The 57,671-nt window shown below is 27.7% G+C and carries 51 protein-coding genes and 1 pseudogene (2 of these 52 only partly in view); 28 read left to right on the forward strand and 24 right to left on the reverse strand.

The window, feature by feature from the left end; all coding sequences use genetic code 11:
- Positions 1 to 339, forward strand: the final stretch of a protein-coding gene (locus tag ABM4_RS02220; RefSeq protein ID WP_016358054.1) for a transcription initiation factor IIB. The gene continues 594 nt to the left of window position 1, outside the view; the window shows 339 of its 933 coding nt (coding positions 595–933); the start codon falls outside the window, past its left edge; the stop codon is at positions 337 to 339.
- A 393-nt stretch (positions 340 to 732) separates the two neighbouring features.
- On the opposite strand, the gene ABM4_RS02225 is transcribed toward ABM4_RS02220, so the two are convergent.
- Positions 733 to 1,551 carry a sulfite exporter TauE/SafE family protein gene (locus ABM4_RS02225; protein WP_048200796.1) on the reverse strand — a complete coding sequence of 273 codons (819 nt, stop codon included), beginning with the start codon at positions 1,549 to 1,551 and terminating at the stop codon, positions 733 to 735.
- Positions 1,552 to 1,668: 117 nt separating this feature from the next.
- Here ABM4_RS02225 and ABM4_RS02230 point away from each other — a divergent pair, with 117 nt between their 5' ends.
- The 9 genes from ABM4_RS02230 (at position 1,669) to prf1 (ending at position 10,210) form a co-directional block, all read left to right on the forward strand.
- Positions 1,669 to 2,814 carry a hypothetical protein gene (locus ABM4_RS02230; RefSeq protein ID WP_016358056.1) on the forward strand — a complete coding sequence of 382 codons (1,146 nt, stop codon included), beginning with the start codon at positions 1,669 to 1,671 and terminating at the stop codon, positions 2,812 to 2,814.
- Between the two features lie 140 nt (positions 2,815 to 2,954).
- Positions 2,955 to 4,955 (forward strand): MJ1255/VC2487 family glycosyltransferase, encoded by a 2,001-nt coding sequence (locus ABM4_RS02235; RefSeq protein WP_016358057.1) that lies wholly within the window; start codon positions 2,955 to 2,957, stop codon positions 4,953 to 4,955.
- Between the two features lie 195 nt (positions 4,956 to 5,150).
- Positions 5,151 to 5,396, forward strand: coding sequence for a hypothetical protein (locus ABM4_RS02240; protein ID WP_016358058.1), 246 nt, complete (start codon positions 5,151 to 5,153; stop codon positions 5,394 to 5,396).
- Between the two features lie 274 nt (positions 5,397 to 5,670).
- On the forward strand, positions 5,671 to 6,294 hold the full coding sequence (locus ABM4_RS02245) for a hypothetical protein (RefSeq protein WP_016358059.1): 624 nt from the start codon (positions 5,671 to 5,673) through the stop codon (positions 6,292 to 6,294).
- Positions 6,295 to 6,603: 309 nt separating this feature from the next.
- Positions 6,604 to 7,281 (forward strand): UMP kinase, encoded by a 678-nt coding sequence (gene pyrH / locus ABM4_RS02250; RefSeq protein ID WP_016358060.1) that lies wholly within the window; start codon positions 6,604 to 6,606, stop codon positions 7,279 to 7,281.
- A 10-nt stretch (positions 7,282 to 7,291) separates the two neighbouring features.
- Positions 7,292 to 7,483 (forward strand): DUF2116 family Zn-ribbon domain-containing protein, encoded by a 192-nt coding sequence (locus ABM4_RS02255; RefSeq protein WP_016358061.1) that lies wholly within the window; start codon positions 7,292 to 7,294, stop codon positions 7,481 to 7,483.
- A 44-nt stretch (positions 7,484 to 7,527) separates the two neighbouring features.
- Positions 7,528 to 7,851: a heavy metal-binding domain-containing protein gene (locus tag ABM4_RS02260; RefSeq protein ID WP_016358062.1), complete on the forward strand. Its 324-nt coding sequence runs from the start codon at positions 7,528 to 7,530 to the stop codon at positions 7,849 to 7,851.
- A 17-nt stretch (positions 7,852 to 7,868) separates the two neighbouring features.
- Positions 7,869 to 8,741 (forward strand): heavy metal-binding domain-containing protein, encoded by an 873-nt coding sequence (locus tag ABM4_RS02265; RefSeq protein WP_016358063.1) that lies wholly within the window; start codon positions 7,869 to 7,871, stop codon positions 8,739 to 8,741.
- Positions 8,742 to 8,974: 233 nt separating this feature from the next.
- A complete protein-coding gene (prf1, locus tag ABM4_RS02270) occupies positions 8,975 to 10,210 on the forward strand; it encodes a peptide chain release factor aRF-1 (RefSeq protein WP_016358064.1) in 1,236 nt (411 codons plus the stop codon).
- Positions 10,211 to 10,580: 370 nt separating this feature from the next.
- Here prf1 and ABM4_RS02275 read toward each other — a convergent pair whose 3' ends face one another.
- Entirely contained in the window at positions 10,581 to 10,820 is a 240-nt protein-coding gene (locus ABM4_RS02275; RefSeq protein ID WP_016358065.1) for a hypothetical protein, read from the reverse strand.
- A 698-nt stretch (positions 10,821 to 11,518) separates the two neighbouring features.
- Between ABM4_RS02275 and ABM4_RS02280 the strand changes: the two genes are divergently transcribed.
- Complete coding sequence (locus tag ABM4_RS02280; RefSeq protein WP_016358066.1) at positions 11,519 to 12,481, forward strand: Gfo/Idh/MocA family protein; 963 nt, start codon at positions 11,519 to 11,521, stop codon at positions 12,479 to 12,481.
- Positions 12,482 to 12,495: 14 nt separating this feature from the next.
- A complete protein-coding gene (locus ABM4_RS02285) occupies positions 12,496 to 13,110 on the forward strand; it encodes an orotate phosphoribosyltransferase-like protein (RefSeq protein WP_016358067.1) in 615 nt (204 codons plus the stop codon).
- A gap of 514 nt (positions 13,111 to 13,624) precedes the next feature.
- Here the strand turns inward: ABM4_RS02285 and hemC are convergent.
- Genes hemC through ABM4_RS02305 form a run of 4 tightly spaced genes read right to left on the reverse strand, consistent with a single transcriptional unit; the run spans position 13,625 to position 18,399 of the window.
- Positions 13,625 to 14,500, reverse strand: a complete 876-nt coding sequence (gene hemC, locus ABM4_RS02290) for a hydroxymethylbilane synthase (protein WP_016358068.1) — start codon at positions 14,498 to 14,500, stop codon at positions 13,625 to 13,627.
- A gap of 52 nt (positions 14,501 to 14,552) precedes the next feature.
- Positions 14,553 to 15,995: a coenzyme F430 synthase gene (gene cfbE / locus ABM4_RS02295; RefSeq protein WP_016358069.1), complete on the reverse strand. Its 1,443-nt coding sequence runs from the start codon at positions 15,993 to 15,995 to the stop codon at positions 14,553 to 14,555.
- Between the two features lie 47 nt (positions 15,996 to 16,042).
- Positions 16,043 to 17,884 carry a bifunctional NADP phosphatase/NAD kinase gene (locus ABM4_RS02300; RefSeq protein WP_016358070.1) on the reverse strand — a complete coding sequence of 614 codons (1,842 nt, stop codon included), beginning with the start codon at positions 17,882 to 17,884 and terminating at the stop codon, positions 16,043 to 16,045.
- Between the two features lie 41 nt (positions 17,885 to 17,925).
- A complete protein-coding gene (locus ABM4_RS02305) occupies positions 17,926 to 18,399 on the reverse strand; it encodes a pyruvoyl-dependent arginine decarboxylase (protein WP_016358071.1) in 474 nt (157 codons plus the stop codon).
- A 458-nt stretch (positions 18,400 to 18,857) separates the two neighbouring features.
- Here ABM4_RS02305 and ABM4_RS02310 point away from each other — a divergent pair, with 458 nt between their 5' ends.
- From ABM4_RS02310 to ABM4_RS02320, 3 genes are all read left to right on the forward strand, one after another.
- Positions 18,858 to 19,265, forward strand: coding sequence for a translation initiation factor IF-5A (locus tag ABM4_RS02310; protein ID WP_016358072.1), 408 nt, complete (start codon positions 18,858 to 18,860; stop codon positions 19,263 to 19,265).
- Positions 19,266 to 19,578: 313 nt separating this feature from the next.
- A complete protein-coding gene (speB, locus tag ABM4_RS02315; RefSeq protein WP_016358073.1) occupies positions 19,579 to 20,484 on the forward strand; it encodes an agmatinase in 906 nt (301 codons plus the stop codon).
- Between the two features lie 48 nt (positions 20,485 to 20,532).
- Positions 20,533 to 20,889, forward strand: coding sequence for a DUF1304 domain-containing protein (locus tag ABM4_RS02320; protein WP_016358074.1), 357 nt, complete (start codon positions 20,533 to 20,535; stop codon positions 20,887 to 20,889).
- Positions 20,890 to 21,250: 361 nt separating this feature from the next.
- On the opposite strand, the gene ABM4_RS02325 is transcribed toward ABM4_RS02320, so the two are convergent.
- A complete protein-coding gene (locus tag ABM4_RS02325) occupies positions 21,251 to 22,099 on the reverse strand; it encodes a pyridoxamine kinase (protein WP_016358075.1) in 849 nt (282 codons plus the stop codon).
- 241 nt (positions 22,100 to 22,340) lie between these two features.
- Here ABM4_RS02325 and ABM4_RS02330 point away from each other — a divergent pair, with 241 nt between their 5' ends.
- Entirely contained in the window at positions 22,341 to 23,237 is an 897-nt protein-coding gene (locus ABM4_RS02330; protein WP_016358076.1) for a hypothetical protein, read from the forward strand.
- Positions 23,238 to 23,461: 224 nt separating this feature from the next.
- Here the strand turns inward: ABM4_RS02330 and ABM4_RS02335 are convergent, their stop codons facing one another.
- On the reverse strand, positions 23,462 to 24,247 hold the full coding sequence (locus tag ABM4_RS02335) for a TrmB family transcriptional regulator (protein ID WP_016358077.1): 786 nt from the start codon (positions 24,245 to 24,247) through the stop codon (positions 23,462 to 23,464).
- 872 nt (positions 24,248 to 25,119) lie between these two features.
- Between ABM4_RS02335 and ABM4_RS02340 the strand changes: the two genes are divergently transcribed.
- The 6 genes from ABM4_RS02340 (at position 25,120) to ade (ending at position 32,309) form a co-directional block, all read left to right on the forward strand.
- Positions 25,120 to 25,404, forward strand: coding sequence for a hypothetical protein (locus tag ABM4_RS02340; protein ID WP_048200798.1), 285 nt, complete (start codon positions 25,120 to 25,122; stop codon positions 25,402 to 25,404).
- A 209-nt stretch (positions 25,405 to 25,613) separates the two neighbouring features.
- Complete coding sequence (locus ABM4_RS02345; RefSeq protein ID WP_048200800.1) at positions 25,614 to 26,303, forward strand: right-handed parallel beta-helix repeat-containing protein; 690 nt, start codon at positions 25,614 to 25,616, stop codon at positions 26,301 to 26,303.
- Positions 26,269 to 27,477, forward strand: a complete 1,209-nt coding sequence (locus tag ABM4_RS08695) for a DUF11 domain-containing protein (protein WP_052312809.1) — start codon at positions 26,269 to 26,271, stop codon at positions 27,475 to 27,477. The genes ABM4_RS02345 and ABM4_RS08695 overlap by 35 nt, the downstream gene beginning before the upstream one ends.
- Positions 27,478 to 28,003: 526 nt before the next feature.
- Positions 28,004 to 28,534, forward strand: a complete 531-nt coding sequence (locus tag ABM4_RS02355; protein WP_016358078.1) for a carbonic anhydrase — start codon at positions 28,004 to 28,006, stop codon at positions 28,532 to 28,534.
- Positions 28,535 to 28,844: 310 nt separating this feature from the next.
- Positions 28,845 to 30,074, forward strand: coding sequence for a TIGR00300 family protein (locus tag ABM4_RS02360; protein WP_016358079.1), 1,230 nt, complete (start codon positions 28,845 to 28,847; stop codon positions 30,072 to 30,074).
- Between the two features lie 486 nt (positions 30,075 to 30,560).
- Positions 30,561 to 32,309 (forward strand): adenine deaminase, encoded by a 1,749-nt coding sequence (gene ade / locus ABM4_RS02365; protein ID WP_016358080.1) that lies wholly within the window; start codon positions 30,561 to 30,563, stop codon positions 32,307 to 32,309.
- A 332-nt stretch (positions 32,310 to 32,641) separates the two neighbouring features.
- Here ade and ABM4_RS02370 read toward each other — a convergent pair whose 3' ends face one another.
- The 5 genes from ABM4_RS02370 to ABM4_RS02390 form a co-directional block, all read right to left on the reverse strand.
- Complete coding sequence (locus ABM4_RS02370; RefSeq protein WP_016358081.1) at positions 32,642 to 33,253, reverse strand: ABC transporter ATP-binding protein; 612 nt, start codon at positions 33,251 to 33,253, stop codon at positions 32,642 to 32,644.
- A 1-nt stretch (position 33,254) separates the two neighbouring features.
- Positions 33,255 to 34,205 carry an ABC transporter ATP-binding protein gene (locus ABM4_RS02375; protein WP_016358082.1) on the reverse strand — a complete coding sequence of 317 codons (951 nt, stop codon included), beginning with the start codon at positions 34,203 to 34,205 and terminating at the stop codon, positions 33,255 to 33,257.
- A gap of 11 nt (positions 34,206 to 34,216) precedes the next feature.
- Positions 34,217 to 35,074, reverse strand: coding sequence for an ABC transporter permease (locus tag ABM4_RS02380; RefSeq protein ID WP_016358083.1), 858 nt, complete (start codon positions 35,072 to 35,074; stop codon positions 34,217 to 34,219).
- The gene (locus ABM4_RS02385) at positions 35,061 to 35,996 is read right to left on the reverse strand and encodes an ABC transporter permease (RefSeq protein WP_369751283.1); all 936 of its coding nucleotides are present in this window, start codon (positions 35,994 to 35,996) and stop codon (positions 35,061 to 35,063) included. The genes ABM4_RS02380 and ABM4_RS02385 overlap by 14 nt, the downstream gene beginning before the upstream one ends.
- A gap of 165 nt (positions 35,997 to 36,161) precedes the next feature.
- On the reverse strand, positions 36,162 to 37,775 hold the full coding sequence (locus ABM4_RS02390) for an ABC transporter substrate-binding protein (protein ID WP_016358085.1): 1,614 nt from the start codon (positions 37,773 to 37,775) through the stop codon (positions 36,162 to 36,164).
- A 613-nt stretch (positions 37,776 to 38,388) separates the two neighbouring features.
- On the opposite strand from ABM4_RS02390, the gene ABM4_RS02395 reads away from it, so the two are divergent.
- A complete protein-coding gene (locus ABM4_RS02395) occupies positions 38,389 to 38,814 on the forward strand; it encodes a GNAT family N-acetyltransferase (protein ID WP_232216525.1) in 426 nt (141 codons plus the stop codon).
- A gap of 319 nt (positions 38,815 to 39,133) precedes the next feature.
- Here ABM4_RS02395 and ABM4_RS02400 read toward each other — a convergent pair whose 3' ends face one another.
- A complete protein-coding gene (locus ABM4_RS02400) occupies positions 39,134 to 39,769 on the reverse strand; it encodes a DUF447 domain-containing protein (protein ID WP_016358087.1) in 636 nt (211 codons plus the stop codon).
- 361 nt (positions 39,770 to 40,130) lie between these two features.
- On the opposite strand from ABM4_RS02400, the gene ABM4_RS02405 reads away from it, so the two are divergent.
- Together ABM4_RS02405 and ABM4_RS02410 are read left to right on the forward strand one after the other, a co-directional pair.
- Complete coding sequence (locus ABM4_RS02405; protein ID WP_016358088.1) at positions 40,131 to 41,033, forward strand: AEC family transporter; 903 nt, start codon at positions 40,131 to 40,133, stop codon at positions 41,031 to 41,033.
- Positions 41,034 to 41,308: 275 nt separating this feature from the next.
- A complete protein-coding gene (locus ABM4_RS02410; protein ID WP_016358089.1) occupies positions 41,309 to 42,325 on the forward strand; it encodes an SIS domain-containing protein in 1,017 nt (338 codons plus the stop codon).
- Positions 42,326 to 42,499: 174 nt separating this feature from the next.
- Here ABM4_RS02410 and ABM4_RS08880 read toward each other — a convergent pair.
- From ABM4_RS08880 to ABM4_RS02435, 5 genes and pseudogenes are all read right to left on the reverse strand, one after another.
- Positions 42,500 to 43,559 (reverse strand): annotated as a pseudogene (locus ABM4_RS08880) (transposase).
- Positions 43,560 to 44,051: 492 nt separating this feature from the next.
- On the reverse strand, positions 44,052 to 44,576 hold the full coding sequence (locus ABM4_RS02420; RefSeq protein WP_016358091.1) for an Hsp20/alpha crystallin family protein: 525 nt from the start codon (positions 44,574 to 44,576) through the stop codon (positions 44,052 to 44,054).
- A 384-nt stretch (positions 44,577 to 44,960) separates the two neighbouring features.
- Positions 44,961 to 45,998, reverse strand: coding sequence for an NOG1 family protein (locus ABM4_RS02425; RefSeq protein WP_016358092.1), 1,038 nt, complete (start codon positions 45,996 to 45,998; stop codon positions 44,961 to 44,963).
- Positions 45,999 to 46,061: 63 nt separating this feature from the next.
- Positions 46,062 to 46,625 (reverse strand): TIGR00296 family protein, encoded by a 564-nt coding sequence (locus tag ABM4_RS02430; protein WP_016358093.1) that lies wholly within the window; start codon positions 46,623 to 46,625, stop codon positions 46,062 to 46,064.
- Positions 46,626 to 47,056: 431 nt separating this feature from the next.
- Entirely contained in the window at positions 47,057 to 48,424 is a 1,368-nt protein-coding gene (locus ABM4_RS02435; protein WP_016358094.1) for a TldD/PmbA family protein, read from the reverse strand.
- A 1,316-nt stretch (positions 48,425 to 49,740) separates the two neighbouring features.
- Between ABM4_RS02435 and ABM4_RS02440 the strand changes: the two genes are divergently transcribed.
- The 3 genes from ABM4_RS02440 to ABM4_RS02450 all read left to right on the forward strand — a co-directional run bounded on the left by ABM4_RS02440 (position 49,741) and on the right by ABM4_RS02450 (position 53,048).
- Positions 49,741 to 50,346: a hypothetical protein gene (locus ABM4_RS02440; protein WP_016358095.1), complete on the forward strand. Its 606-nt coding sequence runs from the start codon at positions 49,741 to 49,743 to the stop codon at positions 50,344 to 50,346.
- Between the two features lie 195 nt (positions 50,347 to 50,541).
- The gene (locus tag ABM4_RS02445; protein ID WP_016358096.1) at positions 50,542 to 51,753 is read left to right on the forward strand and encodes an FAD-dependent oxidoreductase; all 1,212 of its coding nucleotides are present in this window, start codon (positions 50,542 to 50,544) and stop codon (positions 51,751 to 51,753) included.
- 632 nt (positions 51,754 to 52,385) lie between these two features.
- Positions 52,386 to 53,048 (forward strand): hypothetical protein, encoded by a 663-nt coding sequence (locus tag ABM4_RS02450; protein WP_016358097.1) that lies wholly within the window; start codon positions 52,386 to 52,388, stop codon positions 53,046 to 53,048.
- On the opposite strand, the gene ABM4_RS02455 is transcribed toward ABM4_RS02450, so the two are convergent.
- From ABM4_RS02455 to ABM4_RS02475, 5 genes are all read right to left on the reverse strand, one after another.
- The gene (locus ABM4_RS02455) at positions 53,045 to 53,752 is read right to left on the reverse strand and encodes a M48 family metallopeptidase (RefSeq protein WP_016358098.1); all 708 of its coding nucleotides are present in this window, start codon (positions 53,750 to 53,752) and stop codon (positions 53,045 to 53,047) included. The two genes, ABM4_RS02450 and ABM4_RS02455, sit on opposite strands and share 4 nt — an antisense overlap.
- Positions 53,753 to 53,876: 124 nt before the next feature.
- Entirely contained in the window at positions 53,877 to 54,350 is a 474-nt protein-coding gene (gene pyrI / locus ABM4_RS02460; RefSeq protein ID WP_016358099.1) for an aspartate carbamoyltransferase regulatory subunit, read from the reverse strand.
- Between the two features lie 288 nt (positions 54,351 to 54,638).
- On the reverse strand, positions 54,639 to 55,871 hold the full coding sequence (locus ABM4_RS02465) for a preprotein translocase subunit SecD (RefSeq protein ID WP_016358100.1): 1,233 nt from the start codon (positions 55,869 to 55,871) through the stop codon (positions 54,639 to 54,641).
- Positions 55,868 to 56,740 (reverse strand): protein translocase subunit SecF, encoded by an 873-nt coding sequence (locus tag ABM4_RS02470; protein WP_016358101.1) that lies wholly within the window; start codon positions 56,738 to 56,740, stop codon positions 55,868 to 55,870. Before ABM4_RS02470 ends, ABM4_RS02465 begins: the two co-directional genes overlap by 4 nt.
- Positions 56,741 to 57,509: 769 nt before the next feature.
- On the reverse strand, positions 57,510 to 57,671 hold the final stretch of the coding sequence (locus ABM4_RS02475) for a flavodoxin (protein WP_016358102.1). Its footprint extends 330 nt past the window's final position; 162 of the gene's 492 nt are visible here — the last part of the coding sequence; its start codon lies off the right edge, out of view — the gene reads right to left on this strand; it ends in the stop codon at positions 57,510 to 57,512.

The raw sequence follows: 57,671 nt of genomic DNA on the forward strand, positions 1-57,671 counted from the left end.
GTTGGAAGGACTTACAGATTCTTAACTCGTGAATTGAATATTAAATTACCACCTACTTCACCAGTAGACTATGTTCCAAGGTTTGCTAGTGAATTAGGTTTATCTGGAGAGGTTCAATCTAAAGCTATTGATATTATTAATAAGGCAATGGAAAAAGGATTAACTTCTGGAAGAGGTCCTACTGGTGTAGCTGCTGCTGCATTATATATTGCATCAGTTCTCTTAGGTGAAAGGAAAACTCAAAGAGATGTTGCGGAAATTGCAGGTGTTACAGAAGTTACAATAAGAAACAGATATAAAGAACTTACTGAACAATTAGAAATGGGCGTAACCTTATAAGCCCATTTTCCATTTTTTAAATATTTTTACTATAATTAGCTATTTTTAGATTTCTATAAATTACTTATTAATTTGAGATCTTCTATAATTTATTTGTAGAGTTAACCTATTTTTTTTGATTGAATTAATCTTATTTAATTTATTTTTAGTAGAATTGATTCTCATTTTCTTAAAATTAGTTTTTAGTTTATTTTTTTTAGTAAAATTAGTCTTTATTATAATATAAATTTAATTTTTAGTAAATTAGTTTTTATTTTTATATAAAATTAGTTTTTAGCTTATTTTAAGTAAGTTTGGATTATTTCAAATAATATTAATCATGTTTTAGTTGTTATATAAATTAGTTTAAAATAATTAAAAAATAGTTTTTATAAAGTTGATAAGCTTAAAATATTAAAATGGTAATATCTTAAGCATCTTTAAACTTATAATGACTAATACTATTGCAAACAATATTCTTAAATGTTTTTCATTAATTTTATAAGCTATTTTAGCCCCATAATGGGCCATTGGTATGGAAAATATTATTATTAATATGAAATTAACTAGATTAACATATCCGATTGAGTATGGAAGTATATTTGCACCCCATCCAGATAACATATATGATATTGAACCTCCAATGGAGGAGAATGGTATAAATATGGTAGATGTTCCAATTGCCTCAACCATTGTAAATCCAAATAACAGGGTTAATATCGGTATAATAAAGACTCCACCACCGATTCCTAAAAGTCCTGCAAAGAATCCTACAACTATACCAATAATTCCCGCAGTCAGGTAATTTAACTTTAATTTGGGTTCGTTTTCTGTATCGTCTTTTTTAAGAAACATGTTAATTGCGATACCGATAAGAAGTAATCCAAATAAAATCTCTAATGCCCTTGTAGGTATGATTGTGGAGATGTTTCCTCCTATAAATCCACCAATAATACCGAAAACACCAAACATTATTCCCGGCTTTAAGATATCAATTTTGGATTCTTTAACATGGGTATAAGCTCCTGATAGAGATGTTGGTATGATACAGGTCAAACTAGTACCTAAAGCTATTCTAAATGCAAGATCTGATGGTATGCCAATAGTTTGAAGTGCAAAATACTGTAGAGGAACCATTAAAAATCCTCCACCAACACCTAATAGTCCTGATGCTAAACCTACAATTATTCCAATTCCTATTAAAAATAGGATATATGTTGTTGTGAATATAATTTAAAACACCCTTTAATTTAAAACAATTTGTATAAAAAATTTATATAATCTATTTATACTATTTATTATAAGAAATATAAAATATATTTCATTTAAAATATTAGATTTGTTGATAAAATGGAGAGGAATATTGATAATTATTATCTTGCAGGATTCGTTTTGATTATCTTTGCCTGCTTGATATATTTTACAAGTTTTTTAGATATAATCATAAGGCCTATTTTACAACCTTTTTTAATGGGTTCTTCAAAGGGTAAGGATGTATTATATTTCGGAATCTTCGGATTATTCTTAATCTTTTCAAGATTTGGTGAAAAACATAATATTAATTGGTTTAACAAGTCTAATGATTTCTATCTTAAATTATCATTTGTCATAATGATTTTTTTAGGTAGTGTCGGAATTTTAACCGAGATTTATATAAGACTTTCAATGAATCTGCCATTGGATACAACCTTGGTGATTGTTGAACCTAAAATGACATCAACAAGTATTCTACATTCACATGTTCTTAAATCCATATTCGGTGCCATTGTTGTAATGTTTATTCCAAATATTCCTTCAGGCATTCATGTTGGAAACAGTTTAGCTCCTTATATTCCGGATATCGTAAAGGCTATATTTATCTTAGTGCCTGTGTTGTTTATTACAATGATTAAATCAATGGAAAACAGAACTATATTTCCAAAACTATTAATGATTGCTTTATTTAGTTTAGGCATTATTGGTATAATGGATGGCGGCCTATTCTCCACACCTGCTGTTGCAGGCTGGTATTGTATGTTAATTATAATGTATAATGAGTATTTAATTGATCATATATCTCCACTTTTAAGTAGAAATACAGATAAAGAAAGTTTAAAAAGGGAAAATAATGGGATTGATAGTGGAAAGTCTCTATTTGAAACTATTAAACATGATTTGTCCCTATTTAAAGCGGAATTTTTCAGTGGAAGGAAGGTTAAACATTATTTTAAAATAATGTTGCCTCATTTGATATTATTTATCTTCCTGGTTCTAAGATTCTCATTTATATTTGCAATAGCAAACACGGCATATTATGAAGTAAATATCTTAGAGCCTGAGGATTCAATTGATTTAAACAATTATGGTGTAATCAGTGTTGTACATAGTACTGACCGTGACATTTATAGGTTAAATCCTGATTATAATGAGATGGTCTTATTAAATAGTCTTGATAGATCATTAAATCAAAAATGTAGGGCCTATACTATATCATGGAATGCATATTCCTATCTGTAGAAATCAAATTTAGGAATATTTATTTTTCCTTTTTTTATTAAGATTAATATAGTTTAAATTATAATATTATATTAGTTGTTTTAGAAATCCTTAGGGGATTTCATTTTAATTTTATTTCTGTGTATATTTTTTGTGATAATATGAAACTTAGTATAATTATTCCGTCTTATAATGAAGAAGAAAACTTACCAGGTTTGCTTGAAAGTATTCACTCCCAGGATTTTAAAGACTATGAGGTTATAGTTGCAGATGCTAATTCAACAGATAAAACCTATCAGATAGCAAAGTATTATGGTTGTATTGTTGTTGAAGGGGGTTTACCTGCAGTTGGAAGGAATAATGGTGCTAAAGTTGCTAAAGGGGACTTATTGTTATTTTTAGATGCTGATTTAAAGCTTTCTAAAGATTATCTTAAAGATGCAGTCGAGGAATTTAATAGGGAAGGTCTTGGAATAGCAATATCTCAGATGATTCCCGATTCAGATAAAATTTCATATAAGGCATTACACGATTTTGCAAATACCTTTATGAAGTCTGTTGAAAACATCAAACCTCATGGTGCAGGCTGTTATGGTATTCTAACAAGAAAGGTATTACATGATAGGGTTAATGGTTTTGATGAATCCTTAGATTATGGGGAAGATACTGATTATATTGAAAGAATTGGAGCAATCTCAGAGTTTAAGGTTCTTAGAAAACCGAAAGTTATAGTATCCACACGTAGACTTGAGGAAGACGGTCTATTAAAACTTATTAAAACCTATGGTAAAAGTACTGTAAATGATTTTAGAGGAAAAAGAACATCTGCAGATGAGTTAGGTTATAGTTTTGAACATGGTGATGATAAAAAATCCAAGTCCAAGAAAACCAAACCGATTCATATAAAATCATCAAATAAGAGCAATGTCTCTAAAAATGATGGTATGAGTAAATTGAGGGGTTCTAAAAATAAATTTAACAAATATGAAACAAAAGGAAATATAAGTCTTCCAAAAAAAGAATCCTCAAATAAAAAAACAGGTGATGCCTCAATAGAAAATTCTCAGGCGCTTGTAAAATCAGGTAATGGTCTTGTAGAGTCTCAAAAGAAAATTATTTTTTATTGTGTATGTGGGGAAGGTATGGGCCATGCGATTAGAAGTGGAGTCATATTGGAACGTCTTACAAAGATATATGATGTTTATATCTTCTCAGGTAACAGGGCATATACCTATTTGAACTCTAAATTTGATAATGTATATGAAATCGGAGTATATAATACTGTTTATGAGGATAATGTCGTAAATGATATTGCAACTTTCACTAAATGTATGAAGGAAAGTCCTTCTAACATTAAAAAGGCCTATGATACGATTTTCAAGCTTGCACGTAAACTTAAGCCGGGAATTATTGTGACTGACTTTGAAAATTATTGTAATATTGTGGCAAATACATTAAATATTCCGTTGATAAGTCTTGACAATATTCATATGATCACTGAAACTGAGATTGACTATCCTCCTCATCATAAAATAGACATGCTTAAAGCCAAAGCCGTTATAAAGGTTTATGTTCATGACGCTAAGATACATATTCTAACAAGTTTCTTTAATCCTCCAATAAAGGAGGGCAGGAATTCCGTTATATACCCTCCAATCTTAAGGGAAGATATAATGAAACTTAAACCCGAGATTAAAGATCATGTAATTGTCTATCAAACTAGTAATTCTAATTATAAGCTTATGGAAAGACTTAAGAAGATTAATGAGAATTTTATAGTCTATGGATTTAATAAGGATGAGGTAGATGAAAATTTAACCTATCGTTCATTTAATGAGGATATTTTTTATGATGATTTAAGGACTGCTAAGGCGGTTATCACCAATGGTGGCTTTACTTTAATCAGTGAAGCCATTTACCTTAAAAAACCAATCTATAGTATGCCTGCATTGGGTAATTTTGAGCAGATTTTAAATGGTTTTTATGTGGATAAACTAGGTTATGGTGAATATCATGAGGATATGGAGTCTAAAAACATTAAAAGCTTCCTATCAAACCTTGATAAATATCAAAAAAATCTAAATAAAGTTGTAAATACAGATAACTCCGCAATCTTCAATGAGTTGTATCGGGATATTGAGAAATATTATAAATATTCTTAAATTTAAGATTTAATCCATTAATTAACAAAATATGTTAAACGAATGGATATGGTTGAGAAAGAATGTAATAGGTTATATCTTGAAGGTTTTCTAGACTCTAAAATATTATATTTCTGGGTCTGATAGAGGGGGATTCAAAAGGAATTATCCTAATAGGTCAAAGGTTATTGAAAGATTATTATATGGTTGATAAAAATGATTTTTTATCTTAAAGAATATCCAAAAATAGAAAAAGTTAAATTAGAAAATGGTTACAAAATTATAAAATATGTGGGTTATGTAGATGATGAACGATTTGAAGGTTTTTATCGGGGAAATAAAAAATCTTCAGAGTTTTGCTTTGTATTTACTTACAATGAAGGAGGTAAATTAATAAGCAAGGAATTAAAGAAAAATCCCCATCGTAATCTTAATCTTCCTTACTCGGAAGGTGCTGTTTAATATTATTTTTTTTATAGGGGATATTGCTGTTTTTTTACTAAATGTCTTTCAGTATAAAAAAATAACTTTTTTTTAATTAAAAATATTTTACATGTCTTTTTATTTTACCTTCTTTTATAAAAAAGGATTTAAAAGTTTATTCACATTATTTTTATTCTTCTTTTTTAAAATTAACTTGTATATTTCTACTTTTTAAATTCTTATTTTAAAGTTTTACTTTAGATAAATTGATTAATAGAAAAATATAATAATTTTTAAACTTATATAAAAAGGTATGAATAGTAAGTTTTCGATATTAATATTATCATTAATTATTCTTTTGCTATTTGCAGGTACTGCTATGATTAGTGCAGATAGTAACAGTTCCAATTCAAAAACAGTTAAGGTGGATAACGTTAGTTTTACATTACCTCAACAATACCAATCTGGAAATTTAACTAATAACAGTTATGTTATTAAAAACGTATTCGAATTTGGTATTTTGTCATTAGGCGATAACAGGAATCTTGGAAGTAATCTTATTGATGAGTTATATTATAGTAATTTAAACTCTTATGAGTATACTGATATTGACGGACATTATGCATTTGTCACTAATTCCTATAAAAGCTCTGTTAAACATAATGTAACTTCTATATTCTTTAATACAGGAGATAAGATGTATTTATTATCTTATAATGGAAATAATTTAACTCCGGTTATAGAAGATGTAATTGGCAGTACTCCTAAATCAGAAATGTCTAGAGACGAATTTGTTAATCTTATAAATTCAACATATGAAGAATATGCTGCCGATGAGGATGCTGCAAATGAAGCTTATGATTATGAGAAATATTATGAGGATTATAGTAATTCCCAAACACATCATCATAGAATTAATTTCATCTGGATAATTTAATATTATTTAATTCTCTTTTTTATTTTCTTGATTTAAGGCTTAATTTATAATTATTATAAAAGATTCGCCTTTATCTTTAATTTAAATTCTCTTTTTTTCTTTAATTTAATGTTAATAAATAATAATTTATAATTATTATAAAAGATTCACCTAAAAAAACATTAATCTAAATTAAATCTCTATTTGAATCCTCTTTTTATAATGTATAATTATTTTTACAACTGATATAAAATTTAAATATTATTAAAAAAATAAATATTTAAGATAGAACTTATTTATTTTTTTATAAAATTCTTTTTTGGTGAATACATGAAAATAGTCGTTGCAATTGGAGGATCTATTTTAATACATGATTATAATGCTAAGATGTTTAAGATTTATAGTGATATATTAAAGGATTTATCTAAGGAACATGAATTGTTTGTTGTTGTAGGTGGAGGAAAACCTGCAAGAGAATATATTAGCGTTGTAAGGGAACTAGGCTGTGGAGAAGCTCAAAGTGATGCAATAGGAATTGAGGTAACCAGGATTAATGCCCAATTATTACTTTCTGCATTAGGTGATAGTGCATATCAAAAAGTTCCTGAAAACTTTAAAGAAGCTTTAGAATATTCTGCATTTGGTAAAATTATTGTAATGGGGGGTACTGAACCTGCACACAGTACTGATGCAGTATCAGCTATTTTAGCAGAATATATTAATGCAGATTTACTTATTAATTTAACATCTGTAGACGGTATGTATGACAAGGATCCTAATAAATTTGAGGATGCGAAGTTAATCAATGAGATTCATGCATCTGATCTAGTAAAATTCCTTGAAGGTAAAGATGTAAAAGCAGGTACTTATGAATTCTTTGATATGACTGCAGCTCAAATGATTAAACGTTCTAAACTTGAAACTGTTATTGCTAATGGTGAAGATCCCGAGAATTTAGTTAAGATTGTAAATGGGGAAACTATTGGTACTAAGGTAATATCTGATTAGAGGTGATAAAATGTCAGTAGAACCACATAAACATTGTCCCGTCTGTGGAACACCAATTCCTTTAAATGAAAAAGCTTGTTCACCAGATTGTGAGGCAGTATTAAACAAAAGACAAAATCAAATGAAAAGAAATCAAAAATTAATCTACGTTCTTTTAGTTGTATTTATTATTGTTTGGTTATATTTTGTTGTAATTAAATAAATTTAATTTTTTTAATTTTTTATAAAACTTCAAATTGTGATTTTATGATTCTTTCATCAACTAATACTTTAGAAGGTAAACAAATCAAGCAATATTATGGTATTGTTACTGGAGAGGCTTTAATTGGAGCTAATGTGTATAAGGATTTATTCTCTGGTGTACGTGATGTTGTAGGTGGTAGAACCTCTAAGTATGAAGAGGAAATCCAGAAGGCAAGAATGATTGCATTAAAAAGTATGGAAGATAAAGCTCTAGACTTTGGGGCTAATGCAATAATAGGTCTTAAAATCAATTATGCAAATCTTGGTGGAACTATGGGTAACACAATTCTTGTAACCGCTTATGGGACTGCCATATCTTATATCTAATTTTTATGTGAATTTTAATGAGCTTAATAGATAAATTAAATAAAAATAATAAGGATCCTGAAGAGATTGGAAAGGCAGTTCTTTCAATTGTATTTGGAACCTTTATTGGCTGTTTAACTTATGCACTTAGTTTTAGATTCCATATTGATATCTTTGGTTGGAATCTGGCATTTGTTTTTGCTCCATTATTTGCGGGATATGCTGAGACTTATCTTTCTATTAAGTTAATGGATGAGACCACTGGTGCTATTAGTGCATATCTTCTATTTTTTGTAACAGTTATCCATGGATTTATACTTGCAAATCCAACACTTGGGGTTAACGGAATTACCGTTGGCGCAATAATAGTAATTTTACAGGCCGCATTTCCGACATTGATTAATTATTTCTTTTTGGTAGTGGTTATTGGATCTGTTTCATATCTATTTGGATTCTTTAAACAGTGGACAGACAAGCTGTATTATACAATAGTGCCTATATTTTATAAACTGATAGGCAGGGAATTTGTACCTAAAAGGGCTGCACTTACAGTTGACAATTTTGCAACTAATCTGGAAGAGACAGATATAAATGATTTAGGTGTGTTGTTTATGACTACAACCCATCCATGGCAGGTTAATGTTAAAGAATATATCGGTGTTTTTGAAGGGTCTGTAATTATCCCTAATGAAAATAGATTTTTTGAGATTAAGACTAAAAACGAGGAAAATCTTTTACTCATCAGATTTCAAGAGGCTAAAGATCAGGCCCTTAAACAGTTGGCTAAGGAAATTAAAGATCATGGTGGAAATGGTGTACTTGATTTGGAAATCGAGTATAATATTGTTGGAGAGTTAATTGGTGACAGTTTCCACATAGTTGCAAAGGGTACCGGTGTTCTTTTGGAATAATTGAATATTTAATTTTTATATTTCCTTAAAATTTTTAGATATACATATATTTATTAAGTTGATAAAATAGATAGTATATTATTATATTTTTAAGGAAACTAATTTTTTTTAAATAGTTTCTTTTCTATTAAACTTCATTTTTTAAAATAAGTTTATATTTTAGATTGTCCAATTGGATAATTTGATTATTGATTATTATTTATTATTATTTTTACTTTTTACGGAGAATTACTATGGAAGATATATCTTCAAAAGAATTATATGAATTTAAAAAAATGATTAAAAACTTATCTGAAAAGAAAGGTAGGGGAACTGAGTTAGTTTCTGTTTACATACCTCATGATAAACAAATCAGTGATGTTGCTAAACAGATGAGGGATGAACTAGGACAAAGTTCTAACATTAAAAGTAAATCCACCAGAAAAAACGTTCAGTCAGCTATTGAGGTTATTATTCAGAAAATAAAATTATATAAACAGGCTCCAGAAAACGGATTAGTCATTTTCACAGGAATGATTCCTAGAGGTGGACCTGGTACCGAGAAAATGGAAACCTATACCTTTGAACCACCTGAGGAAATTACCACCTACTGGTATATTTGTGATAGCCAATTTTTCCTAGATCCCCTAATAGAAATGGTATCCGATAGGGATGTTTACGGTATTGCTGTAATTGATAGGAAAGAGGCTACTATTGCAACTTTAAAGGGTAAGCGTATTGACATTGTAGCACATTTAACTAGTGGTGTGCCTGGTAAGCATAAAGCAGGTGGTCAATCACAGAGAAGGTTTGACCGTGTTATTGAAGATGCCGCAAGAGAATTCCTTAAAAGGATCGGTCGTCATGTAAACGATGCATTTTTACCAATCAAAGATGATTTGAGAGGGGTCATCTTAGGTGGACCTGGTAATACTAAAATTGATTTCTATGAAGGGGACTTCATGCAATATGAAATCAAGGATAAGGTTATCACCACTGTAGATACTTCCTATACTGGCGAATTCGGTATCCGTGAAGTTATCGATAAATCCTCCGATGTATTGGAAGAATTAGACGTAATTAAAGAGAAGAAACTTGTCCAAAGATTTTTAAAAGAATTAATCAATGATAAATCAGGTCTTGCAAGTTATGGTGAGGAAGAAGTTAGAAGAAATCTTCAAATTGGTGCGGTAGATACACTCCTTTTATCCGAGGGCCTTAAATTACAGCGTGTTAAAATGACCTGTCCTCAATGTGGATGGTCAACTGAGATAACACCTCGTAAGAAAGCGGATCTTGATTTTAAATGTGATAATTGTAATGAACAAATGAAGGAAGAATCAAGAGAGGATCTTGTTGATACTTTTGTTGAAATGGCTGAACAGGTAGGTACTTCTGTCGAATTAATCTCCACAGAAACCGAAGAGGGAATGCAGTTATACCGTGCATTTGGTGGAATTGCAGCTATTTTAAGATATCATATTAATTAATTCTTCTTTTTTTAATTTTTCTATTTTTTAATAGTCTTTATCTACTTGGTAAATTAGTAGATTTTTTTAGTTTCTTAGATTTTTTTTATAGTTTTTATATGGTTAGTAAAATTAGTGGATTTTTTAGATTTTTTTAATTATTTTTCCCTATTTATAAAATCAGTTGTTTTTTAGGCTTCTTTTAATAATATTTACTTTATAAAATTAATGTTTTAATTTTAGGCTATTTCATAAAACAATTATTGTTTGATTAATAAAAGCAGTATATTTTTTTTAATTGTTTTTAAAATGAAATGGTATTTAAATAAAGTTAAAAACTTTATTATTATTTTTAATTAAAAATTATAAGGATTTTAAAGTAGTTTTATATTTACATGCAATTGATGTTGATGTATTTGGTTGGATTCTTATTGTTATGCTGTTTATAGATATCATTTAGGATTGCTGAGAAAAGAAACTTGTCAATATTGTAACTATCATTGTATTTTTTGAATAAGAAGTTCTTCTTCATGTTTTTCTGTGTATAATCCTTTTTAATATTGTTGTACATATTAATATCCACAGCTTTTATTTCGCCATTTTTTAATTTAAATTCTTTATATTCTTTCATCCTATCCCTCTTAAAAATTATTTGTATATAAAAATTTTTAATTCTTTAATAATTGTGTTAGTTTTTTTCTATTTAATAGTGTATATGTCATAGTATATAAAGTTTGTTTATAATTTTGTTCAATTAAAAATCTATTAATTTTCATATGTCTTTTAGTAGTTTTAATAAATAAATTATGAAAGGGGCGGTTTTCTATTAAAAAATATTCAGGTTTTAAAATTGAAATCTTAATTTTTATTTGATATTCTGATTCTTAAAGGGATTTGTCTATTTTTTTTATTACTCTATAATTATTTTATGAAAATTTTTTAAAATTTTAAAACATTTTTTTTTAATTTTCAATCAAGAATTTAAATTGGTTTTTCTTAAAAAAAAGGTTAAATGATAAATTGAGGATATTCTTTTATTATCTCATTAAGATAGGGTATATTTTCAATAAATATGTAGAATGGTTAATTTTCAATCATTTTTCTTGGTGGTGTCTTATTTTTTTTTAATTTTCAATGATTAAATCAAATTAAATATCTTAATTTTAAGTGTTGATTTTTTAATTTAAAGAGTTTTCATGTTCTATCTTTAGAAAATATCCATTTTAATCTAATTAATTAATTTTATTTATATTGTCTTTCTAATATTAAATATATTTAAATATCTTAAAATTAAATAATATTATAAGTTATAAGTTTTGGAGGCATAATGTGAAAGACATTAACGTAGGAGTTATAGGTGTCGGAGCAATGGGATACAACCATGCTCGTGTTTATTATAAATTAGAAAATGCAAATCTTATTGCAGTATCAGATGTAAGTGAAATGACTTTAGATAAAGTAAGTAAAAAATATGATGCTAAGGCTTATACTGATTATAATGATTTATTAGAAGACCCTGAGATTGAAGTGGTAAGTGTTTGTGTTCCTACTACTCATCATCATGATGTTGTAATGTCAGCTATTGAACATGGTAAACATGTTCTTGTAGAGAAACCAATTGCTTTTACTTTAGAAGAAGCAGAAGAAATGATTGAAGCAGCTCATAAAAAAGGTGTTATTTTAGGAACTGGTCATGTAGAAAGATTTAATCCAGCTGTTCAAAAAGCTAAGGAATTAATTGATAATGATGTTATTGGAGACATTGTTTCAGCTTCTGCAAAAAGGGTTGGTCCTTATCCACCTAGGATAAAAGATGTGGGTGTGGCTATAGATTTAGCTATTCATGATTTAGACATAATGTACTATTTATTTAACCAGGATGTAAAGAGAGTATATGCTTCAATGGGCAGTATTTTAAACAACTGTGAATATGAGGATCATGCTGAAATCATGGTTAATTTTGCTGGTGGAATGACCGGTATGTTGGAAGTTAACTGGTTAACTCCATATAAACGTAGAGAGATTTCCATTACAGGTACTGATGGAATTATTAATGTGGATTATATAGATCAAAGTATTGACGTACGTGGTAAATTTGCTCAGGATATACAAATTGAACATAAGGAACCATTGATGGAAGAATTAAGATCATTTTTAAATGCTGTAACTGAGAATAAAAAACCTGTCATTACTGGTGAAGATGGTCTCAATGCTCTTAAGATGGTTATTGCAGCAAACAGATCTTCTAAAACTAAAAAACCAATTACTCTTGAAGAATTAGAAGATGATTAGATATTGGTGATTATATGAATGATGAACTTATTGAGAAGGCTCATGAACTTAGGGCACGTGGTTTAACTACTGGTGAAATTGCTGATGAATTAAATGTATCAATTGATACTGCAAGATGGTTAAATCTTCAAACTCCTGAAAAACATAGTAGTGAAGTGCCAGTTGACTTTGCAGTAAATTGGAACAGTCTCGGAGGTAGTTCCACTAGACTTAAATATGTATCTGCAGCATTAAGCGATATGGCTCTTGAAGAGGGAGAAGCTGATGTGATTTTAGGTGTTGCGGCTAGTGGTATTCCATTTGCAACTTTCATGGCTGATTATTATTCATATGAAATGGGTTTAGAAACTTCATTAGCTGTTTTCCACCCACAGAAAGCTAAGGTTGATGACGATGACATAAGCGCTGGTGGAACTATCAGCACTAATTTTGCATCTGTTGATGGAAAAAGGGTTGTAATAGTTGATGATGTTATAACTAGTGGAAAAACTATGAATGAAGTTGTAAATACTGTTCAGGATCTTGGTGGAGAGCCAGTTGCTATAACAGTTCTAATTGATAAGGCAGGTTTAACTGACATTTTAGGTGTTCCTGTTAAATCAATTATTAGTCTTTCTAGATTAAGATAAATTAATTTTAATCTTTTTTAACTATTTTTTTTATTTATTTTAAATTCTTATCGATTTTTTATTTTCAAACTTAGCTATTTTTTATATTTTACATGTGTTTATCTAATCTAATTTTAAATTGTTTAAAAAGCAATTCTTATACTGAATTGGGTTTTTAAAAGTAATTTTTTATATTGGTATAATTTAAAAAGTATCGTTATAATAAAATAAATTTTAAAAGTAATTTTTATGCTGAATTGGGTTTTTAAAAGTAATTTTTTATATTGGTATAATTTAAAAAGTATCGTTATAATAAAATAAATTTTAAAAGTAATTTTTATGCTGAATTGGGTTTTTAATATTAGTTTTTTATAATAATTGGAGTTAAAAAGTATTATTATAATAAAACAAGTTTTAAAAGTAGTTTTTTATGATGAGTGTGGTTTTTAAAAAAAATTATACAATAAGTAGTGTTTTAAAAAGTAATTTTTATTGTAAGATAAGATTAAAAATAGTTAAAAAAAGAAAAGTTTTATTATAAATATTCTAATAACTCTTTACCTACTTTTACACCTAACTCTTTTGCTGTGCGTAATGAGGAAGTTTGAGTAGTTTGATGTAATATTTCACCGTCTTCATTTAGTAGGATTGAATAGAGTTCTAATTGGCTTTTACTATTGATCTTTGCATATGAGCCAAGTGGCCATTGACAGCCAATACCTAATTCGTAAAGAACGGTTTTCTCAGCAAGAACCCTCTTATTGGAGTTATAGTCATCTATTTTTTTAAGGGTTTCATTTACTTCAGTTGAATCTTTTCTTGAGATGACTGCAACTGCTCCCTGACCTGCTGCAGGAGTAATGTAATCTACGGGAAATTCTGTTTTGATGTATTTGGTAAGTCCAAGTCTTATAAGGCCTGCCTCGGCCATGAGAGTTCCGTCTACTTCACCGTCAAGTACCTTCTTAATTCTTGTTTCAACATTTCCCCTTAATGGTTTGAATTTAAATCCTTTTTCGTGATATTTACAGAATGCTTCTCTTCTAAGGCTACTGGAACCTAAACTAGAACCCTCTTCAAGATCTTCCCAGTTTTTATTAGATATGAATACATCATTGGCCTTTTCACGTAATGGGATTGCAGCTATTGTAAGATCTTCATCAAGTTCTGTTGGAACATCCTTAAGACTATGTACTGCAAAGTCAACCTCTTCTTCAAGAACGGCTTTGTCTAGCTCTTTAGTAAATAATCCTTTTGAATCCATATTATAAAGCTGGGAGTCTTTAATCTTGTCTCCTTTAGTTTTAATAATGTCCACTTCAATTTTTTCACCAGTAATGTTGGCAATGGATTGACAGGTTTGTTTTGTCTGTGTTAATGCTAATTGACTTCCTCTAGTTCCAACTTTCATCTTAAATCTCCTTTAATTATTTATTCATGGTTAAAACAATTAACCAAAATTTTTATCTTTTTAATACTTGTTTATAGTTTGACCTATAAACTAATAATATATTCTTATCTTCATTTATGCTTTCCTTAATAGAATCATCAAGTTTTTCAATATAGTTGATTCCATTAAAATTATTGATTTTACCATAGATAGAATTACCTAACTCATCACAAAGTGTGATTTTAAGTGAGGGGTTTTCATTAATTTTAGAACTTAACAATTTTATAAGTTTGTCTTCATCAATCTCCTCACATGTAATGCCATATTTTCCACCAATTATAATATTATATGACGGATTGTCTTTAACCATATTGATAGATTTTTCAATTGCTTTGGTATTTATTCCGGGATTGATCTCCTCGATAATGGTGGAATTTCCGATTTTTTTAATGGAACTTCTACCAGGTATTCCATTGAACTTTAATAAACCCTCTTGTATTCTTTTAATGTCCATGTCTAATACAAGACATGCCGTAATGCCTCCTAAAATATTTAAAACATGGTATGGTGAAGGTGCGAAACTTTTAACATTGAATTGTCCTTTTATATTTTCATCATTTATCGTGTCTAAATCATATTCTACTGTAAAGCTAGTTTCATCCAATGAATATTTGATATTCTTTGCTTTAACATTTGAATCATTATTTAAACCAAAGCTAATTACTTTATCGGAGTTTTTAAATTCCGGGTAAAACTCCTCTAGGGTATTCTTTTCAATCACAACCTTCCTACAGTTAAATATCTGTTTTTTAGCTATTTGGGCATTAGATTTACCTTTGGCAATAGGGTAGTTTTCAATGATATTTGTAAGTATGCCAATGTCTCCCATTCCACAGGCTCCAAGTGAGGATTCAAATATTGCATTGTCATAATTGATATATTCTTTAGAGCTATTCCCGTCATTTTCAAAACTGCATTTGGGTCGGGCAATCTTTCTTGCCATGTCTATGGTTTCAATGATATTGGCAGGGGTTATACTTATATTTTTCTTAAGTAGAATCTCCTTATCCTCTTTAAATAGATATGCACCAAGACTACTTAGGACTAAAGAATTATCCAATATTTCTTTTAGTATAAAACAGGTGGTTGTTTTTCCTTTGACTCCTGTAATTTCTATTACAGGTTTTTTATCCATTTTCCCCTTCCAATCTTTAAGAATTAAATTAACGGCCTCATGATGAGTGTAAAATTTAATGTTTCTATTAATTGATTTTATATAATCCTGTTTTTGAAGTGGACAATGGATGGGTGAAATCACAACAAGATCATCAATATCCTTTAATATTGTAATTTTTTTAATTAGATGGACATTATTTGCTTTAAGTTCATGTCTTCCATCTTTATCTAAAGTTCTATAAATGTCATATCCATAGACATTATTTTCACTATTTTCACTTGCAAGCTTAGTTGCAATCTTAACTCCTCCATGAGTCATATCAACTACAAGATAATTCATTTTTTCACTTTTTAATGATTAATAAAAATTAGAAGGTGTAAATCTAATTACGTGTTGTCATTAGATTTGATTCCGCCTTCACTTAATTTATCCTTAACCTTACTATAGAAGTATTTGTTATTGGTTCTAATGAAAGTAACATCTTTTGGAGATTTTTTAAATATTATCTCCTCCATATAATTTACCTTCTCAGTAATTTGACCATCCATTACAAAGACAGCACTTTTACCCCTTTTTATTAATTTTACACGTATTTCACTTGTGTCGGAAACCACAAACGGTCTGACTCCTAATTTGTATGGGCAAATAGGAACTATAACAAATCCTTTAACTTTAGGATCCACAATAGGTCCTCCTGCAGACATGGAATATGCTGTGGATCCACTTGGTGTTGAAATTATAAGGCCGTCTGCCCTTAATTCCTCCACAATTTCTCCATCAACGGAAATTTCAAAGTGTAACATCTTGGCAGGTTTATTTGTCATTATTACAACTTCATTTAATGCTGTATATTGATGGTTTTCATGGGATACAATAAGTTGGCTTCTACTTTCTTTATAGTAATCCCCTTTTAATATTTGGTTTAATGCATTAAAGGTATCGGATACTTCAATTTCTGTTAAAAATCCCACGGTTCCTAAATTAATACCGAATATTGGAATTTCGGTTGTAAGATGGGATTGTGTTCTAAGTAATGTTCCGTCTCCACCTAGAATTATTGCAAGATCTGTTCTTAAATCTTCGAGCTTTTCAGCTAATCCCTTAAAGTTTATATTGAAGTTTATGTCCTTCAAATATTCTTTAATTTTAGGTGATTCTCCTTGAATTTCCTTAATAATTTCAATTAGTTCCGGATTGTTTTTGAGTTTCTGTAGTTTCTTGGCTAACGTACTTTCTATAACTATATTGATTCCCCTATCCATCAACTCATTCATGATTTTTACAGAGAACAACATGGATTTATTATCGTCTATACGTGATATGATTGCTACAGAGTTAATATCAAAGGTCTCATCATTATTTATTATTTTAATTATTTTGGAATGGAGCTCCTCATTACCTGCACAGACTATCACTACCTTCTCATAGATACTTAATTTATTGTCTAATTTTTCTCCATACTTATTGGTAACAATAGCACCAGATTCTTTTACAATTAGCTGGCTTGCTGCAATATCAATAATTCTACTGCCCCTTAAGTCGAGGAATGCATCATATTGGCCACTTGCAATATAACCTAACTCGAGTACAACTGAACCTAAAACTCTCATTCTTCTTGCTGTATCCACTAATTTTGATGCTGAGACTGTATTACTTTTTGTAAATCCTCCAAGTGACATCTTCTCAAGGTCGGTTTCACTTGATGGTTTCATTTTCTCTCCATTTAAGAATGCGCCATGACCTTTTACAGCTTGGCAAATATCCCCATTTGCAAAGTTTTTGGTTGTTCCTATGACAACATCCTCAAGTGTTGCAAGTCTACCTTCGGGAACAGTTGCTATTGCAAGGGAGATACCAAATGAAGGTATGTTTTTAATAGCGTTACTGGTTCCATCTAATGGATCACATAAAAAGATATATTCCGCATCAGATTTTTTATCTTTAAGTAATTCATTAGTTAAGTTAACTTCTTTAATCATTCCCTGACCTAATTTTAACTCTCCGATTTCTTCACTAATTAAGTAGCAAATAAAATCCTGATTTTTAAGGTATGAAACTACTTGATCCTCAGCAGCTAAATCAATACGGGAAGTAGGTGTTCCATCGGCCCCCATTTTTACAAATCTTCCAGATTCCTCCTTTCCAAAATGACTTTTTACAGCATTTTCCACATTTTCAATAATTGCAAGTGAGATTTCCTTTAACTTTTCTATTTCTTCTGAATTCATTGTAAACCCTTCATTTGATAAATAATTATATTATAAAACTTTTATTCCTCTGTATCCTTTTCAATAATATCATCATTAAGATATACAACTGAGGCTACTACAGAACCAATGTTCTCAACAGTATGTGTTGAATCCTCAACAATCATCTGATTAATCTTCTCATTTCTTTTACGCATCATATATTTTACCATTTGCACTGCTTCTTTTCTATTTTCCTGATTTGATACATTAACTCCTGTTGTCTCAACTACACAACCTAAATTATCTCCAATGGCAACAGCTACACAGGCGGTAATTGTTTCTCCAGGATTGCTTGAAGTTATATTAGAAAGAACACAATTCACCATTGCACCTGCCTTTAGTTTAGGTAATTTTACAATGGATGTTTTCTTCTCTAACATACTTGACACTTTTATTAAATTGACATCCCCTATTCCAGCATCTGTCAATGCATTATCAAATGCATTTAAACGTGTTGGACCTTCACTTTTTCCTGATACGATAGAAACCTTCATTATCTCATCCTTATTTTTTTCATGATTCAATGGAATACAATATGAAAATCCATTATTTAAATATAATATAATATGATTTTTTATAGTAATAAAATTTTATATTCCTTTTTTTATAGGGATTCTTTATGAAATTTATTATTTTTTATTTTTCTAAATAAATTATAATTTTCTTTTAGTTATTTACATATAATTAAAGACTTTATGTTATGATTTTTAACTGTGAGGTGGCCATCTATTTTTGATTTTTTAGGTTCCATTTAAATACTTTCTTTGTTTTGTACTAACATTTATATAAAAATAAATCTAATATAATAATATAATATTATATTTCATAGTCAAGATTAATTTTTAATAAATTAATTCTTATTTCTGATTTTATTGTAAAGATTATGCTTTTATTTTAAAATCAACTATTAATATTAGGAAAAATTATTTAATTTTATTTGGAGGAAATTTTTATGGCAACTAAAGTTGTAGAAGTAAAAACTTTAAAAGTAGGTAAATATGTAGTATTAGATGATGAACCTTGTAAAATTGTAGGTTTAAGTACCTCTTCACCTGGTAAACATGGAGCTGCAAAAGCTAGAGTAGAAGCTATCGGTGTTTTTGACGGTCAAAAAAGAACTTTAACCAAACCTGTAAACAGTAAAGTTGATATTCCTATAATTGATAAAAGAGTAGGTCAAGTTTTATCTATCCAAGGTACTACTGTACAAATCATGGATATGGAAAACTACGATACTTTAGAATTACCATTACCTGAAGAATTGGCTGATAAAATTGTTGAAGGTATTGAAGTAGAATATATTGAAGCTATGGGTAACATGAAAATTATGAGAACTAAAGGTTCAGCACCTAGTTACTAGATTCCATAATTTTTAATGTATTAATTTCAACTTTTGATATTAGTTTAAATATCTAACAATTTAATCTAATATTTTCAATTTATCTATTGGTTTAAATATCTATTCAATTTAAAATTTTAACATGTTTTAACTAGTAAATATTAATTAATTCAATTTTAAATCCATTAATATTTGGCTATTTAAATGATTCGATTTGAATTGTTCTAGTTAAAACTTAGGGCTTTTTTAATTATTTTTTATTATAAAAAATAATTCATTTTTTTTACTTATTTTTTAATTTTTTAATTGATCTTACTTAATTTAAGGTGTTTTAATGATATTTGGCATGCATGAACCTTGTAAATTTGCATTTTCACAAGAAGAGGTTGATTTTGATAATATTCCTCAGGATGATGATAATTTATGGGGTATTATAGGGGTTCCATTTGACAGCACTGTTTCTTATCATGTTGGTTCAAGATATGGTCCACTTATTGTAAGGGAAGCATCATATTCATTTGAATATTATAATACTATTCTTAACAAGGAGATGGATACTGTGTTCTATGATTTTGGGGACCTTAATGCGATTCCAGGCAATTGTAAAAAGACATGTGATTTACTTGAGGATGTTGTATCCGATTTAATTAATAATAACATCAGGCCGATTCTTATTGGTGGAGAACATAGTGCCACTAAAGGAATCTTATCTGCAATAGCAAACAATCAGGAATCAAATGATCTATCAGATATTATTATAGTACATGTTGATGCACATAGGGACATTATTGATGATTATCAAGGCGAAAAGGATTCGCATGCAACTATTATGCATAGGGTATTTGATTTAAATCCAAAGGAGATTATTCAGATTGGAATAAGATCCTCATCATTGGAGGAAGAGGAATTTGTAGATGAACATTCGGATAAAATCACCTCTTTTAAAGCAGACGATCTAAGAAAATCCTTTACTTATCTACTTAACTATCTGGAGGCTATTGACAATCCAATTTATATCTCAATTGATATGGATGCACTTGATCCTGCATATGCTCCTTCCTTGGGCAATCCTGTACCCTGTGGACTTTCACCTGAAAATATCCAGGATATTCTGGTATGTTTAAAAGATAAAGATATTTTAGGTTTTGATGTTATGGAGGTTGCATCTGATAGGCTAGGTGATATAACTGCCATTAATGCGGCTAAAATAATTTATGACTTTTTATCTTTAAGGAGTTAAGTAAATTATTTATATTTTATAATTTATATTAATTAAAAAGGAGATATCATGTTTCTATTAACTGAAATATTAGCTACACTTGTAGCCATTGAATTCTTATTTATAATGTATTTGGAGACTTTTGCGACTTCCTCAGATAGAACTTCCAAAGTCTTTGGCATGGATAGAACTGAATTAGAAAGAGATTCTGTTAATACACTTTTTAAAAATCAGGGTGTGTATAATGGTTTACTTGCAATTTTGATCTTAATTTCTGTATTTGTGTTTACAAGTAAAGTTGCACTTATCTGTTTAATGGCATATATTATTCTTGTTGCATTGTATGGTGGCTTTACAAGTAATCCAAAAATTATTATAATGCAAGGTGGTCTTGCAATCCTTACCTTAATTACATGTTTATTATAGGTTAATTTCTTAATTAACTACTTTTTTTTATTTATTTAACTTTTTTATAGGTTAATTCCTTGTTTAATTACTTATTGTCTCTAATTAATTATTTTTTTATTTTTCAGTAGTAAATTTTCAATATTGCTATATGTTATATTGATGATGAAATTGTTAAGTTCCCTTATAGTGATAGTAAGGAGAATAAATAATCTGTTAATTAATTTGATTATTAGTTAAGGATTTAAAAAAGTGTTCTATAATGTTTAAAGAAGAAAATGGGTATGTTGTTTAATTTCTGCTGATTAATTAAAAATTAAATAATAATATCTAATAATTAGTAAAATTTAAAAAAATTTAATAGATTTTATCGTCTATTAAATTATAACAAATCATATAAATGTGGAATTACCTTTTCGAATTTTACTCCATATCTATGGTTTGGATCACCAACTGTTTCCTCGATAGCCCTTTTAGTAAATTCACCTGCAATTTCCGTTGATTTGGATGGTGATTTACCGATAAGTGATGATCCTACAAATGCTGAGGCAAAAACGTCACCGGTTCCATGGGAAATGTAATCTATCTTGTCATTGTATACAATTTCTGTAGAAGAAGGGCTATTTTTATCTAAAACAATTGTTCCCAATTTATTTTCTATGTGGTTATCTCCTTTTAAGATAACATATTTCTTTGTAAAGTCGGAAAGTTCATTTGCCATATCTAAGATTTCTTCTTTTGAGAAATCTGGTTTCCAAGGTTTATGTAATAAATAACAAGCCTCAGTGGTGTTAGGAAGGATGTAATCTCCTATCTTACATAGTTCACCCATTTTATCAGCAAATTCCTGGTTAAATGCAGGATAAAATTCTCCATTATCCGCCATGGCAGGATCAACAAATACAAGTCCGTCAGGCTTTAATCTTGAATCTATTATTTCTTTTATATACTCCAATTGTTCCATTGAGCCAATGTAACCAGTATATATGGCATCAAAGTATATTCCTTCTTTTTCCCAATGTTCACGAATAGCAGGAAGATCCTCTGTTAAGTCTCTGCAGGTATATCCTGAAAAACCTGATGTATGTGTAGATAGAACCGCAGATGGAAGGACTGCAGTTTCGATTCCGAATGCAGATATGATTGGTAGTGCAACTGTTATTGAGCATTGTCCGTAACAAGATATGTCCTGTATTGTCAAAATCTTTTTTTCATTTTTCTCATTCAACATAATACTATTTTTAATATATTATACTATTAATATTTGATTATTTTTTTAGATATGGAATCTGCCAAATTATTTTTTACTATTTTTTATCAATTTTTATCAAGTTTCCTATTGAAAATATTTTATAAAACTGAAATTTGTTTAAAATATGTGTTTTGTTATAATTTTTTAACTAATTGAAGATTATTTTGTACAAAATTTGTATATAGTATAAAACTAAATAAAAAAAAGTAGGTGAATTTGAATGAATATAAGAATAACGACAATTTTTTGTATGCTCCTATTAATATTGGGTATTTGTTCTATAAGTGCAGTTAATGTTACAGTCTCAGATATAAATGAAACTAATAATAGTGATACTCAGGTAGCTCATGTTGGTGAGGATGGACGTCTTCCTGCTTATACCAGTGATAATTATACTGCATATTGTATAAACCCCTCTAAAGATAATCCATATGATTATATAAATTATACTGAACATAATACTAGTAAAGTTAAAGTTGTAAATACCATAACAAACCAATCTGTAGATGATTATATAAAGACCTTGCTTGTAAATAAGTTTAGAAAAGAAAATTTATCCGATGGTGATATTCAAGGTATTATTACAGGATTTCTAAGATATAACTATTTAAACTTTAGTGATGGATCTAATCTTTTAGAACCTAATTACAGCTTTTTTGATTATGTACTTAGTAATGGAAAAACAAGGGGAGATTATGTTTTAGAAATTTTAGATATGGTTGAAACTTATCCAGATACTGGTATTGTACGAAGTGTTAATGGAAGTGATGAGCATTATCAGCTTAAATTCTTTAATCCTGTAATGGATAACTTTCAAGAATTAATTGGTATTAAATTATGGTGGGAGACTCCTAAAGCAAATAATACCACTACAAATAATAGTACAATTCATAATAATACTACAAACAACAATACCGTCGATAATAATACTACAAATAATAGTACAGTCCATAATAATACTACATTAAATAATTATTCTAATACAAATAATACAACTAATAATTTAAAAGATCCAATTAATACAGATACCTCACATGCATTATATAATACAGGAAATCCTTTGTATGTTTTGTTATTTGCATTAATTGCTATTGGTCTAATAGTTAGAAGAAGATGAGTTTATTTACTTAACTTTTTGTTTAATGGTTAAAAATAATAATTTTTTTTATTTCAATTAACTTTTAGATTTATAGTTTAAAAATAGAATTTTTCATTTTCAAATAAAAATAATGCGGATTTTTTTATTATAACTGTAACTATGTTATTTTTATTTTATAAAAAAATTAAAATCTTTTCATGACTTCTTAATTAAATGTAATTTTATTTTATTATGAAATCAATTTATTTATTATTTTCTTTTAATTTATAGAAATCATTGATAAACATATTACTGTAGTTTTTAGAAATCTCTTCATATTTATTCCATATGCCTATTTCAGTGTTTGGAATTATTGAATTGTCATCATCAACATTAATGAACGTGTTAAGTATTTCCTTTCCGTCTATAATTAATGATTTAGTTGGTGGAAGATTTTTTTCAAAAATTTCTAAATTACTTAATTCTGAATTTTTAAACTTTTCATAAATATTCTCTTTCCCCCCATTTATATTAATTTCATTATTTAATATTATTTTAATTTGAATTTCATTGGAGATCTTTTTTAATGAATTAATTAAATAATCATCTTCATTTTCAAATAAAAAGCCAATTGTTATATATACTGACTTTTTAGATTCTTTAATTAATTCTAGTTCTTTATTAATAATGTTTTTAGAAGAATTTATTAACCAAACAGGTGCCTGTGTTTCATTAATTTGATTATTGTATATTCCATTTAATCTTTCACCACTTTCATTAAGTTTTTTAATAAGTTCTTCTTTTTTATTATTATATGCATTAAATGGGGGGATAACTGTATAGGTTAAAGGTCTTGTTCCATGATTTGTTTTAATAAATCCTTTCTTGTCTAACTCTTTTAAAACATAATATATTTTTGTTCTAGGTATATTTGCAAGTTCAGATATCTCATCTGCTTTCGCTGAAATTAATTTATTTAAGCTAATATATGCCTCTGCTTCATAATGGCTTAAACCTAATATTTTTAAAGAGTATATAATGTTATCCATAATCTCACACTGCCCTTTTTTATCTTATGAATTTTAATTAAACTTCTTAATATTGTTGCTGTGTTTAGTTAAGGTTTAATTAATTTTAGTATGAGTAAATCCATGTGCTTAATTATAGCTTGATTTTTAATAAGATCCATTCTTATACTTAGTTAACTAATTAAATTTCTTAACTTTCTCGCCGTATTTGTTTTTAATTCTGATAATTTTATATAATTAAATAATATTCTGTTTTGTATTATTTATCGGATAATTAACTAAAAATTCTTATTTTAAATTATTTTTTCATGAAAATAATTTAGTATCTTAATATGGGCTTTTTTTTATAGCATTTGCTTTTTGTAGTCAATTTATCTATTAAAAAATTTAAAATTCATTACCTCTATTTTAAAAAAACAATAATTTAAAGATTTTGTAACTAAGTAATATTAAAAAGTTAAAATTCTTATAAAAAACTTTCATATTGTTTTATTCTTTAAAATTAAGAATTATCTTGACTTTCAAGTAATTTTAAGTATAATCAATTATTTAATATCTTTTATAGATTAAATTAAATTTGGTGATTTGTATAATATAATTCATTAATCGTAATAAGTTTTTCTAATTTGCTTCTATCTTTATTCATTTTTTATCCATTCATTTGTATTTTTGTATACTTTATCTTTAGTCATGCTTTTTTTTGTTAAATTGATTTTTTATTTAATTTTAGTCTCTATTTGATTTGTCTTTATATTGTTTATCTATTATTTTCATTTTTTGAATATGTTTTATTTTTTTTCATATTTATTTTGTTTATTTTAATTTTTTTAAAATTTAAAGATATATGAAAAAGTTTTATAGACTACGAACATATATTATTAATTAATGATTGTATGGGCGGTGGGAATATAGTAAAGTTTAGAAAATTATTAATTGTTTTATTATGTTTATTTGTTTTATTATCTTGTATTGGGGTAAGTTTTGCTGCAAATTCTGATAATATATCATCTACTAATTCAAATTCTTCTACTGATGTTTTGGTATATAATTCTTCTAATGTTTTATATTCTAATGATTCTGTTGATTATGATTCTGGTAATGTTTCAGTTTCTAATGATTCTAATTCTAGATCTGCTGATAATTTAATTTCAATAATTCTAATTATAATAAGGGTTTAGTTTCTAGTTCAAATTCTTTTAATCAAACAATAAGGAATAATGAACCTACAGGGGATAAATCAGTATATGTCTCTAGCAATGGTGATGATGATACTGGTGATGGATCTAAACTATCTCCGTTTAAAACATTTGATAAGGGTTTTGATTATTGTAAAGACCATAATGTTACAACTATCTATGTAGATGGGACTTTTTATGGTGAAATCGCTGTGTCTTTAGATAATTTGACTATAATTGGTATAAATAATCCTATTATTTCCGGTGGTAAAACTAGTCGCGGATTAACTAATTATGCTTCTAATCTTACAATTAGAGGATTTACTTTCAAAGATGGTTACGGACGTATTGGAGCTTCAATTTTTGATTATGGAGGTATTACGGTAATAAACTGTACGTTTATTAATAATTATGCTTGGGGTGCAGGTGGCGCAATTTATGCTCCTTCAAATTATTTTAAAATAATTAATTCAACTTTTATTAATAATATTGCATATCAAGGTGCCGCTATTTATGGTGAATATGGTGCTAGTATAATTAATTCAACATTTATTAATAATGGAAATCTTAGTACAAGTCAAGGTGGTGCAGTATTTATGTATGGTGATAATTTATATGTTGAAAATTGTAGCTTTATTAATAATACTGCAAACTATGTAGGTGGTGCATTTATAACTTATAGTGCTGGTAATGTTACTTGTATTAACTCTAGCTTTATTAATAATACTGCAAAAGTAGCTGGTGGAGCCATTATCTCTGATGGTGAGAGTAATTATATAAATAATTGTACTTTTATTAATAATAGTGCTTTAAATTATGGCGGTGCTGTAAGTTTATTTAGTGGAAATATTTCTAATTCTAATTTTATTGATAATACATGTATTAGGTTCTGCAATATGTAGTAATAATCTACAGCTATTTAATGTAACTGTTACTAATCCTTACTTTATCGGCTCAGATATTGTGGTGTTATCTTATGGAGTGATAAATGGTACTAATAGTTCAGTTGTTAAAATCTATAATTATCCCGTTATTGATGGAACTTTATATAATATGACTGACGACGGATATATTGGTTTTTGTGCAGAAAAACATAATCATGAACCTTATTATGGTTCTTATTCCATTAATTTAGATGGTATTAGAAATAACCTTAATGGGGATTATGTTGGTGAATATGTTAAATTATTAATATATCATAATTTAAACCAAAGTTCTAATTTAAATAGTACAGATATTAAGTTAATTCAGAATTGGATTTGGGATTTTACAGATAGTAATTTTCTAGAATCTAATGATACTGTTATTCAGGATGTTATTAGAAGATATAATATGGGTGAACGTGTTCCTTCAATATTCTCTAAAATTTTAGATAATGGTACAGTTTTAAATTATCTTTTTAGATCTTCATTTTCCGCAAATAACTATCAGAATATGTTCATGTTTAAAATTGTTTCTGGTGTGGATAATGTTACGGTAGATAAAAAAACCTTAAATTCTAATGTTACTGTCGGTGATTTAGTTAAATTCAATATCACTGTAATGAATAATGGTAATTTAACACTCAATGGTGTATTTATCAATGATTCTAATTATGATATTGGTCTCGATTATTATAATTATATTAATGGTACTGGTTTATGGGATTATAAGGGAAATCATATTTGGGTTTTAACAAATCCTTTAAATCCTGGTGAATCAAGAAATATTATATTATTATTTAATACCAGTAAAGAGGGTATCTTAAATAATAATGTTAGTGCAGGTTACTTAAATAAAACAATATCCTATGCTGTAAATAATACAACTGTAAATCATCGTAATGCTACAAATACTACTAATATAACAAATAATACAACAAATAATACTTCAAAACCAGATAATAACACTACAAATAATACTACAAATAATAAAATAAACAATAATACAAATAATAAAACAAACAGTACCTCAAAAGTAAACTACAATAATAAGAATAATGTAGTTATGTATAATACTGGAAATCCATTATTTATTTTGATAATAGCTTTAGTTTTATTATTGTTTGGAAGTTTTAAAGGGAATAATAAAAAATAGTTTTTAAATATAATTACTTTTTTAAGTAATTATCTTTTATTTTTTTTAGTTCATATTAATTTTTTTTTTATAAATTATGGGTTTTTTAACTCTAATTATTTAATTATAGTATATTTATTTTAATTCTGTTTTATTAGATAATATTTATAATAATTTTACTTTTTTTATTTTTATTTTTATACTGCTTTGATTTAATAATATATTGGAGATATTAGTAGTTTAATAGTTATACCTTAATTTAAGTTTTTTTAAGACTTAATTTATATCTTAAAATATTATCCTCGATCTTTTAATATGATATTCAGTATCCAATAATTGTTAAAAGTTTTTAAAAATTCGTCTGTTTTTTTAAAAATAAAAATACAGTTTCAATTTATTTTGTAAATTTTTTAAACATTTTAAGAATCATTATCTAAACATATAACAAATATATTTTAGTTCTGAAAATAAAACATAAAAATTTAAATATTATTAAAATAAATATAATAAAAAACTCTATTATATTAGGATATTATGAAGTGGTAGTATGATGATAGATGAAGTTTTAAAGGCAAATGAGGAATTTACTAAGAACTTTGAAGGTGAAGAATTGGGACATCTTCCTAAGAAAAAATTAGCAATATTAACATGTATGGATACACGATTAGTTAACTTTTTAGAACCAGCATTAGGTATTGAAAGAGGAGATGCAAAGATCATTAAAAATGCAGGAAATACCATTGTTGGTGAAGATGCAGTCAGATCAATTGCAGCAGCCATTTACTCCCTAGGGGCTGAGGAGGTGATGGTTATAGGCCATACTAATTGTGGAATGGCACATGCAGATGAGGAGAAAATAATCAATAAAATGCTTGAGATGGGAATTTCCAAAGAGGAAATTGATAAGGTTGACATTAAGGAATGGATTGGCGCAATAGATGGTGAGGAATCCAATGTTATAAAAACGGTTGACACAATTAAAAACCATCCATTGATTACAGATGAGGTACCTATACATGGGTTAATAATTGATATTGTAAGTGGCGAATTAAAAGTATTGGTAGATGGAAGAGAGTAAGCATTTAGGTATAATTTCATCAGTATGTTGATAAATATTTTCAAATATTTTTTTTTTATCCATGTCTAAAACTCTTTTTATTAATACAAAATTCGATTTTTTTATTTTTTATTCAAATATGTATCATTACTTTTTTAACTGTTTTTAAGAAATCTATTTGATCTTATAGTTTATTTCAGTTTATTTTGCTTTTCTACTATTTTTTTATAAAATTACTAAAAATTTCCTAATATTATAAATATTTAAATATATGAAAGAACTAAAATTTCATTATAATTAATTTTTGAATAAATTATGTAGGAGAATAAAAATGTTTAAACGTGAAATAGAACTTTCAGGTCATATAATTGATTCAAATATTTTACCTAAAACATTTGATATAATTATGGACCGTGGTGGAGATTTTGATACTGTAGATATTCAGGTTGGTAAAAATAAAACCGATATATCCAGGGCTAAACTAATTGTATATGCAGAATCAATTGAAAAATTGAATCAAATTCTAGATGAACTTTCAGCTATTGGTGTATCAATTGCAGGAATAGAAGAAGTTAATTTAGAAGAGTCACCAGCTGATCATGTTCTTCCGGAAGGATTTTATTCTACTACTCACCACACAACTCACGTCTTATATAAAGGTAACTGGTTAGTTGTAAAGGATATTGAGATGGATTGTGCAATTGTAATCGATGAAGAAAAAGAAGAGGCATACTGCAGACCATTAGGTGCAATTAAAAAGGGAGATAAAATTGTTGTTGGAATTGAAGGTGTTAAAGTTTCTACACCTGAAAAACCAAGAGGAAAAACCAACAACTTTGAATTTATGAACAGTGAAGTTTCATCTGAGAAACCTTTAATGAGTATTGTTGAGGATATTGCAGATGAGGTTAAGAAGGTTAAAGCTCGCGGGGGGAAGATTGCATTTGTAGGTGGACCTGCTATTGACCATACAGGTGCTAATAAGGTTGTTGCAAAATTGATTAAAGAAGGTTATATTGATGTATTATTTGCGGGAAATGCACTTGCAACACATGATATTGAAATAGCATTGTATGGTACCTCATTAGGAATTGATGTTGAAACAGGTGAAATTGTTACAAATGGTCATTCTCATCATATGAGGGCTATTAACACAATCAATCGTTCAGGTTCTATTAAAGAAGCTGTAGAAGATGGAACCCTAAAAAGCGGTATAATGTATGAGCTTGTTAAAAATGATGTACCTTATGTACTTGCAGGTTCTATACGTGATGATGGACCTCTTCCAGATGTTATAACCGATAGCCAAGAAGCACAAAATGAGATGCGTAAATATGTACAAAAAATAGATATGGTATTTATGGTTGCAACCATGTTACATTCTATTGCTGTAGGTAATATGTTACCTTCCAGAGTAAGTAGTGTATGTGTTGATGTCAATCCATCCACTGTAACTAAACTTGCAGATAGAGGTAGTGCTCAAGTTCTTGGTGTTGTAACTGATGTAGGTGCTTTCCTACCAGTTTTATATGATGAACTTCACAAGGACGATGAGGATTAAATCTTAATTTAGTTAAAAATATATCAATTTTTGACTACTACTTTTTTTCATTTTAATTTTTTTTTGCATGTAATTTTTCTTATATTCTTAAATGTCTATAATAGATTTGAGTTTTATTTTTTTTTAGATTTAACATATAACTTTTCTTATATTCTCAAAATATTACAAAAAATTTAAGTTTTTAGTTATTTAAAGAAATTTTCTAATTAAAAGCTATTTTTCAATTGAAACAATTTATTAAAAACTTTAATTCAAATCTTGTTAATTTTATAGTTCTAATTTCTAAACAGGTCCTTTCATACTAATTTTAATATAAGGTAATAAACTTTTTTTAATATAAAAATATAATTATAATTAACTTTAGATTATTCAAATTAAATGTTTTATTTTTAAACTAGATTTTTAGATTATAACGATTTAATGAATTTTAAATATAAATTATTTTAATTTAAGATGTGTTTACTCTCAAGTTTTTAAGTGATTTTTATGGAAAAGGTTATAGTTGCAAATATGGTTGATGTTGAATTTAATGATATGTATCCTGCCGAGATATATATTGAAGATGGATATATTAAAGATGTAATTCCGATTGTTACAAGTGATCCTACAGATGTGGATTTGGATTTTGAGGGTATCTTACTTCCGGGATTTATTGACAGTCATATCCACATTGAAAGTTCAATGCTTACACCTGCAAATTTTGCAAAGGCTTGTATACGTCATGGTACTACCTCAGTTATAGCTGACGATCATGAAATTGCTAATGTTCTAGGTGTTAAAGGAATCAATTTCATGATTGAAAATGGATACACGGTCCCTTTTGACTTTTTCTATGCTGCACCAAGCTGTGTGCCGGCAACCAACTTTGAAACCTCCGGTGCGGTTCTTGATAGTGAAATAGTTAAAATGGTTTTAAGATTTGATGATGTGGTATCACTCGGGGAGATGATGAACTTTCCAGGTGTACTTGCAGGTGATGAAGAGGTATTTAAGAAGATTGAATATGCCAAGAAACTAAATAAACCAGTGGATGGTCATGCTCCACTTCTTTCAGGTGAAGATTTAAAAACTTATATTGGTGCAGGTATATCTACTGACCATGAATCTTCAAGTTTTGATGAGGCTATTGAAAAAAAGAAATTAGGCATGAAGGTAATGGTCCGTGAGGGATCATCTGCTAAAAATTTTGACGATATCTTAAATCTAAACGATAGAAAAATCTTCTGGGCCAATACCGAAGAGGGTTCTAACCTATCCCATTCTGACTTCAATATCCTTATTAAAAATCCGATATTCGATTTCCTTGTATCTGATGATAAAAATCCCGTTGATTTGGAGAAGGGTCACTTAAACTTACTTGTAAAAAGACTTATTGATTTGGATGTCTTCCCAATTGAGGCTATTAAGATGGTTACAATAAATCCTGCAAAACATTATAATCTGGATGTGGGATCAATTTCAATTGGAAAAAGAGCAAACTTTGTTTTGATTGATAATTTTAAGAATTTCAATGTTTTAAAAACATTTGTTGGCGGTGAATGTGTATATGATAATGGGCATGTTTTATTTAATGCACCTCCAGCTCAACTTGAAAACACCTTTAGATTATCAGAAAAATCACCAGAGGATTTTGATGTAAAAGTTGAACTTAAGGAAGGTACTGTCAAAGCACGTGTAATTAAGGTTTTAGACGGTTCTTTAATTACAGATCAAACAATTAAAGAATTGGATGTAATGGATCATATTGTTCAGGAAAATGTAGATAGGGATATTTTAAAGATAGCTGTTGTAAATAGATATGGACAGGATACTGTTGCAAATGGATTTGTTAAGGGATTCAATATTAAGGATGGTGCATTTGCCTCTTCCGTAGCTCATGATTCTCATAATATAGTTGTGGTTGGAACCAATACTAGAGACATGGCTAAGGCAGTTAATATTATTAGAGAAAACCAGGGAGGACTTGCTGTAGTCGCTCAGAAAAAAGATATTAAAGAAATCTTGGAATTACCTTTAGCAGGTTTAATGTGTAATGATAATGTTGAAACTGTATCATTAAAGTTGCAGAATCTTCAAAATATATTAAAGGTTCTTGGTTGTGAACTTAAAGCGCCATTTATGACGATGTCCTTTTTAGCACTTCTAGTACTTCCTTCACTTAAATTATCAGACAAAGGTTTATTTGATTCTAATAATTTTGAATTTGTAGATTTGATAGTTGATGAGGATAATTAATCTTTAATTATTACTCTTTACTTTTTTTTATCTTTTATCTATTAAAATTTTATTTGTATTGAAATAATCTCTTTTCTAAATTTATAATTTGATAGTTTAAAACTTATTTTTATAGACTAATGATTAACTAATTGGATTAAAAACAGTTTTTATTAAGCAAATTTATAGATTTTTTTTAATTAGTTTTATATGATTGGTGGTAGAATTAGTTATTTATTTATTAATTTTTGTTTTTTTTAATTAGTTTTATATGATTTGAGGTAGAATTAGTTTTTACTAATTAAAATCAAAATTTTTGATTCTATTATTTTAAAAAGAGAGGTATAATAGAATTATATATTGTTAATATTATCTAAATATACAATTCTATCTGTAATTCTATTAAGTAAGTTATAATCGTGACTTACCACTAGAACTCCAACCTGTTTTTCTTTTGCTATTTTAAGTAGGCTTTCCCAGATTTGTACTTGTGTTACTGCATCTAACATTGTTGTTATTTCATCTGCAATAACAAATTGTGTTTTTGGATTTAATGCCCTAAGTATGCTAAATCTTTGTTGCTCTCCACCAGATAGTTCTGAAGGATATCTGTCAAACCAATCTTTTTTAATACCAAATTCATCTAAGATGTCATCTGTCGGATTCCAGGATTCCCTAATAATTTTATTCATTTTCCATTTGGGATTCATAACCTTCTCGGGATGTTGGAAAATAAGTTGAACTGGATTAAATCCACTTTCAATTTCATTATTATTAATTGTAATCTTGCCGGAATAATCCTGAATGAATCTTGTTAAAATCTTGCAGAATGTTGATTTTCCAGAACCACTATCACCAAATAATCCTACTACCTCACTATTATTCATTTCAAAATCAAGGCCTTTTAAAATTGGTTTTTTTTCAATATATCCGAATGAGATATTTTCGGCTTTAAGGATATTCATTTTATTCCTCTCCTGTTAGTGGATGATTACATCTTATCATATTACCATTAAGTTCCCTTAATTTTGGAACTTCATTTACACATTCCTCAGTTTTCAAACTGCAATTTTCCTGATATGGGCATCCTTTCGGAATATGCATATATGATGGCTGATGTCCTTTGGTTAGTTTGAAATTGGTTTCAGGTAAAGCGTCAAATAATGCTTTGGTATAGGGATGCATAAGGTTTTCACCATTGTTTTTGAAGTTCTCTGTTCTGGTTATCTCAATTACATATCCGAGATAAATGATAGCTATTCTATCACTAGTTTTTATTGCAGTATTAATGTCATGTGTAATTAGTAGAATACCTGTTCCCTTGTCCTTTAAGTCAATCAAGTTATTAATGGTTTCATTGACAGATTTTTCATCAAGACCTGGTGTTGGTTCATCTGCAATTATGGTGTCTGGATTGTTAAGTAATGCAGTGGATATGAGAACTTTTCTTGCCATTCCTCCTGAAAGTTGGAATGGATACATCTCGTCTACTTCTGGTTTTAAGCCATAATTTTCAAAGATTTTTCTCTGTTTTTCATAAATGGCCTTTTTCTTACTTTCATCTTCAATATTTCCAACTGCTTGGTCTTTAACTCTCATCAAAGGATTTAGATAGTTAACTGATTGTGGAATTAGACATAGGCTCTTTCCTCTAACTGTCTCCTGTAATTGGGGCGTTAAGCTTTCACCTTTATATTTCATCTCTCCTTTAACATTGGCATTAGGAGGCAATATTCCAAGGATTGCATGTGCAAGTAAACTTTTTCCAGAACCGCTGGCTCCAAGAACAGCTAAAATCTCATTTTCATAAATATCTAAACTTAAGTCAGATAAAACCTTTAGTTTTCTCTGTTCTAAACCTTTAAAATATTGGTTAAATGATATTGAAAGATGTCTTACTTCTAATAATTTTTCCATATTCAATCTCCTTATGTCTGTGCACTTTGGGGATTTAATAATTTGTTCACATTCTCACCAATAAGATCAAATAATAATACTAATATTAATAATGATAATCCTGGATAGAATGCTAACCACCAAGCTCCTGTACTTAAATAGTTCATTGATTCTGCAAGGATAATACCAATTGCAGGTTGGTGTGGTGGTAGTCCAAATCCTAAAAATGAAATACTTGCCTCATGCATAATAGCATGTGGGAACATCAATATTACTCCAACAATAATCTGGGATATTATTAGAGGGAAAATATGTTCTTTAGCAATCCATAATTTGGATTTTCCAAATTCCTCAGACAATTTAATATAATCCATTGTTTTTATCTGTTTAATTTCTGCCCTTAATACTCTTGCAAGTGGGGTCCAATGAGTTAGACCTACACCCATGATTACACCGTAGTAACCTCCTCCACAACTAATTGAAATTAGTATGATTAGTAAAATATGTGGAATTGAACCGAATAAATCAATTACTGCAGCTACAAACTCATCTGCAACTTTATTGACACTGGATAAAATGCCTAATATAATTGCTACAACAGTACTTATTAATGCAGCAAAAGCTCCTACTCCAATACTTAGACCTAATCCAAGTAATGTACGTGTAAACATATCTCTGCCCATCCAATCTGTTCCGAATATATGTTCGAAAGATGGTGCTTGGTTAATATTTGCAAAATCTGTTGTTAAACTATTGGGGTCAATTAGGAAATTGCTTAAAAATACACTAATTAGAATTAATGAAGCAATGATTATTATTACAAGGGTTTTAGTTCTGAGGTTTGCATGATAAAGTACCCATGGTCCATTTTGATTTTTATTCCTTCTCAATGTAATCATTCTCCTTAATTCTTGGATCAACAAAGTAATATAATATGTCTGCAATTAAGTTACCTACAAATACAAATATTGCACTAATTAAAACTATACCTAATAGTAATGGTACATCACTTTGAAGTCCTGCCGCTACTGCAGTCTGTCCGATTCCAGGATAGGAAAATACTTGCTCTACAAGAACTGCTCCACCAAACAGTTCACTAAATGATAAGAATTGTAATGTTAATGCAGGAAGTAAGATATTTCTTAATGCCTGTCTTTCAATAAGTTTCCATCCGGATTCTCCTCTTGCTTTTGCAAAAAGAATATAGTCTGATGAAAGAACATTCACCAATTCATTTCTTGTGTATAGTGCTATGGATGCAACTCCAACAAGACTTAATGTTAATGTTGGTAATATTAAACTTGATATCCAATCCCAAATACTCACATCATTACTTAAGGTTCCTATTGGTGTTCCAAGTCCAATTGGGAACCATCCTAATTCTACACCAAATATGATTAAAATCACTAAACCTATCCAAAATGATGGTGCAGACTGTAAAATGTAACAATATACTTTAATGATTTTATCTATCCATGTATCCTTGTTTTTACCTGCAATTACTCCAAGTAGGAATCCGAATATACCGCTAATAAGCCATGATAAAAACATTAATACAATAGATGCCTGGAATTTCTCAAGGATTACATCAATAACAGGTATACGATAAATTAAAGAAGTTCCTAAATTTCCCTGCAATAAGTTTATTAACCAATTCCAAACTTTAACATACATTGGCTGTCCTACGCCCCAATAACTTTCTAATGCGGCTCTTTGAGTGCTACTAACTGGAACATTTTGTAAATATGCATTAACGGGGTCTATAGGAGATAAATCTAATAATATAAAACTAAATATTGCTACTGCAATCATCAATACAATAAAATGGATGGTTTTATTTCGAATAAATTTTATAGTTCGTTTATTCAATATTTATCCTCCTAATTATGAAAAAATTTATAAAATTTTAAAAAAAAGAAGAAATAATTAAATTTTTAATTTAACTATCAATTATTGAAGTTAATTAAATTAATTTAATTATTTACGTTTCCAATCAACAATATTCGCCATATAATCTTGACCCATAGTAGGTGCTGTACCCATATCTACAGTATTTTTAACAAAATAACAATAATCATAGTCTGCTACCCATAACCATGGAGCATCTGCATTTGGAGCAAATCCACTATTATTATTAATGTAGGCAGCTTTTGACCAGTAACTGCTTGCTTGATCAGGGTTTTGACTTAATGCATCCTCTAAGTATTTATCTACCTCTGAATTGTTATAAGCACCAGGGTTCATATAATCATCTTCACTAAAGTTTGTTTTACTATGGAATTGTTGATATTCTGTTTTATATGGGTTGTCGGATGATTGTTGCATTACTGAACCTTGGCTGTACATATTTTTATATATTGTATCCCAATCAGCACCAGTTAATTCAATGTTGATTCCTAAATCTTTTGCCTGTTCTGCAATAACAGTTGCTAAAGCTTGTCTTGATTGATCCTTAGATGAGTAGTAAACTTTGAAACTTGCATTTACTCCGTTTTTCTCTCTAATGCCATCCCCATTACTATCTTTCCATCCAGCATCTTCAAGAATCTTTTTAGCTTCTTCTGGATTATTGTCCTGTATCTTTCCAATAGGGTTTCCATATTTCTGTGAATCTACACCAGTATATTCTACTTTTGCATGACCTTTGTATACTGATTTAACAATTTCTTCACGGTTAATGCCTACATTTAATGCTTTTCTAATTGCAGGATCTCCAGTTACATTATTACCTACCTGATTACCTCCTTCGGTTTTTAAACCAGTGTCATTGAGGTATGGTAATGCAATACCTTGTGCTCTAGGACTGGAATAATCTACAAGATTGTATCCGTCTACACTTTGATTCAAGCTTGAGAATGGTGCCTGTACGACATCAGCTTTTCCAGATTTAACAAGTTCAAATGCCGTATTCTCCTCAGGGAATAGCATGGTCACTTGTGTAAAGTATGGTTTTTTACCATAATAATTGTCGTTTACTACAAATATTGCTTGTTGGCCTTTATCCCATTGTTTTAATTTATATGGTCCTGAACCAATTGGGTTTGAACCATAGGTTTCATTATTATAACCGTCTGCTTTTACAATACCTACATATCTAAGATCATAGATAAAAGAAGATTGTGGTTTTTTCAATTTAAATTCTACACTTGTATCATTTAAAGCGGTTGCATGATCTAAATTGGACATATCTAATTGTGAATTACTAGATCTTGCTTCGTTGAATGTAAATGCCACATCTTTTGCAGTTAGACTAGTATTATCTGAGAATTTCACATTATCTCTAATATTCACTGTCCAAATCAATTCATCAGAACTTATTTTATAATCGGTTGCTAAATCTCCAGTAAAATTACCGTCTGAACCAGTTTTAAATAAAGTACTTTGTATTAGGGGATTGAAATCTAAATGTCCACATCCCCAACCAGTCAATGGGTTGAATCCTGCTTCAGGCTCACCAGCATGTCCAGGTACAGTCACAACAATATGTGTTGAATTATTGTCACTGGAATTACCAAGATAAGAAGAAGCAGCGATTATAGCTATTACAATGATTATAATTGCTATTATGCCTATCTTAATTTTTTTATCCATTTTTTTCCTCCTTTTACGGGATATTAAAAATTTAGTATTACTCTTATCTTTTGATATATTGTAAAAGTATTACTTTATTTATAATTATTAATATCAATCTTATTTTTCTTATTTTTTCTATTTAAACATTTTTGATTTATTTTCTATTGATCTTTAAAATTATTACAAAATCTATGAAATATATTTAAAAAGTATTAATTTTCCTTAAAATTTCTGAAAATTATTACAAAACCAGATTTTTATATTTAAATCAGTATTACTTTTTTTTAAATAATATATTAAAAATTAGAATTTTTTTTTTAAAAATTATTATCTGATGGATTTTTTATTCAAAGTTATTACTTTTCAACTTTTTTTAATTAAAAAAGTAATACTCCTTTTGATTTTAGATATTATTACTAAAAAGCCCCTTATTAAAATAAAAGTAATACAAATGTTAAGTATTTATATTACTTTTTACAGAATAGAAAATAGAAGTTGTAATAACTTTTAATCAATTTGTATTATTAGAGGTTTAAGAATGAATATGGATATTCTTGAATTAAATGATGAATTAATTGAGAAATATAATGTGGAAGATTTTTTATTTAAAATGATAAAAATTTCATATCAAATGAATTATGTACCTGAGTATCATTATGATATAATGGATTTGGATAAATATTATATAAATCCCAAAAAAAGTACATTTTTTATTACAATAGATAGAGATACAAATAGACTAGTTGCAACAGCAGCCATAAGGGGATATGATAAAGATTATCATATAAGAAACAAACATTATACACATGAGAATACCGCCAGTATTTACCGTGTTTTTGTAGATCCCGAGTATCGTCGTTGTAAAATTGCAACTAAAATGATTGAAAAAATAGAAAACTTCTGCCTAGAAGAAGGGTATAAGGAAATATATTTACATACACAAAAAGATAGTTGTGGAGCTTTACCTTTTTGGCTAAAAAATCAGTATGTAATCACACAAAAAGTCCCTAATGAATTAGGAACCGTTCACATGGAAAAAACCCTATGCTCAAAATAGTCCTATAATATATACCTTTGAAATAACATTTTCTCTAAAACCTATACATTTTATGTATTAAATTAAAAAATTTAAAAAAATTGTTACCTAATTGAAGATTAAAGTTCATCATAAAAAATCTTAATATTGTATTTTATAACTTTTATTTAATTGGAATTTTATATTCATTCTTCCCTTTTTTGATTTTCTATAATATAAATAATATTCATTTTCTTACTTCTTTTTTTATTCATTTTTTTTTAGATTTTTAAAGACTTTATTTTTTGTTATAGACTATAAATTCTGTCATTTTTTAATTTTTGAGTTTTTTTATAATATGCTATAAATCATATCCCATATCTTTTAACTGGTTTTTAAGTATCTCTATAGACTTTTTATCTTCAGAAGTACCTACCTTTTTTATAACCCTTTCATCTTCACGGAATCTTTCTAGATAATATTCTTTCATATTGTCATTAACTATGTCGATACGTGTGTAGTTTACAAGGGATTCAATTAACATATAAAATCCGCGATTTGCAATTTTGGGACATTTCTTATTTAGAACAATATCATAAACCTCTGCTTTAATAACTAATGACATGGAATCAGAATTAACAGGATCATTCTTTTTACGTGCTTCCTTTAATGTTTTAACCTTACATTTAAGATATGCATCACAGTCCTTCAATATCGGAACTTGATCATCTGTAAAATACTCCTTTGGAAGATTACCTATGGTGGCTAAAGTGAAAATCACCGGATTGCTTGTAATATTTACAATAAACTCCTTCTGATTTGAAATATTTTGGGCTGTATGGCTTGTTTTGAATATTCTGCACATAACCTCCTTTTCACTATATGCAATTGTACCTATTGGTGCTGCATTCTTCTTGCCATCTGGGGATATGGTTGTTATTATCGTTTCATATTGGCTTCCCTTTTCCATTCCAACTCTTTTAATGTTAACAGTCATATTATTCACAGTATTTTTTTAAATTTATATTAAATATTTAATTCTTAAAAGTTTTAATCTTTTTTATTTAATCCGGAACTTTAACAATTATTATTTATAATTTAAATAATACATTTTAAAAATACTTTGGAAAGTAATTCCCTTTTAAAAAATTTGATATTTAAAGTAATGCTACCTTTAAATTATAGTTTTTATATAGTATAATATTAAGGATATTAACCTTATCTTTCAAATTCTTTTAAGGATTGAAGGTGTTTATTTTTTAATGGAGATTATCATTTATTCTTTATATGTTTATTCAATAAGTATATATGATTATTTTAAAACTTGAATCGTTTTTATTTTTATAATGAGGCTTTTAATGGATATAATTTCAACCTTTTTAACAATTTTTGTAATATTATTAATAGGATTTATAGCTAAGCGCTCTGATTTTATAAGTGAAAGTGAAGGCGTTACCATTAATAAGGTGGTTGTTAATTTAGCAATGCCATGTCTTGTTTTTAATTCATTGTATTCTGAGAATATGTCTCTTTTACCAGTACTGGGTAAATTTCCAATTGTTGGTTTTATCACTGCTTTTATATGTTTTATAATTTCATATTATATCTTAACATTGATGGATTTACCAGACAAGCAGAAATGGGCAATAATATCTGTTGTTATTATGGGAAATACTGGTTTCGTAGGTTTTCCTGTTATTAGTGGTGTTTTTGGTTCAAGCGGTCTATTAAGGGCAATTTTTTTTAATATTACTGATGTTTTAATGATGGTTGTTGTTTATTTAATGTTTGTAATTAAGTTTGGCGGATCATATGGGAAAGCTATTGAAAGGATTATCAGGTTTCCAGTTTTATGGGCTTTAATTATAGGGGTTGTGTTTTCATTTTATAACGTTTCAATAGGCCCTGTCCTATCAAATGTTATTAAGTACTTGGCAGACATGACAATACCATTAATTATTTTGTCATTAGGTTTATCAATGAAATTTGATAATATAAGGGATAAGATAGGTTTAACATTAACAGGTACCGTATTAAAATTGTTTTTATATCCATTTATAGCATTTTTTATCATAAAGCTACTTGGATTAACAGGTTTTAATAGTACAATTGCTCTTGTAGAATCTGCCATGCCTTCTGCAATGTTGGCTATTTCATATGTTATGGAATTTAAATTAGACACTGAGCTAACATCAAGTATCATTGTTTTGGATACTTTAATATCTTTAGTAACTCTTCCTATTTTAATATCCCTTATTTAAATTTCTTTTTTTTACTTGGTTTTTATTTTGAATTGAGGTTTATTTATTTAACTAAATCTTAAAACTTTTTTTATAAAATAAATTCCTATTTAAATATTAGATAAATTAATCTTGTAATTTTTATAAACTATTTATATTATTAAAGACAAATTAAATATAATCTATAAAAATATTTAGTATGTTTATTATTGGTTAGAGATTATTACCTATAATATATTACGAATTATTAAAATTTTTTTCATTTATTATTATTTATAATTAATTTTGGGGATATAATGGCTTACAAAATGTATGATGAAATAATGGAACAACCAGGAGCCTTAAGAAAAACTTTTGACTCAGAGAAAACTTTAATGGATGAAGTTTCATCACTAATTTTAGAGAAGGATAATATATATTTAGTTGGTTGTGGAAGTTCCATCTCAACATGTTATTCTGTTAGAGATGCTTTAGAGATGGTTTCAACATTAAGTGTTCGAGTTTTTACAGGATTTGAATTTTATTATAATAAGAAATTGATTAAAGATGAGAATTCTATAGTTATCTTAACTTCACAATCTGGGGAAACTGGTGATACTCTATCATCACTTAGAAGGGCAAAGGAATATGGTATTGATACTGTAGCTATTTCAAATGAACCTGGAAGTTCAATGATTAAAGAGGCAGATTATTCTATTATTACAAGAGGGAATCGTGAAACAGCTATTCTTGGAACTAAAACATATGTTACCCAATTGGCTGCATTGTATTATATATTGTTTAAAGCTTCAGATTATGAAAATAAAGATGAACTATTATCCCAATTATTAGATATTCCTGATTTGATTGAAAGACTTATTAAAGAAACTGAAGAGGATAATAAAGCTTTGGCCGAGGAATATAAAGATGAGGATTTATTCTATTGTCTAGGAAGCGGTCCAAACTTTGGTCTTTCATATAAACTAGCCATGACAATGTTTATGGAAGGAGCTATTAAACATGCATGTCCTGTTTATGCTGCTGAATTTAGACATGGTCTTATAGAAAGAGCAGAGAAAGATGTTCCAGTTGTATTTTTAGATTCTGATTTTGAATCAGATGTAATTACTAAAAAAGCTATTGGATATTCTAAGAATCTTGAAATGAAAATAATCTTGTATAATCTATCTGACTATGTTGATGATGATTTTGATAAATTGTTATCTCCATTCGCATTTATTGTACCACTTGAATGGTTTATCTATTATTTAGCTCACTTCAATGGTGAAGATCCAGGTAGTACAAGACATATTGGAAAGGTTAGATCTGATTAAATATTTTTATTTTTATTTAACTGTTTCTTCTACTTATTTTAACAATTTTTATTTAATTTTTTGTTTTTCTGATTTTAGGTTTTAGCTATTTTTATTTAATTTTTTATTTTTCTGATTTTAGGTTTTAACTATGATTTATTGCTTTATTAAAAAGATTATAGGGGTCTGAAATTTTTACATTTGGGAAAGTTTTTGTAGGGCTGTTTTTGACATATCGCATTGTTGTATGAGGAGTGTTCCTAACAATACATAAAGAAATAGTGTTTTTTCTACAGATTTCGGTGTGAATTCGTGTATTTTTCTCATTTCTAATGAATTTTTCAATACTTTAAAGTAATCTTCTATTTTTCCACGTATTGGTTTATATTTCTTCCAATTGACAAGTTTATTTAATAATTCTTTTTTTAATCTTTTGAATATAGTTTTAGAGTTTTGTTTCTTCTTATTATTACTAAAAACGTCTAATGGATAGCTTAATTTGTCGTCGAATTTTTGTTTTGTGAAAAATTTTTTTTGAAAAAATGAAAGGAACTATTTTGTATTTGTTAATTCCTATTTGGTAGTTTTTAAAGCTGTAATAGCCTTTATCGAAGATTAACACATCTCTTTTTCTTATTAATCTTCTTCTATGCAATTCTTCTAAAATTTCTTCAAAAAGTTTTGAATCATTCGGGGCACAAGAATGTAATAAAATTGCAACAGGAGTTAATGAATCGTAATCAAGTACAAATATAGCTTTAAATCCAATATAATGGCCTTTTGAAGAAGAATAACTCCATTTTAAATTCATTTTTGCAAGTTTTTCTTTACTCTGTCTTCTACGATTGAAATTGAAATCTAAGTCCATTGGTGTGGCATCTACAATAAAAGTCTTTTTTCCCCTTCTTTTGTAGTTTCCAAAGTGTTTTAAAATGCTATTTACTGAATTGGCGTATTCCTTGATGGAAATTTTTTGCAAGTAATCATAGATTTCCTGAGCTTCTAAAACTTGATCCATTTTGAAAAATTTTCTGAGTTTATTTCTGCTTTTAAGATTTTTCACAACAAATTCCGTCGGTAAATCAAAAAACATACATATAAATTATGTTTTAATGACTGTTCTTAGTTTTTTAATATTTTTAAATCCATTTGAGATGAATATTTGCTGTGATCTTCTAGAATCGAAAATTTTAAACATTTTGTTTAACATAACATAATTCGGGTCGTTTTTATCTAAATTTAAATTGTGCATCATACATATCGTCAAATATATATTTATTGCACCTATTATTTAAATTTATTGATTTAAACGGCATTTTTTTATTTAAAACTAATTTTAAAAATGTATTATTAAAAATAAAAAATAAATCACACTTAAAATATAAAAAACAAGCAAAAATAAACCATAAAAAAAATAAAAAAAAAATTCAGGCCCCTAAAAGATTATTCTATTTATTGATTTTTAAAATAAGATTAATCGATATTACTTTATTATAAAAGATTATTTTTATTTATCGGGTTTTTAAAATAGGCTTAGTAAATTAATGATAATTAAAATTAAAAAATTATTTAATTATTAATTTTATAAAAATACGCTAATTGGTTAAGATGATATAAAAATTATAAAAATCATTTAATTTTTAAAATGGTTGAAAATAGTAATGTAGGTTTAAAAATCAATTGAATACTATTGAAATATTTAATGTGTTTATAAAAAAGTAAAAAAAGATTTGAATAATTAATTTAATTATTCAACAGTTACATTGTAAGTTTTTGGTTTACGTTTAGGAATAGTTACAGTTACAGTACCATTATCATATTCAGCGGTAGATTTTTTAGATGCTACCCTTTCAGGTAATTTGACTATTCTTTTTGCAAAACCAGCAGTTCTGCCTTTAACTAAAAATTTAAGTTCTTTTTCTGGCTTTACATTTTCATCTTTTTCGGAATCTGATTCTTCAGTTTCCTCTACTTGCGGATTAATAATGCTATTTATCTCATCCTTAAATGATTCAAATTCACAAGTGATTATGACACTTTGATCTTCAATTTCAATATTGACTGTGTCTTTAGGAGCTCCAGGAATGTCTGCTCTTAGGTAATAATTCTCATCATCTTCAAGTAAATCTACACTAATTTTGGTTGGTAATGTATCCCTATAATCATTAATCATATCTTCTAAACTTTTACTTGCAGATTTAATACTAATTACAAAGTCGTCTGCAGCTTTTTGAGCTTTTTCTTTACCGTCGGAAAAATCACTTCTGTCCATAGTTTTGTCTCCTATATTTTTTAAAGGGAAATTTATATAACATTTATAGATATATTTATCTTGTTTATAAATTTTTTCGAAAACTTATACTTTTTTTAGATTTTGATTAATCTATTCTATTTTTATAAATAGGATATTTTTTTTTAAATTGTTTTTAGATTGTTTATTCAATCAATTAATGATTATTATATTAAAAAGAGTTAATATTAAAAGATTTTTTTAAAAAATTAAGAAATATTTTTCAATTAATCATCATTTAATAAAGTATTTCAAAACTTAAAATAGATATTCTAAGGAGAATTATGAAATAATATGGATATTAATGTATCTAAGTAAGATGCTGAAAAGTTAAAAAAAGTCGTTTTTAAAAGTTAAAAGATAGTATTAGTAGTAATCATCATCATCTGGATATTTACTACGTGGAATTTTTTCAATACTATCAAATTTTGTAAGTATTTCATCTATACCATTACCTTCATATGCAGATATGATTAAAGGGTTTTCTGTTTTTTCAATGAATTGATTAATATATTCGTAGTTTTCACCTTTCTTATCATATTCTGTAAGGTCTATTTTATTAAACAGTGGTATGAATGGTATATCAAAAATATTCTGGATTTCACAGAATAGATTATATTGATTTTCAAGATAATAACCACAGGTTTCAGATGCATCGAAAATAAATAAAATGGTATCTGCCAAATCCTCGAGTGCTACAATTGCATTTAATTCAATGTCATTCATATCTCCAATAGGTCTGTCAAGTAAACCTGGAGTATCAATAATCTGAATATCCTGCCAATGTCTTTCAATATGACCAATCTGAATACCTTTGGTTGTAAATGGATAGTTTGCAACTTCAGGTTCTGCATCTGTTAACTGTCTAAGTAATGTTGATTTACCTACATTTGGAAAACCTGCAATTACAACTGTTGTAGCCTCAAAGTTAACTGTAGGCATATTTCTAAGTCTATTTTTAGCAAAGTCTAGAAAATCAAGATCTTTTGAAATCTTTTTTACAACAGATGATATTCTTCCATAAGCTTGTTTACGTAAAGTATTTGCTCTTTCAGGAGCTGATTTTCTAATCCTGTTTCTATATTCATCTTCTAATTGGGATATAATACCATATGCCCAATTTATACCTCCAAGTGCTTGTTTTAAATCATCCACACCTACGGTAATATCTATATAGTCCTGATAGAACTCAGGTAACTCTTCAATTTCAGGAGTTCTGTCTATTATCATTTTAAGTTTAGCTTCAATTACTTGACATGCAGTGGTTACTCTTACTTCCTCAATTCTTTTCCCTTTGATACGTTTAGGTATTTTTTCAGACCTTTTCATATCAGCTGCCTTTTTTCCTCTGCTAAAACCTTTGTCTAACAGTTCCTCAACTGTTGGTATTGTTGGTATCATCATATTATCACATAAAAATAATTAAAATAAATTAAAATGGTAGAATCTAAAATAAGCATGTGAATTCTATTCCTCATCAAATATTTGACCCTGGAATTTATATAGTTTTATCTCATCACTTCTCCAAGCATTAGGTGAAAGTCCTGCCTTAAGACAGGTATGTGATAGAAATTCATCCTCATCCATATTATTTTCTGTAGCTACTTGTGGAAGTAATAAACCTCTGTTAAACCCTTGTTCAACAATTAAACCATCTTCACCAATATTAATATTATCTAAATATTTTTCTTTTGGTACATCAATAAGTTGTGGCTTTGTTAAAACTGTTAATTCTATTTTAATACTTTCAAGTTCATCTTCAGTTACAATAGGGAATCTGTAATCAGAAACGGCAGCAGATATTGCAGAATTAATGGTAGCTTCAATAAGTGGTAAAACTGGTTCAGGATAACCAATACATCCTCTGAGTTTGCTGTTTTTATTTAAAGTTACAAATACTCCTAAATTTTCATATAAATTTTCTGGACAGGTTTCTGGAACTTTAATTTTTATCCTATTATTTAAGTATATCTCAATTGCCTCTCTTGCAACATCAATAAGATATTGACCATCTTCTTCAGTTAATACCATTTTATCACCTAAATTTTATTTTAAGTATTTAATGAACTTTAATGTATTAAGAATTTAATAATCATTACTTATATTTTTCTTAAATAATTTTAAAATAATTAATTAAAAATCAGTTTATAAAATTATTATAATAAATTATGTTTTCATTATTAAAAAATTTTTACTTAATTATTATTTAATTATAATATTATAACATATAAAAAAGTATTATTCTTTTAATAGAATCTTAAAAAAATTATTCTCTTTTAAAAAATAGTATAATAATTATATTAAAAGTTAATATAATTATTTTTCTTTATTTATAAAAATGGATATCTGATTTAATCGTTTGAATTTAAATTATGATGTTTTTCACATAAAACAGATATTTAATCTGGTCTTAGATTTTAAATTCAAACTATAATATTTTTCACATAAAACAGATATTTGATCTAGTTGCTTCCACCTACGATGGCATTTTGAATTCTTGTATGTGGTCCTCCATCACCTACAGGAGCTATTTGTCCATCTTTACCACAGAATCCCACACTGGTTTTAAAGTCAGAACCTAATCCGTCAATATGTTTAAGGGTTTCAAGTATGTTACCACTTAATGAAACATCACGTAATGGTGTGGTTAGCTCACCATTTTCAATTTTGAATGCCTCACTTGCATTGAATTGGAATATTCCCTTACCGGTGTCTACTTGTCCTCCTCTTGAACCTTTAAGATAGATTCCATCTTTAATGTCCTCTATAAGTTCTTCGAAACTCATATCTCCAGGTTCAAGATAAGTATTACTCATTCTTACAATAGGTTGGTCTGATATAGCGGATCTTGCATTTCCTGATGATTTCATACCTAATTTTCCTGCAGATTCCCTTGATGATAGAAGGGAAACCAATCTACCATTTTCGACTACATGGTTTTTAAAGGTTTTAACTCCCTCTGTGTCATATTCATAATGACCAAAGGCATCCATTGTAGGGTCATCATAAATATTTACAATATCTGATCCTATTTGTTGGTTCATCTTATCTTTTAAGATTGAATCGTCCTGGAGTATTAAATCGGATTCGATTGCATGACCTAATGCTTCATGAATCATAACCCCGGTTAGTGTGTTATCCGTAACAATTGGAAATTGTCCTGATGGAGCAGCTTCTGCTTTTAACAATCTTTTTGCAGTTTCAGCAACATTTCTTCCAAAGGATTCAATATCGGTGTCTTTTATAACCTCATATCCTTTAGCGCCACCAACACTGTCATGTCCTATTTGGATGAGTTCCCCATTACTTGCAATAACGTTTAACCACATGCCTACTCTTGTCTGATCTGTTATAATATTGGTTCCTTCACTGTTTAGAAAGACATTCTGGCTTTCACTGTCTGAATAGTTAACTCCGATACTTATAACATCATCGAGGCTTGCTGCTTTATTTGCATCCTTAATTGTTTCAATCTTTTCATCAATGCTTACTGATGATACCGGTATTTTCCTTGGAGTTTTGATTTTATCATTAATTACATCTGCATCGGCAAGTTCCACATCACTCTTTAAACTGTTTGATATCTTAATTGCAGTTTTGGATACCTCTTCAATTTTTGATAAATCATTGGTAAATGCAAATCCCCATGCACCATTTTTTAGAACCCTGACTCTAGCTCCATTTGTTATTCCAGTATTAATTTCCTGAATTTTATTATCTTTCATAACGATATTAGTACCATTTCCACTACCTGCTCTAATATCTACATAATCTACTTCTTTTTCGATTTTTGTTATGAGTTGTTCTAATTGATCTAAATCATATTCCATAATAAAACCTGAATATTTTTTTTTAAAATAAATTATAATAATATAATATATTATATATGATTATTTATATTAAGTATTTCAAATTTAGTAAACTTTCTTATAAAGTTCGATTTTAATAATTTTATATTTTATAAATTTAAAATTTAGTAATTTTTTTAAAGTTTAGTTTTAATAATTTTATATTTTATTGATCTAGGATTCGGTAAATTTTATTTTTAACTTCAATTTTAGTATACTTGATCCTTGGCTTAAACTTTATAAATTCCATAATTATAATTTCAATTTTTATAGATTTTCTTTTGACCTTTTTTTTAGTAAAATTTATATTATAAAAATTACTTAAATTTACACTCGAAGTAATAAATTTTTTACAGTTTTTTTTGAGAATATCATTATTTTTATTGTTATAAGTTATAATTATTTTCAATTTTTCAAAAAGGATTTAAATTTGTTTATTTTTGGATAATAAGCCTGATTTGTCTTAAATTGATTTTAGTTTATATTAAAACTAATCTTTTTAAATTTAAAACTAATCTTTTTAATGAGATTTAATTTATAAAACTAATTATTATTAAGACTCTTTATTAATACTTGATAAATTATTATTTTTAAAATAATTCAGATATTTTTATTCAATTTTGATGGAATTAGGTTAAATTTATTTAAAATTGATTTTAACTTTTATAAAATGGTCTTTCTTTTTTAAATATCAATTGATTTATTCTTTTTTAGATTAAATAATTAATATATAATTATTCTTTCTTTATTAACCTATAATTTACTTAGTATAGATTAAACTATCTATTTTTCATTGATTTTGATTTTTATTTTATATTTTTTTCTAAATTTTATTTTAATTAGTGCTTAAATAATCTTTTTTTTATTAATAGATTAAAAACTAATTTTATCTAAAATAATACCATGTTATTTATTGTTATTTGATATAAAAGTCCCTTAAACCTTTCTTTATTTTTTATTTTAAACTCATTTTAACCGTATTTTTACCTCATTTTTCAAAACTTTTAAATATAATAATTGATAATTTTATTTTTAATGAAATGATATTTAATAGAAATTTTAAGAACTTATAACTTATAACTATAAATTCTAATAATGAATTATGGCTAGTTTTATTAAAAAACTTTAAAAAATAATTTTATAATTAAGGGGAAATTTTGACGGAAAATATTATTAAAAAATCATCTTAAGCTTTAATAGAAAATGTGTAAAAAAATATTTCATGATGATTAATAGGGATTTTAAGCCAATTCATTTTTAGGATTTGATTATTTAATTTTCTTATGGGGTAAGATATTATGGAAAATGATAAATTTATGTTAATCACAATCTTTTTAATTGTTTTATCAGGAGTTGTATGTACCGCAGCTGTTTATGCTACTGTAAATGATTCCAGTTCAGAGATTAATGGATCTGATAATTCATCGTCGGTTCTTGAAAATCAAACTGATAATTTAACTATTAATAACACTACTGTGGAAAACAACATTAACATTTCAGAAAATGGTTCTGCTACTAATGTTACCACTATAACTGTAACAATGAAACCTAGTGTTGATACCGGTTTAGATTATAAAAGTTATACAAGAACCTGGGTAAATTATTGTCCATTCTGTCATAAATTTGGTACATTATCAGATACCCCAAAAGATACTTCAAGATCCAACACTGTTCCTGAAGGTGAAATCACCTGTGATATGGCGAAAGGTGGTTGTGATGCAGATTTTGATGGAGTAAGTGGAAAGGATAAATTATGGAGAGATGTATATCTAACTCCTGCTGATGGTTTCCAAATTGTTACCTTTGACAATGGTTCAACTGCTTTAGTTAATAATGGTTCAACCCAAAAACAAAATATTAGAAATGCTCAAATCTCTATATTAAATCAATTAAATGCAGAATAATTTAATTATTTAATATTTCTCAAATCTTCATTTCTAAAATTTTCATTGTAATTATTTTTTTAACTTTTTTATCTAATTAAATAGATTTATATATCTAAAGATTTATAACAATAGTTATATATTTAAGTAATATATACCTTAAAACTTAAATGTATAATAGATAATAAAATAATCAATCTCATATGGAGTGATAATATGGTAATAGTTGTTGGTTCAGGTGCTGGAGGAGGACTTTTATCAGCTGAACTTGCAAAAGCAAATATACCTGTAACAATAGTGGAGAAAGGTCCATTAGTTGATAGTAAGGATGCATTTAATTACTATAATAAAGCTATTGACGGTGTTGACCTACTTCAGACTACTTGTGTTGGAGGAAATACGATTGTCTCCGCAGGTAATGGGGTGAAATCCTCAGAGGATATATTTAAAGAATATGGTATAGATATATCTAAGGAATTGGATGAGGTTGTGGAAAAACTTAACATTCATGAATTGGATGATTCCCACATGGGTCGTGGAACTAAACTGTTTATGGATTCTGCAGAGGAATTAGGATTGAATCCAGTTAAAATGCCTAAATTTATTGATGAAAAGAAATGTATACAATGTGGTAGATGTGCATATGGATGTCCTAATAATGCTAAATGGACTGCTGTAGATTTTGTTAAGGAAGCAGTCGATAATGGTGCAAAACTATTAACCAATTCACCTGTAACCGATATTGTCGTTGAAGGCGGAAAGGTTAAATCCATTGTAATTACTAAGGATGACGGTTCTAAAGAGACTTTGGAGGATGATTTAATTATACTATGTGCAGGTGCTGTAACCGATGCACGTTTACTTTTAAAATTAGGCATTCCTGCAGGTAAACATTTTATAACTGATCCATTTGTAACCGTTGGAGCTGTTGTTCGTGATATTGGATTCAATACTGAGGTTTCCATGAATGCACTTGTTGAAGGTGAACACTTTATTTTAGCTCCACATTACTCATCTAAGTATCTTGATTCAAGAGTAAATGATAAGGATTTAAAACCTGAGGATATTTTAAGTATTATGGTTAAAATTGGTGATGAAGGTCTTGGATATGTTAGTGAGGACGAAGTTGTAAAATATAACTCTATTCGTGATGTCCAATATCTTGCAGAAGGTGCTGCAACTGCTGGTGCTATTTTACAAAATGCAGGTGCAGAATCTGTTTTTGTATCTACTGTATTTAGAAGTGCCCATCCAGGAGGTACAACTCCAGTAGGTGAAATTGTTGATTCAAATCTTGAAACTGATGTTGATGGTCTTTATGTTTGTGATGGATCCGTATTTCCTAAAGCTCCAGGTTGTCCACCGATTGTGGCTATCTTAGCTTTATCATTAAGACTCTCAAAATATTTAATTGAAAATTTAAATTAATTCTTTCATTTATTTTTTCAATTCTTTTTATCATTTTAATGATTAGATTCTAATTTTGGATAAATTTTCATTGTCTTTATATTGAATTCATCTTCTTTTATCTTAATGTTCTATGGATAAATTATAATTTAATGATGGACATTTTTTAATATTTTAACATGATGTAACTATATTATTTTAAACTTTTAGTGCATCTATATCTCATAATCATTTTATACAAGTTCTGTTTTTAAAATTGTAATTTGGGATTATTCTATAATTTTCTATAATTATATTTCTTGAATCTGGAATCCCTTTTTTTATTTATTTTATCTATTTTACTTTATTTTTTATTTTAGATATCAAGTTATAATTCTATTTATTAGATTCAATAATCTATTTTTTTATTTATCTAATTTATTTATTTTATTCGTTTTCATTTGTTTTTTATTTCAATTATTAAATTATGGTTATAGATTTAATATTCATCTATAAATTATTGTTTTAATGAAATATATTATATTTTTTATCTTTTTATTAAATTAACAATTTAAATACTATATGTATTCACAATATTCAATATATTCATTATATAAGATTTATATATTTTATAATATAAAATATATTTTAATTATTATGGTGAAGGTGGGTATATGGAAAGAACTACAATTTCATTACCAGTTGAGGTTAAAAAAAGATTATTAAACTACGGGAATATGAACGATTCTTATAGTGATGTCATTGTCAAATTAATGGATAGCTATGATGAGAGTCATAAAGATCAAAGCATTGTAGAAAATAATACATTAGAGAATAATCCTCTTGTAAATGATGAACTTATAAATGCACTTAAGCAGGAGATAAAAAGTGAGATAATTCAAGAAAACAGTATGGAAAATCCAAAAACGAATAGGGGAAAAAAATCCACTAGGAAAAATAAATCAAAGAAGGCTAAAGATAAAGGTGAAAATAAATCTAAAGAGAATATAAAATCAAAAGGTAATAAGTCTAGTAATGTGGATGATAATAAAGACAGTATTGATGGGGAAAACACTAAAAATAAAAATTCAGACAATACAAAAGAGGATGGAAACAGTAATAGGAATTATAAAAGCAGTAAAAACTCAAACAGTAAAGTAAATAATAAAGATAAGAACAGAAAAGGTAAAGATTCAAACAATACAAAAGAGAATAATAAAAACAATAAAAACAGTGATAATGATAAGGAAGATGGGGATAAAAATAATTCAAGGCCACGTTCTGCAATAGAAACGGAAATTGAGGAATTAGAAAAGTTATATCATATTAAGATTTAATTTTTATTATTCAATTTCTTTTTAAGCTCTTTCCAATTGGGACAGAATATATCCATATACTCCTTAAATTCCTTTCCATGGTTTGGTACGTATAAATGTGTTAATTCATGGATAGTGACATATTCCAAACAGTCCATAGGTTTTTTAGCAAGTTGGAGATTTAACCAGATACGTTTGTCCCGTGTATTGCATGTTCCCCAGCGGGTCTTCATGTTTTTAACTCTCCACTCGTTAGGTCTTTTACCTACAACATTAACACATTTTTCTAGAACTTCCGGAATTTTATTTTTAATCTCTTTTCTATAGAATTCGTTCATTGCCTTTTCACGTTTTTCAAAACTATTGTTTTCACTATTTATAGGTAAATATATGTTATCATCTTCAATAAAGACCTCTTTATTTTTACTAGTCCTTTTAATTATTTTTAGTGTGTAGGGTTTTCCCCAAAGGTAATGTTTTTCACCATCTATGTATTTTAATTCCTGTTTTTTGGATTTTTCAGAATTAATAATTGTTTGTTTCTGTTTTTCTTTAATCCAATCTATTTTAGATTCGGCAAATTGGATAATTTTCTCACGTGATATGGAGTGAGGGGCAGATATTTTAACTTGTCCTTTCGGTGGAACTACACGTAGATACATATTTTTAATTTTCTTTTTTTCCACAGTAATTATAACGTCATTGACTTTGATTGTATATGTCATTGTATACCCTCAATATTAAATAATTAAAATTAATTTAAAAGGTAATTAGGTATTAATAAAATAGTTTTATCTTATTTTTGAAAAAATTAAAAATATAATAATAAAAAAGTGTTTAAAAAAAAGTTTAGTTTTGGAATTGAAGATCAATATCCTTTGATTTAATTATTCTCTCACAGTATTTACATCTTAATTCTGCAGGGGATTTATTAATTACTGTAAATTTTGATTGAATTGGTTCAAATTGTTCATTGGATATACATTTCGGATTAGTACATTTGATTATACCAGTTAATTCTTTATTTAGTTGAACTTTTTCCTTTTGAACAATTCCATAATCTCTTACAATATTAATTGTTGCATCAGGTGCAATAAGTGCAATTTGATCTACTTCATGAGTATTTAATTCACGATTTTCAATTTTTAAAATGTCTTTTCTTCCCATTTCATGGGATGAAACATTCATTGCAACAGTTAAATCTTTTGCTTCTTCACTTGGAAGACCTAAAATGTTTAATACATATAGTGATTTATTTGCAGTAATATGATCTATTACTGTACCATTTTTAATTGGTTTTATTTTTAAATCAGGTTTTTTCATTTTAAACTCTCAATATTTTTTTTAAATATAAATTGAATATTTGAAAATCAAATAAAATATTCTAAAGTTAATATTTAATTTATTTCTATTAGTTTTTTAATTTTTTCATAACCATTTAATAGTAAATATTTTTCACTTTAAAAAGTTTTTTTAAAAATAGCTTAAATGGTAAATATGAAATTAATATATTTATATTTTTAAAAATAGTGGGAATATTTAATTATTTTTTAAATCTTAATTAATAAAAATAGTTTGATTATAAAAAAGTAAAAAATAGAGATTATTTGTCTATTTGACAAATAATTCTACGAATTTTGCATATGCAGGTCTTGTAATAAATACACCTACAAGAACACCTAAGATTGTGGTAAATGCGAAACCAGATATTGTACCAATACCACTTGCACCTCTTACAAATCCAACATATGTTAATGGTAACATTGCTGCAATTAAAGTACCTGCAGATGCAAAGATAATGAAGAATGCTTTATCTACATTCATTTTAGTTCTAGTTCGTCTTCTACTTTTCTTAGTGTTTTCACCTTGATGAGCCAATACCTCATCGGTAATAATAATTTGATCGTCTACACCAGTACCTACAGATGCCATTAAACCGGCGATAGCTGCAAGATCTATATTCCAATGTATTACAGACGCTATTCCCAGTACAATAAGTACCTCTGACAAGGTTGTTATAAGTATAGGGAATACGAGTATCGGTCTTCTATATCTTATGAAGATAATTACAAAGATAGCAAGAATTGCAAGAATTGCTGCAACCATTGTTCCTTCAATAAATTGTTGACCTAATTCTGCTGAGACAGTATCTGAACCAATTACACTAACCTTTACTGGTAGGGAACCTGTTTTTAAAACAGTGTAAATATCATTTGCTTTTTGTTTAGCGTCTTGCTCGTCGTTACCTCCACCAGTAACTTCAAGTTCAGTTGTAGGTTCTCCATTGGCTAATTCGGCTGATAACTTAGGTGGGTTCTTATCGATTGGTTTTCCATCTAAGTACATAACTACTTCATGACCAGACTTTCCTTTAGCATTCTGGGCAAATTTCTTAGCTCCTTGGGTAGTAAGTTTAAATGGTACTTGCCAGGATTGACCTGTTACTTGGTACATATCAACACTACTAATATCGGAACCAGTAAGAACTGTTTTGTTATCAATTTTTGCCTCAAATACACCAGGATTTCCAATTAGCCGCTCCACCTCTTCAGGTGTGGCTCCTGCCATCTCTACTACAACTTGTTGATTACCACTTTGTCTAACTTTTACATCACTAATACCATACAAGTTTAAACGTTTATCCAATACTGTGGTAACAACATTCATTGTTTCTCTATCAACGGGATGTTCTAATTGGAGCTGTATGACAGATCCTCCTTTTAGATCAAGACCTTCTGAAATTCCAAATGTTGCAATACAAATTATACTTAGAATAATACATACAATTAATAAGATAACATGTTTGTCCTTTAGGAATTCGACAGGATCATTTCGTCTCCTCATGCTCCCACCTTCCTTTTATGGTTATGTTTCCTATTGTTTTTGAAATCGATGTATTTCCTTAAGATTCCAAGGTTCATAAACCATGTGTTAATTATATCTGCAACTAATCCGAGAATTAAAACCATAGAAATTTCACTTAAAGTTTTTGCTTGTGGCATAAATATGTCTGTTACTACATACAATACAACCATTGCAGCAATAGCTGCTATAGACATGGTTAAACCAGTCTTCATAGCTTCAGTTGCTCTTTCAACTACAGTTCCATTTTTACGTTTTAATAGACGGGTTGTTAACATAATATCGGTATCTACACTATAACCTATTAACATTAACAAAGCACCTACAGATGCGATGGATAAAGGAACATTGAGTAAAGCCATTCCTCCAGCAGCATAAATTATATCGAAGAGTGCAGATAAAATAACTGCAAATGCCGGAACGATTTCTCTAAATACGAAAAATACAGTGATTGCCATAAAAATAAATGCAAAGAGTAATGCCCAATAGACTTGGTTCATAGCTTCCTGACTTAATACAGGTCCTACTGTATTATAACTTGTTACAGTTCCCATTCCATTTAGTGCCTGTTTAAATTGTCCTACATCTACTTTATCGGATAATTCAATAGTGGCTTTATTATTTGAATTACTTATAATTTTAACCTCATTAACATGAAGTGCACTTTGTAATTGACTTGTGATTTGATCATTACTCATTTGATGATTTAGAGTAACTTCGGCCATTGTACCTCCTTTAAGATCAACACCTTCATCAATACCAATTGTTGCTAAACAGGTTAAAGATAAAATAGCAATGACTATAGGAACGATTATTAATAATTTATAGTTTTCCATAAATTTTTCTAACATAATCCACCTATTATTCATTTTTAGATTAAAATTTTAAATAAATGTTAAACATTTAAAATTTAATTTTAATTTAAATCATTTGACTAAATTGGAAAAAATACTTGTTAAGTCACAAATATTTTTTAAATAGATTATTAACAATCATAAATCGATTATGATTTAATAATAAAATAATTATTTTATTGTAAAGATTTTGATTTTAGATTTAAAAATATTCGACATTTTTTTTATCTAAAATTTTTCAAATAGAAATATAATTATATTTCTAATTTATTATTATTCATTTCGGTAATATATAATATTTTATAATATATTGTTTAAAATAGAATTTTAGTATTAAAAAATTAAAAAAATCAATCTGTTTTTAATATTTTTATAAAATATATTTATTTTAGTGTAATTTTAAAAAATATTATTCTAATTAAAGCCTTAAAAAATTCTTTCTGGTTTTATTGAATTTGAGTTAATTAACTATTTTTATTGAAGAACTAGTTTCAGCCTGTGAAGTTAGTTAATTATCTACTCATTAAAAAATTAGTTTTTTTTATTTGAAGTTATTAATTGTTATTTTTGTTAAATAGAATTAGTTTTAGTTTATTTATGGAGTTATTAATTGTTGTTATTATTATTAAAGAATTAGCCTTTGTTTGGGAGCTTAGTTATTTATCAAAGAATTAGTTTTTGTTTTATAATGTTAGATATTTATTATTTTTATTGAAGAATTAGTTTTGGTTTAAAATAAGTAAAAAGGTTAATAAAATATTGTTATCTATTGATAAATACTTAAATCTAATAGTTTAGCACAGACTTCACTATCCTTTCTAAGTTTATTATCACTTTTACCTTTAGTTTTAAGAGAAAATCTTTCTATTACTCTACCACCACGGGCTTTAACCTTTTCCTCCATTCTATCTAAACTTGCCTTTGCACC

This window comes from Methanobrevibacter sp. AbM4 (assembly GCF_000404165.1).
GTDB classification, from domain to species: domain Archaea; phylum Methanobacteriota; class Methanobacteria; order Methanobacteriales; family Methanobacteriaceae; genus Methanarmilla; species Methanarmilla boviskoreani.

Bases quoted from the DNA above. Each gene is read 5' to 3' on its own strand.
- ABM4_RS02285 (WP_016358067.1), top strand. From the start codon at position 12,496: ATGAATGATGAACTTATTGAGAAGGCTCATGAACTTAGGGCACGTGGT.
- ABM4_RS02395 (WP_232216525.1), top strand. From the start codon at position 38,389: ATGAATTATGTACCTGAGTATCATTATGATATAATGGATTTGGATAAA.
- ABM4_RS02465 (WP_016358100.1), bottom strand. From the start codon at position 55,871: ATGAGGAGACGAAATGATCCTGTCGAATTCCTAAAGGACAAACATGTT.
- ABM4_RS02305 (WP_016358071.1), bottom strand. From the start codon at position 18,399: ATGAAGGTTTCTATCGTATCAGGAAAAAGTGAAGGTCCAACACGTTTA.
- ABM4_RS02340 (WP_048200798.1), top strand. From the start codon at position 25,120: ATGGGCGGTGGGAATATAGTAAAGTTTAGAAAATTATTAATTGTTTTA.
- ABM4_RS02435 (WP_016358094.1), bottom strand. From the start codon at position 48,424: ATGGAATATGATTTAGATCAATTAGAACAACTCATAACAAAAATCGAA.
- ade (WP_016358080.1), top strand. From the start codon at position 30,561: ATGGAAAAGGTTATAGTTGCAAATATGGTTGATGTTGAATTTAATGAT.
- ABM4_RS02390 (WP_016358085.1), bottom strand. From the start codon at position 37,775: ATGGATAAAAAAATTAAGATAGGCATAATAGCAATTATAATCATTGTA.
- prf1 (WP_016358064.1), top strand. From the start codon at position 8,975: ATGGAAGATATATCTTCAAAAGAATTATATGAATTTAAAAAAATGATT.
- ABM4_RS02440 (WP_016358095.1), top strand. From the start codon at position 49,741: ATGGAAAATGATAAATTTATGTTAATCACAATCTTTTTAATTGTTTTA.
- ABM4_RS02425 (WP_016358092.1), bottom strand. From the start codon at position 45,998: ATGATGATACCAACAATACCAACAGTTGAGGAACTGTTAGACAAAGGT.
- ABM4_RS02370 (WP_016358081.1), bottom strand. From the start codon at position 33,253: ATGAATATCCTTAAAGCCGAAAATATCTCATTCGGATATATTGAAAAA.
- ABM4_RS02335 (WP_016358077.1), bottom strand. From the start codon at position 24,247: ATGGATAACATTATATACTCTTTAAAAATATTAGGTTTAAGCCATTAT.
- ABM4_RS02430 (WP_016358093.1), bottom strand. From the start codon at position 46,625: ATGGTATTAACTGAAGAAGATGGTCAATATCTTATTGATGTTGCAAGA.
- ABM4_RS02260 (WP_016358062.1), top strand. From the start codon at position 7,528: ATGATTCTTTCATCAACTAATACTTTAGAAGGTAAACAAATCAAGCAA.
- ABM4_RS02400 (WP_016358087.1), bottom strand. From the start codon at position 39,769: ATGACTGTTAACATTAAAAGAGTTGGAATGGAAAAGGGAAGCCAATAT.
- ABM4_RS02470 (WP_016358101.1), bottom strand. From the start codon at position 56,740: ATGTTAGAAAAATTTATGGAAAACTATAAATTATTAATAATCGTTCCT.
- ABM4_RS02445 (WP_016358096.1), top strand. From the start codon at position 50,542: ATGGTAATAGTTGTTGGTTCAGGTGCTGGAGGAGGACTTTTATCAGCT.
- ABM4_RS02230 (WP_016358056.1), top strand. From the start codon at position 1,669: ATGGAGAGGAATATTGATAATTATTATCTTGCAGGATTCGTTTTGATT.
- ABM4_RS02360 (WP_016358079.1), top strand. From the start codon at position 28,845: ATGTTTAAACGTGAAATAGAACTTTCAGGTCATATAATTGATTCAAAT.
- pyrI (WP_016358099.1), bottom strand. From the start codon at position 54,350: ATGAAAAAACCTGATTTAAAAATAAAACCAATTAAAAATGGTACAGTA.
- ABM4_RS02455 (WP_016358098.1), bottom strand. From the start codon at position 53,752: ATGACATATACAATCAAAGTCAATGACGTTATAATTACTGTGGAAAAA.
- ABM4_RS02235 (WP_016358057.1), top strand. From the start codon at position 2,955: ATGAAACTTAGTATAATTATTCCGTCTTATAATGAAGAAGAAAACTTA.
- ABM4_RS02320 (WP_016358074.1), top strand. From the start codon at position 20,533: ATGTTTCTATTAACTGAAATATTAGCTACACTTGTAGCCATTGAATTC.
- ABM4_RS02330 (WP_016358076.1), top strand. From the start codon at position 22,341: ATGAATATAAGAATAACGACAATTTTTTGTATGCTCCTATTAATATTG.
- ABM4_RS02275 (WP_016358065.1), bottom strand. From the start codon at position 10,820: ATGAAAGAATATAAAGAATTTAAATTAAAAAATGGCGAAATAAAAGCT.
- ABM4_RS02410 (WP_016358089.1), top strand. From the start codon at position 41,309: ATGGCTTACAAAATGTATGATGAAATAATGGAACAACCAGGAGCCTTA.
- ABM4_RS02355 (WP_016358078.1), top strand. From the start codon at position 28,004: ATGATGATAGATGAAGTTTTAAAGGCAAATGAGGAATTTACTAAGAAC.
- cfbE (WP_016358069.1), bottom strand. From the start codon at position 15,995: ATGAATTATCTTGTAGTTGATATGACTCATGGAGGAGTTAAGATTGCA.
- ABM4_RS02405 (WP_016358088.1), top strand. From the start codon at position 40,131: ATGGATATAATTTCAACCTTTTTAACAATTTTTGTAATATTATTAATA.
- ABM4_RS02310 (WP_016358072.1), top strand. From the start codon at position 18,858: ATGGCAACTAAAGTTGTAGAAGTAAAAACTTTAAAAGTAGGTAAATAT.
- ABM4_RS02240 (WP_016358058.1), top strand. From the start codon at position 5,151: ATGATTTTTTATCTTAAAGAATATCCAAAAATAGAAAAAGTTAAATTA.
- pyrH (WP_016358060.1), top strand. From the start codon at position 6,604: ATGAAAATAGTCGTTGCAATTGGAGGATCTATTTTAATACATGATTAT.
- speB (WP_016358073.1), top strand. From the start codon at position 19,579: ATGATATTTGGCATGCATGAACCTTGTAAATTTGCATTTTCACAAGAA.
- ABM4_RS02265 (WP_016358063.1), top strand. From the start codon at position 7,869: ATGAGCTTAATAGATAAATTAAATAAAAATAATAAGGATCCTGAAGAG.
- hemC (WP_016358068.1), bottom strand. From the start codon at position 14,500: ATGAAAGTTGGAACTAGAGGAAGTCAATTAGCATTAACACAGACAAAA.
- ABM4_RS02325 (WP_016358075.1), bottom strand. From the start codon at position 22,099: ATGTTGAATGAGAAAAATGAAAAAAAGATTTTGACAATACAGGACATA.
- ABM4_RS02245 (WP_016358059.1), top strand. From the start codon at position 5,671: ATGAATAGTAAGTTTTCGATATTAATATTATCATTAATTATTCTTTTG.
- ABM4_RS02420 (WP_016358091.1), bottom strand. From the start codon at position 44,576: ATGGACAGAAGTGATTTTTCCGACGGTAAAGAAAAAGCTCAAAAAGCT.
- ABM4_RS02375 (WP_016358082.1), bottom strand. From the start codon at position 34,205: ATGGAAAAATTATTAGAAGTAAGACATCTTTCAATATCATTTAACCAA.
- ABM4_RS02385 (WP_369751283.1), bottom strand. From the start codon at position 35,996: ATGATTGCAGTAGCAATATTTAGTTTTATATTATTAGATTTATCTCCT.
- ABM4_RS02255 (WP_016358061.1), top strand. From the start codon at position 7,292: ATGTCAGTAGAACCACATAAACATTGTCCCGTCTGTGGAACACCAATT.
- ABM4_RS02450 (WP_016358097.1), top strand. From the start codon at position 52,386: ATGGAAAGAACTACAATTTCATTACCAGTTGAGGTTAAAAAAAGATTA.
- ABM4_RS02300 (WP_016358070.1), bottom strand. From the start codon at position 17,884: ATGAATTCAGAAGAAATAGAAAAGTTAAAGGAAATCTCACTTGCAATT.